The 57,671-nt window shown below is 66.3% G+C and carries 47 protein-coding genes (2 of these 47 cut by a window edge); 11 read left to right on the plus strand and 36 right to left on the minus strand.

Features of this window, described 5'->3' with window-relative positions; all coding sequences use genetic code 11:
- The 5 genes from SROT_RS12655 to SROT_RS12675 all read left to right on the plus strand — a co-directional run.
- A protein-coding gene (locus SROT_RS12655; RefSeq protein WP_083777882.1) for a phthiocerol/phthiodiolone dimycocerosyl transferase family protein crosses the window boundary here: on the plus strand, window positions 1-142 show its end. It extends 1,169 nt beyond the left edge of the window; 142 of the gene's 1,311 nt are visible here — the last part of the coding sequence; the start codon falls outside the window, past its left edge; its stop codon occupies window positions 140-142.
- Between the two features lie 11 nt (window positions 143-153).
- Window positions 154-1,482 carry a phthiocerol/phthiodiolone dimycocerosyl transferase family protein gene (locus tag SROT_RS12660; protein ID WP_013139417.1) on the plus strand — a complete coding sequence of 443 codons (1,329 nt, stop codon included), beginning with the start codon at window positions 154-156 and terminating at the stop codon, window positions 1,480-1,482.
- Between the two features lie 98 nt (window positions 1,483-1,580).
- Window positions 1,581-2,789 carry a phthiocerol/phthiodiolone dimycocerosyl transferase family protein gene (locus SROT_RS16195; protein WP_187288035.1) on the plus strand — a complete coding sequence of 403 codons (1,209 nt, stop codon included), beginning with the start codon at window positions 1,581-1,583 and terminating at the stop codon, window positions 2,787-2,789.
- Window positions 2,783-4,105 carry a phthiocerol/phthiodiolone dimycocerosyl transferase family protein gene (locus tag SROT_RS12670; RefSeq protein ID WP_083777884.1) on the plus strand — a complete coding sequence of 441 codons (1,323 nt, stop codon included), beginning with the start codon at window positions 2,783-2,785 and terminating at the stop codon, window positions 4,103-4,105. Before SROT_RS16195 ends, SROT_RS12670 begins: the two co-directional genes overlap by 7 nt.
- 7 nt (window positions 4,106-4,112) lie before the next feature.
- Window positions 4,113-4,838: a VC0807 family protein gene (locus tag SROT_RS12675; RefSeq protein WP_148223443.1), complete on the plus strand. Its 726-nt coding sequence runs from the start codon at window positions 4,113-4,115 to the stop codon at window positions 4,836-4,838.
- A gap of 364 nt (window positions 4,839-5,202) precedes the next feature.
- Here SROT_RS12675 and SROT_RS12680 read toward each other — a convergent pair whose 3' ends face one another.
- From SROT_RS12680 to SROT_RS12690, 3 genes are all read right to left on the minus strand, one after another.
- Window positions 5,203-6,057 carry a L,D-transpeptidase gene (locus SROT_RS12680; RefSeq protein ID WP_013139421.1) on the minus strand — a complete coding sequence of 285 codons (855 nt, stop codon included), beginning with the start codon at window positions 6,055-6,057 and terminating at the stop codon, window positions 5,203-5,205.
- 167 nt (window positions 6,058-6,224) lie between these two features.
- Window positions 6,225-8,384 (minus strand): 3-hydroxyacyl-CoA dehydrogenase NAD-binding domain-containing protein, encoded by a 2,160-nt coding sequence (locus tag SROT_RS12685; RefSeq protein ID WP_013139422.1) that lies wholly within the window; start codon window positions 8,382-8,384, stop codon window positions 6,225-6,227.
- Between the two features lie 28 nt (window positions 8,385-8,412).
- Window positions 8,413-9,621, minus strand: coding sequence for an acetyl-CoA C-acetyltransferase (locus SROT_RS12690; RefSeq protein WP_013139423.1), 1,209 nt, complete (start codon window positions 9,619-9,621; stop codon window positions 8,413-8,415).
- A 113-nt stretch (window positions 9,622-9,734) separates the two neighbouring features.
- On the opposite strand from SROT_RS12690, the gene SROT_RS12695 reads away from it, so the two are divergent.
- Window positions 9,735-10,979 (plus strand): TetR/AcrR family transcriptional regulator, encoded by a 1,245-nt coding sequence (locus SROT_RS12695; protein ID WP_013139424.1) that lies wholly within the window; start codon window positions 9,735-9,737, stop codon window positions 10,977-10,979.
- Here SROT_RS12695 and acpS read toward each other — a convergent pair.
- Window positions 10,976-11,389: a holo-ACP synthase AcpS gene (acpS, locus tag SROT_RS12700; RefSeq protein ID WP_013139425.1), complete on the minus strand. Its 414-nt coding sequence runs from the start codon at window positions 11,387-11,389 to the stop codon at window positions 10,976-10,978. The two genes, SROT_RS12695 and acpS, sit on opposite strands and share 4 nt — an antisense overlap.
- A gap of 5 nt (window positions 11,390-11,394) precedes the next feature.
- A complete protein-coding gene (locus tag SROT_RS12705; RefSeq protein WP_013139426.1) occupies window positions 11,395-20,616 on the minus strand; it encodes a type I polyketide synthase in 9,222 nt (3,073 codons plus the stop codon).
- Between the two features lie 369 nt (window positions 20,617-20,985).
- On the opposite strand from SROT_RS12705, the gene SROT_RS12710 reads away from it, so the two are divergent.
- Together SROT_RS12710 and SROT_RS12715 are read left to right on the plus strand one after the other, a co-directional pair.
- Entirely contained in the window at window positions 20,986-21,603 is a 618-nt protein-coding gene (locus SROT_RS12710) for a DUF305 domain-containing protein (protein WP_013139427.1), read from the plus strand.
- Window positions 21,604-21,654: 51 nt separating this feature from the next.
- Window positions 21,655-23,289 carry an acyl-CoA dehydrogenase family protein gene (locus SROT_RS12715; RefSeq protein WP_013139428.1) on the plus strand — a complete coding sequence of 545 codons (1,635 nt, stop codon included), beginning with the start codon at window positions 21,655-21,657 and terminating at the stop codon, window positions 23,287-23,289.
- A gap of 10 nt (window positions 23,290-23,299) precedes the next feature.
- Here the strand turns inward: SROT_RS12715 and SROT_RS12720 are convergent, their stop codons facing one another.
- The 8 genes from SROT_RS12720 to SROT_RS12755 form a co-directional block, all read right to left on the minus strand.
- Window positions 23,300-23,770, minus strand: a complete 471-nt coding sequence (locus SROT_RS12720; protein WP_041407323.1) for a GNAT family N-acetyltransferase — start codon at window positions 23,768-23,770, stop codon at window positions 23,300-23,302.
- Window positions 23,771-23,779: 9 nt separating this feature from the next.
- Window positions 23,780-24,757: a site-specific tyrosine recombinase XerD gene (gene xerD, locus SROT_RS12725; RefSeq protein WP_083777885.1), complete on the minus strand. Its 978-nt coding sequence runs from the start codon at window positions 24,755-24,757 to the stop codon at window positions 23,780-23,782.
- Complete coding sequence (locus tag SROT_RS12730) at window positions 24,712-25,341, minus strand: NUDIX domain-containing protein (protein ID WP_013139431.1); 630 nt, start codon at window positions 25,339-25,341, stop codon at window positions 24,712-24,714. Before SROT_RS12730 ends, xerD begins: the two co-directional genes overlap by 46 nt.
- A gap of 2 nt (window positions 25,342-25,343) precedes the next feature.
- A complete protein-coding gene (locus SROT_RS12735; protein WP_041408029.1) occupies window positions 25,344-26,966 on the minus strand; it encodes a CTP synthase in 1,623 nt (540 codons plus the stop codon).
- 171 nt (window positions 26,967-27,137) lie between these two features.
- Window positions 27,138-28,061 (minus strand): copper transporter, encoded by a 924-nt coding sequence (locus tag SROT_RS12740; protein ID WP_013139433.1) that lies wholly within the window; start codon window positions 28,059-28,061, stop codon window positions 27,138-27,140.
- Between the two features lie 9 nt (window positions 28,062-28,070).
- Window positions 28,071-29,252 carry a putative cytokinetic ring protein SteA gene (steA, locus tag SROT_RS12745; protein WP_148223444.1) on the minus strand — a complete coding sequence of 394 codons (1,182 nt, stop codon included), beginning with the start codon at window positions 29,250-29,252 and terminating at the stop codon, window positions 28,071-28,073.
- A 109-nt stretch (window positions 29,253-29,361) separates the two neighbouring features.
- On the minus strand, window positions 29,362-30,531 hold the full coding sequence (locus SROT_RS12750) for an ABC transporter ATP-binding protein (protein ID WP_013139435.1): 1,170 nt from the start codon (window positions 30,529-30,531) through the stop codon (window positions 29,362-29,364).
- Window positions 30,532-30,594: 63 nt separating this feature from the next.
- A complete protein-coding gene (locus SROT_RS12755; protein WP_425358200.1) occupies window positions 30,595-32,037 on the minus strand; it encodes an MFS transporter in 1,443 nt (480 codons plus the stop codon).
- Window positions 32,038-32,350: 313 nt separating this feature from the next.
- Between SROT_RS12755 and SROT_RS12760 the strand changes: the two genes are divergently transcribed.
- Window positions 32,351-32,977, plus strand: a complete 627-nt coding sequence (locus tag SROT_RS12760) for a LysE family translocator (protein WP_013139437.1) — start codon at window positions 32,351-32,353, stop codon at window positions 32,975-32,977.
- Between the two features lie 61 nt (window positions 32,978-33,038).
- On the plus strand, window positions 33,039-34,412 hold the full coding sequence (locus tag SROT_RS12765; protein WP_013139438.1) for a styrene monooxygenase/indole monooxygenase family protein: 1,374 nt from the start codon (window positions 33,039-33,041) through the stop codon (window positions 34,410-34,412).
- On the opposite strand, the gene SROT_RS12770 is transcribed toward SROT_RS12765, so the two are convergent.
- The 9 genes from SROT_RS12770 to ileS form a co-directional block, all read right to left on the minus strand.
- Entirely contained in the window at window positions 34,406-34,804 is a 399-nt protein-coding gene (locus SROT_RS12770) for a sterol carrier family protein (protein ID WP_013139439.1), read from the minus strand. The two genes, SROT_RS12765 and SROT_RS12770, sit on opposite strands and share 7 nt — an antisense overlap.
- A 42-nt stretch (window positions 34,805-34,846) precedes the next feature.
- On the minus strand, window positions 34,847-37,120 hold the full coding sequence (gene purL, locus SROT_RS12775) for a phosphoribosylformylglycinamidine synthase subunit PurL (RefSeq protein ID WP_013139440.1): 2,274 nt from the start codon (window positions 37,118-37,120) through the stop codon (window positions 34,847-34,849).
- A gap of 74 nt (window positions 37,121-37,194) precedes the next feature.
- Complete coding sequence (locus tag SROT_RS12780) at window positions 37,195-38,454, minus strand: bifunctional glycosyltransferase family 2/GtrA family protein (protein WP_013139441.1); 1,260 nt, start codon at window positions 38,452-38,454, stop codon at window positions 37,195-37,197.
- A gap of 242 nt (window positions 38,455-38,696) precedes the next feature.
- Window positions 38,697-40,310 (minus strand): alkaline phosphatase D family protein, encoded by a 1,614-nt coding sequence (locus SROT_RS12785; RefSeq protein ID WP_041407325.1) that lies wholly within the window; start codon window positions 40,308-40,310, stop codon window positions 38,697-38,699.
- A 28-nt stretch (window positions 40,311-40,338) separates the two neighbouring features.
- The gene (locus SROT_RS12790) at window positions 40,339-41,337 is read right to left on the minus strand and encodes a bile acid:sodium symporter family protein (RefSeq protein WP_013139443.1); all 999 of its coding nucleotides are present in this window, start codon (window positions 41,335-41,337) and stop codon (window positions 40,339-40,341) included.
- A 38-nt stretch (window positions 41,338-41,375) separates the two neighbouring features.
- Complete coding sequence (locus SROT_RS12795) at window positions 41,376-41,963, minus strand: cytochrome b (RefSeq protein WP_013139444.1); 588 nt, start codon at window positions 41,961-41,963, stop codon at window positions 41,376-41,378.
- The gene (locus SROT_RS12800; RefSeq protein WP_013139445.1) at window positions 41,963-43,021 is read right to left on the minus strand and encodes a catalase family peroxidase; all 1,059 of its coding nucleotides are present in this window, start codon (window positions 43,019-43,021) and stop codon (window positions 41,963-41,965) included. The genes SROT_RS12795 and SROT_RS12800 overlap by 1 nt, the downstream gene beginning before the upstream one ends.
- 50 nt (window positions 43,022-43,071) lie before the next feature.
- On the minus strand, window positions 43,072-44,427 hold the full coding sequence (locus SROT_RS12805; protein ID WP_013139446.1) for a DNA polymerase IV: 1,356 nt from the start codon (window positions 44,425-44,427) through the stop codon (window positions 43,072-43,074).
- Between the two features lie 71 nt (window positions 44,428-44,498).
- A complete protein-coding gene (ileS, locus tag SROT_RS12810) occupies window positions 44,499-47,642 on the minus strand; it encodes an isoleucine--tRNA ligase (RefSeq protein WP_083777931.1) in 3,144 nt (1,047 codons plus the stop codon).
- An 82-nt stretch (window positions 47,643-47,724) separates the two neighbouring features.
- Here ileS and SROT_RS16820 point away from each other — a divergent pair, with 82 nt between their 5' ends.
- Entirely contained in the window at window positions 47,725-47,880 is a 156-nt protein-coding gene (locus SROT_RS16820; RefSeq protein ID WP_187288036.1) for a hypothetical protein, read from the plus strand.
- Here the strand turns inward: SROT_RS16820 and wag31 are convergent.
- From wag31 to SROT_RS15800, 14 genes are all read right to left on the minus strand, one after another.
- On the minus strand, window positions 47,859-48,629 hold the full coding sequence (gene wag31 / locus SROT_RS12815) for a DivIVA-like cell division protein Wag31 (protein ID WP_013139448.1): 771 nt from the start codon (window positions 48,627-48,629) through the stop codon (window positions 47,859-47,861). The genes SROT_RS16820 and wag31 overlap by 22 nt on opposite strands.
- A 157-nt stretch (window positions 48,630-48,786) precedes the next feature.
- Window positions 48,787-49,197 carry a DivIVA domain-containing protein gene (locus tag SROT_RS17300; RefSeq protein ID WP_013139449.1) on the minus strand — a complete coding sequence of 137 codons (411 nt, stop codon included), beginning with the start codon at window positions 49,195-49,197 and terminating at the stop codon, window positions 48,787-48,789.
- Window positions 49,198-49,261: 64 nt separating this feature from the next.
- A complete protein-coding gene (locus SROT_RS12825) occupies window positions 49,262-49,540 on the minus strand; it encodes a YggT family protein (protein ID WP_013139450.1) in 279 nt (92 codons plus the stop codon).
- A 12-nt stretch (window positions 49,541-49,552) separates the two neighbouring features.
- The gene (locus tag SROT_RS12830; protein ID WP_013139451.1) at window positions 49,553-50,131 is read right to left on the minus strand and encodes a cell division protein SepF; all 579 of its coding nucleotides are present in this window, start codon (window positions 50,129-50,131) and stop codon (window positions 49,553-49,555) included.
- Window positions 50,132-50,158: 27 nt separating this feature from the next.
- On the minus strand, window positions 50,159-50,848 hold the full coding sequence (locus tag SROT_RS12835) for a YggS family pyridoxal phosphate-dependent enzyme (protein WP_013139452.1): 690 nt from the start codon (window positions 50,846-50,848) through the stop codon (window positions 50,159-50,161).
- Window positions 50,832-51,479, minus strand: a complete 648-nt coding sequence (gene pgeF / locus SROT_RS12840) for a peptidoglycan editing factor PgeF (protein WP_013139453.1) — start codon at window positions 51,477-51,479, stop codon at window positions 50,832-50,834. Before pgeF ends, SROT_RS12835 begins: the two co-directional genes overlap by 17 nt.
- 54 nt (window positions 51,480-51,533) lie before the next feature.
- A complete protein-coding gene (gene ftsZ / locus SROT_RS12845) occupies window positions 51,534-52,694 on the minus strand; it encodes a cell division protein FtsZ (RefSeq protein WP_013139454.1) in 1,161 nt (386 codons plus the stop codon).
- Between the two features lie 254 nt (window positions 52,695-52,948).
- The gene (locus SROT_RS12850; RefSeq protein ID WP_013139455.1) at window positions 52,949-53,515 is read right to left on the minus strand and encodes a hypothetical protein; all 567 of its coding nucleotides are present in this window, start codon (window positions 53,513-53,515) and stop codon (window positions 52,949-52,951) included.
- Between the two features lie 21 nt (window positions 53,516-53,536).
- Window positions 53,537-53,875 carry a hypothetical protein gene (locus tag SROT_RS12855; RefSeq protein ID WP_187288037.1) on the minus strand — a complete coding sequence of 113 codons (339 nt, stop codon included), beginning with the start codon at window positions 53,873-53,875 and terminating at the stop codon, window positions 53,537-53,539.
- Window positions 53,876-53,961: 86 nt separating this feature from the next.
- Window positions 53,962-54,453, minus strand: a complete 492-nt coding sequence (locus SROT_RS12860; RefSeq protein ID WP_245535300.1) for a hypothetical protein — start codon at window positions 54,451-54,453, stop codon at window positions 53,962-53,964.
- Window positions 54,454-54,657: 204 nt separating this feature from the next.
- Window positions 54,658-55,125, minus strand: coding sequence for a hypothetical protein (locus SROT_RS16200; RefSeq protein WP_245535301.1), 468 nt, complete (start codon window positions 55,123-55,125; stop codon window positions 54,658-54,660).
- 152 nt (window positions 55,126-55,277) lie between these two features.
- On the minus strand, window positions 55,278-55,598 hold the full coding sequence (locus tag SROT_RS12865; protein ID WP_041407328.1) for a hypothetical protein: 321 nt from the start codon (window positions 55,596-55,598) through the stop codon (window positions 55,278-55,280).
- A gap of 133 nt (window positions 55,599-55,731) precedes the next feature.
- Entirely contained in the window at window positions 55,732-56,364 is a 633-nt protein-coding gene (locus SROT_RS12870; protein ID WP_013139460.1) for a hypothetical protein, read from the minus strand.
- Window positions 56,361-57,671 carry the 3' portion of an alpha/beta hydrolase gene (locus SROT_RS15800; RefSeq protein WP_013139461.1) on the minus strand. 552 nt of this gene lie beyond the right edge of the window, so 1,311 of the gene's 1,863 nt are visible here — the last part of the coding sequence; its start codon lies beyond the right edge, outside the window — the gene reads right to left on this strand; the stop codon is at window positions 56,361-56,363. The genes SROT_RS12870 and SROT_RS15800 overlap by 4 nt, the downstream gene beginning before the upstream one ends.

The following is a 57,671-nucleotide window of genomic DNA, read 5'->3' on the forward strand; positions in this document are numbered from 1 at the left end:
AACGGCCTCAGTGTACCAAATATGGCGACTCAAGGGACGGCTGCAAATCAACATGATCAACTTGTCCGGGACCATCTCGGACAAGACGCGCAAAGGGATCCTCGACAATATCGAGCAAACCTGTCGGAAGCTCGTGGAATAAGGAGAAGACTGATGGGTTTGACACGACGGCCGTTGTCTGCGGTAGAAGCTCCTTACCTAGTGTCTAATGTGATCATCGGAGTAACGGCGGATCTTCAAGGAACTGTCGACAGAACAGTGCTTCGGGCTGCCCTTGCCGCCCTATTCACAGAGTACCCGGTGTTAATGGGTAGGATCGAGTACACAGAGACCGGCGCCGACCTTGTCGTAGAGGACTTGAACAGTGAGGCCGAAAGCGCCGTCGCTTTAATCGAGGAAGAGACTTGGCGCGAGGATAGTCCGTTTACATTGGATCCCACCAAGAGGGTCAGTCAGGTGAAAATCGCCTCTGCCGGGGACGTGTCGCGGCTTTCTCTGGGTATCTTCCATGGCATTTTTGACGGCATGGCCAGTGCGTTCATTGCGGTGCGGCTCATGTGGCTCTACGTCAATCTTCTCTCAGGGAAGGACGTTGAGATCCTTCCTTCGCAGCCCACGCCGAAGTCCCCAGAGCAAGTGCTCAAAGAGCGCTCCGTGCCAATCGGCCCGACCGGCGAGGACCGGCTCAGCGGTGTGGTGTGGAACGGTGTCCTGCCTTTGGCGGAGGCGCTGCCCGAGGGCGCATGCATTTGGCGCCCTTCGTGGCTTTTGAACCTCCCGCTCGACATCAGCACCGATTTACGAGAATTAGCCAAGGCCGAGGACATTTCCTTACACAGCTTGATCTGCGGGGCTGTCCTTGTTGCGGAACGCAGCGTCCACGCTGGAGCCGATAGCGCGGATCAGCTTTTGCCATTCGGCTTGTTCTCCCCTGTCGATATGCGCAACCGCATAAGCCCCCCGTTAAGCCCGGTCGAGGTCACGAACTTCGCCGGCGTTTCACGAGTGAAAGTTCAGGTGTCAGCGAACAGCGATATTGTCGAGATCGGCAGACTCGTCCAGGAGCAACTGCGTAGCGACATCAAGAACGGGACTGTGCTGAGCACATTGGCCGATCCGGCCGAGAGCACCGGCGAGGAGATGAAGCCGAGCGTTGCGACAATGGTCAGCAATGTAGGCGTTGTTGCCTTGCCCGAACTGCTGGAGTCACTCGCGCCGCCGAACGCGCAGTGGCTTGATATTCAGTTGATCACACAAATGGATTACAGCCAATTAAAACATGTGATTCCTTCTTTGCCAGAAGGTGCAGTGTTACCGCCCGCGATGGGCACATACTACCATGTCTACACGGTTGGAGAAAAACTGACAATATCATTGCGGATCGTTCCTGGAAGCCACAGTCCCGATCTTCTCGCTCAGATTCGATCATCTATAAGCGATCTGCTCATTGCAGCCGCCCGACGAAAACATGTGAACAACTGATGAGTCTACGGTATCGGCGTCGGCTTTCTGCGCGCGAAGCTGAGTTCGTTGACTCGCCGCAGCGCAACATCGGATTCTCTTACACGCTTCGGGGCAATTTGGACACTGCTGCGCTGCTACGCGCATTCGGCAGGTTGCGAGAAGAGTTCCCACTGCTCGCTGGCCGGGTTTTAGCGGTGGACGATGGTTTCGATTTCGTTGTCGACGAGTCCTGCAAAGCGCCGCAAGATGTTGTACGACTGCTCCGGGCGAAGCCAGGTACTCAAGTACCACCAAATCTAAACCCCAGCTCAAGTCTGGCCACGCTCGATGTGGTCACGTACGACGAAGATTGGCATTGCGTGACCCCATGGTGCAATCATGCGGCCGCTGATGGGAGGTTGTGGCTCTTCCTGGTCCAAAGACTGTGGTCGCTGTACACACAGGAAGCGGATGGCGCACCGGAAAGCTCGCTGCTGCCCGACGCTGGCAGGTTTCCAGGGGCGATGGAATATTTACTGGCACAGCGAAACATCAGGGAAGGCTCCATCACCGGCGAGGAACGATTGCGCGGGGCAAGGTGGAGCGGGTCGCCTCCGAGAGCGGGAGCGATGCTGGCAGAGAACTTTCAGCTGCAAAGCACTCGACTGCAGTTGAACGAGCGCTTGACGACGGACCTCCGCGCGTTAGCGGCACGGCGGAGCATCAGTATGCATGGTGTCGTCGCTGGAGCGGTCGCATTGGCTGAGCGCGCTGCGTTCGTGGATGTCCCCGAGGGCGAACCTGTGCCGATGGCTTTCATCTCTCCCGTGGAGATGCGCGCTCGGGTGGTTCCGCCAATAGCGATAGACGAGGTGACCAATTTCATGGGCACTGCCTACACGCAGCTGGAGGTCTCCTGTGAGAACAAACTGCTCGAACTCGGCAAGACTTTGTCAGATCAGCTCATCGCAGACCTTAAGGACGGTCTAATACTCGGGGCGATGGCTTCGCCAACATTGCCGGAGCGCGGCGGTGTGGGGGTCGTCCTCAACAATATCGGTGTGATACCGAGCCCGTCACTGCCCGAAAATCTGATTGCGGAGGATGTGGCCTGGAGTTTTTATGTGGAACCCGGCCAGATGCGGTCTGTTTTGGAATCGATGCCAAAGGATGCCGAAGTCCCCATGGAAGTGGGCTCGATCTATTATTTTTACTCATTCTGCGGCATGCTGAACATCGACCTGATGCATATGCCCGGTTGCGCCAGCGAGCAGGCACGGAAATCTCTCGTGCGCCGGGTGATCCAGTTGCTCGTGGAGACAGCTCAAATCAAGGAGGTATGTTGACTGTGCAACGTAGAAGACTGACTTTCGCCGAGGAGTCGTTCATCCAAGTGCCGACGATGGAAACAGTCGCTGTAGCCTGCTCAGTGAGGGGCGCGCTTGACACGGCCTTGCTAAAACAAGCATACCACCTCTTGCGGAAAGAATTCCCCATTGTGGGGGCCCGCGTGGAGCAAGAAGATGACGGGTACGTATTCGTCGCCAACGAATCGGACGAAGCCTCTTTCATTCGGTTCGAGGCGCAAAAGGGCCCCTGGCGGTTCGAAGATGTGCTTTCTCCTAATTTCGATCTCAAAGAGACTGTCAGCATGGTCAATGTCAGTTCGGATGGCGAGCAACATCGAGTGACTTTTTTCGTCAACCACGCAGTCGTGGATGGGCAGCACAGTATTTTTCTGCTGAACCGCTTGTGGTCTCTGTACACCGAACTCGCGACCTCTGGCTCGGTCGCCCCGCGCACACCGCAGCGGCTACCATCCGCCCCATTTGAGCTGATGGAGAAAAAGTACGGCTACGTGGCAGGGAAGACCCCGTACGCGGAGCGCTTCGCGCAGATCCGCTGGAGCGGTTCTATGCCCTGTGCAGAAGAGTTGACCGGGTCGGAGTCGTTCGTCACCAATAGATTGCGATTAGACCAAGAAACGACTGCCCGGCTAAGCCAAGCAGGGCGCCGCTTGGGCATATCCATGCACGGCCTAGTCTCCGGGGCCATAGCCGTCGCCGAACGCGGAAACTTCACTAACCTACCCGAGGAAGAGCCGCTATGGCTCGGTCTACTGACACCAATTGATTTCAAAGATAAATTAAACCCACCGCTCAAAATCTACGAGGTCACGACACTCGTCGGTTTTTCCGCTGTCGCGGTCGAGGTGGACACGAGGAGCGATATTGTCACCATAGGTAAACGAGTGATTGCGCAAATAAAAGACGATCTTGCGGACGGCACGGTACAACTGACCTCCGTAAGTCCGTTCCCAGACCTTGCGAGCCGGGGGTATGAACCGCCCGTGCTCATCAGCAACTTGGGTGTCATTCCGGACTTCCCACTACCAGCAAAGCTTTTCCATGAAGATTTCCGGGCCTACATCCATAAAGATTTCAGCGGCCTTCCAACCTTTATCTCCAGTTTCGACCAAGGAGCAACGATCCCTGTGCTCGAAGCTTCTATCTACGCCCTCTCGACGTTCAATGGCCAGTTGAGCATTGAGGTGAGGAACATTCCGGGGACCATCAAGGACGCAGACCAGAAAAAGATACTGGCGCGGATCGGTGAGCTACTCGTAAACTGCGGCTCGGAGCAGACACGGCAAGAAGGCTGACAGGGCGATGCGAAGAAAGGAGCGAAAGAAACGGCCCAATCCTGAGGGTGCCCCCGGTGGAATACAACAGGTCCTCACAGCAATGTCGATATCCCCTTGGGCAATCATCGGGACGGTAGTGCCGATCTTGCTCTACTTCGTGTTGACCAGAATCTTCGGATACAGCCAACAGATGGCGCTAAGCTGCGGGGTCGCAGTTGCCGCGAGTTCCATCATCTGGCGCATGGTCCGGCAGCACGAAGTGAACCAAGTCGAACTTTTCGTGCTATTTATGCTTGTGGTAGGTCTCGCCTCTTCTTATATAACAAAGCAGCCGAGGGCTATCCTCGTTGTCGAGGCATGCCAGGGGATTATCGGGGCATGTTTTGTATTCGCGAGCTCGTTCACGCGCGAGCCCATTGTGAGTCTGATCTTGAAGCCGTTTTTCACCAAAGGGAACCTCGTGTGGGAAAAGGCTTGGCAAGCGTGCCGGGACAGCAAGCCTGGTTTTCGGAGAAGAATCGTGCAACTCAATATGATTTGGGCGATTGTCGTTCTTACTTGGTCAGGGACAAGCCTGGCGATAAGCCTCCTACTACCGCTCGATTATGCAGTTGTCCTTGTGCTTATTCCGTTCATCACGTTCAGTCTCACAGGGTTCTTGGCCATCAAACGCCTGTCGAAGCCATTGGGAATCGCTTTGCTCGAATTCCAGGAGCAGAACAAGGAACCTGCTATTGAGGAAACTCAATGAATTTGATTCTCCAATGTTTGCCGAAATCCCGCGAGGAGAGTTTTCCAATGGTTTCGGAGGAGTTTGAAGCGCTATCAGACAGATTTCTCGATCAAGATTATGCTCAGGTCGGAATGCCTCGTTTTAAGCCTTGCGCTCTCCCACGCGTTTCGCGACGTGTGGATGAGTGGGCTGTATCCATGGGTGGACTGATAGTGCTTGAGCCGTACAGTCACGACACGCCGCAGGGTGTCTGTCGTCTATACGACTGTCGCTGACTCCGGACTCTTCTGTGAGAGCCAGAGCTGTCCCTGCTGCGCGACGAGACTTTGTGCTCTCTTACTTCCTCATCACCAAAGGACTGCCAGGGCTGTCCTCTTGCCCCTTAGTTCCAGTCCCCGAGACCGTCGCCCTTGCTCAGGATGCCGCCCTTGCTGTTCTTCACGATCACCGGGTCGCCCCGGTGCGAGTTCTCCATGAACCACTGGGCGTCGGCAGGGTTCAGGTTGAGACAGCCATGGCTTTGGTCGTACTTGCCGATAGCCCCCGCGGCCCACGGGGCCGAGTGGAGATAGATGCCGCTCCAGGAGATCCGCGTCGCGTATTGGACGTTCAGTTTGTAGCCGAGCGCGGCGGTGGTGGGGATGCCGAACGTGGAGGAGTCCATGACCACCGTGGGCAAACGCTCCTGAATGTAGTAGGTCCCGTTCGGGGTGGGGAACTTGTCCCCGCCCATCGACACGGGCATGGTCTTGATGACTTTGCCATTGCGGGTCACCGTGACCTGGTGCGTCGCGTCGTCGGCGACGGTCACGAAGGCGTCGCCGATGCTGTAATGCGTGCGGGTGGCGCCCGCCTGCACGTCGACCACGGTGCCAGGAGTCCAGAACTGGCTCGGGCGCCAGCGGAGCTGCTTGTCGCCGTACCAGTAGAAGACGCCTTGCTGCGGCGGGTTCGTGGTGATCGTGACAGCTTCTTGGACCCTCCCCCGATCAGCCGGGGCGACCGGCTTCGAGAAGTTGACCAGAACCGGCTGGGCGATGCCGACCGCTTCCCCGTCGGCAGGGGAGAGGTTCGGCGCGCCGTACACGCGCTGCTCGAACTGCATCGCGGTCTCCGGGGCCGGCTCCGAGCCGTCCTCGCTGTCGTCGCCCGGTTCGGCAAGCGCCAAGGAGGGGACGACGAGGGGGAACAGAACGGCGAAAAGCACGGCTGAACGACGGATGAAGCGATGGCGCATGCACACGAGCATACCTGAGCGAACAGCGACAGCGCCGCAGAAAAGGATCGCCAGGAGCGCGCGGCAAGTCTTTGCCCGGCAGGAACGAGGGCGGGCCCCCACGCGTGACGCGTGGGGGCCCGCCCTCGTTCCTGCCGGGCTCTCGCCCGGCTTTTTCCGCCCGGCGCTTACACCCTGGCGAGCAGCGAAGCGGGAGGCGTGAAACGCTCCCCGTATGCGGCCGCGAGCTCTTTGGCGCGCTCGACGAAGCCAGCGACGCCGCCGGGATATCCGTCGATGTACTGCGACACGCCGCCAGTCCAGGCCGGGAAGCCGATGCCGAAAATCGAGCCGATGTTCGCGTCCGGCACCGAGGTGAGCACGCCTTCGTCAAAGCATTTGACCGTCTCAAGCGCTTCCGCGAAAAGGTAGCGCTCCTGCAAATCCTTGAGCGGGATTTCCGCCGTGCCGGAATGGAAGGCTTCACGCAGACCGGCCCACAGCAGGCCGCGCTTGCCTTCGGCGTCGTAGTCGTAGAACCCCGCCCCGGAAGAGCGGCCTTTGCGGCCGTGCTTTTCGATCAGCTCCTCCAGGATGGCGATGAGCTCGTTCTCCTGCTGGCTCACAGAGCCGCCAGAAGCCTCGACGCCCGCCTTGGTCTCTTTCGCGATCTTCAACGGCAGCGTCAGAGTGAGCTCGTCCAAGAGTTGCAGCGGGCCGACCGGATACCCGGCCTGCAGGCCCGCCTGCTCGATAGTGACCGGCTCGACGCCCTCCTGCAACGCGAGCAGCGCCTCTTGGGTGAGGGTGCCGATCACGCGGCTGGTGAAGAAGCCCCGGGAGTCGTTGACGACGATCGGGGTCTTCTTGATCGCGAGGGTGTAGTCGAAGACCTTCGCGAGCGCCTTGTCCGAGGTGTTCTTGCCCCGGATGATCTCCACGAGGGGCATCTTGTCCACTGGCGAGAAGAAGTGGATGCCGATGAAGTCCTCCTGGCGCTTCACCCCCTCGGCGAGGATCGTGATCGGCAGGGTCGAAGTGTTCGAGCCGAGCAGCGCGTCCGGCTCGACGACGTCCTGAATCTCTTGGAAGACCTTGTGCTTGAGCTCGACGTTCTCGAACACCGCCTCAATGACGAAGTCCACGCCCGCGAAATCGGCGGGGTCCGCGCTCGGCGTGATCCTGGCGAGGAGGGCTTGCGACTTCTCCTGCGTGGTCTTGCCCCGGGAGAGCGCCTTGGCTTCGATCTTCTCGGAGTACGCCTTGCCCTTTTGCGCGGCTTCAAGGGTCACGTCTTTGAGGACCACCTCGAACCCGGCCTTGGCCGAGACGTACGCGATGCCCGCGCCCATCATCCCGGCGCCGAGCACACCGATCTTCTTCGGCGTGTGCTTGGGCTCGTCCTTGGGCCGGCTGCCGCCCGAGTTGATGTGCTGCAGGTCGAAGAAGAACGCTTTGGTCATGTTCTTCGCGACCTGCCCGACAGCCAGCGACACCATGTAACGGGTCTCGATGAGCGAGGCGTTGTCGAAGTCGACCTGGGCGCCCTCGATGGCGGCCGCGACGATCGCGCGCGGCGCGGGCATCGGGGCTCCGTGGGTCTGCTTGCGCAGGTTCGCCGGAATCGCCGGCGCGAACTGGGCGAACGACGGGGTGGAGGGGCTGCCGCCGGGAATCTTGTAACCCTGTTGGTCCCAGGGCTGCACGCCGCCTTCGGGGTTGGCTTTGATCCAGGCCTTCGCGGCCGGGACCAGCTCGTCCACCGAGCCGACGAGCTCATGCACGAGGCCGAGGTCCTTCGCCTTGGACGGGTTCAGCCTCGGACCCTGCAACAGCACGTTCATGAGGGCGTTCTGGATGCCGAGCAGGCGGACCGTGCGGGTGACGCCGCCGCCGCCGGGGAGCAGGCCCAGCTGCACTTCCGGCAAGCCCAGCTGGACGCCCTTCACGTCGGCGACGATGCGACGATGGGTGGCGAGGGCGATCTCGAGACCGCCGCCGAGCGCCGCGCCGTTGATCGCGGCGACCACGGGCTTGCCCAATTTCTCCAACCGGCGCAAGTACCCCTTGAGCGTGTTCAGCTCGTCGGTGAACCGCGCCGCGTCCTCGGGCTGCAACTTGATCAGGTCGTTGAGGTCGCCGCCCGCGAAGAAGGTTTTCTTCGCGGAGGTGATCACGACGCCGGGGATCTTCTCGACCTCGGACTCCAAACGTTCGACCGTCGCGGCGAGCGACTTGCCGAAGTCCTGGTTCATCGTGTTCGCGCTTTGGTTCGGGTCGTCGAGCACGAGCGTGACGACGCCGTCGGCGTCCTGTTCCCAGCGGATGGTGTTTGCGTAGTCAGACATGTTTTTCTTTCGGTCCCTTCTCAGACTCTCAGACGCGCTCGATAATGGTCGCGACGCCCATGCCGCCGCCGATGCACAGGGTGACCAGGCCGTAACGGGCCTGGCGGCGCTCCAACTCGTCCACAACAGTGCCGAGGATCATCGCGCCGGTCGCGCCGAGCGGGTGGCCCATCGCGATGGCGCCGCCGTTGACGTTGACCTTGTCCGGGTCGAGGCGCAGATCCTTGATCCACTTGAGCACCACGGACGCGAACGCCTCGTTGAGCTCCCAGACGTCGATGTCCTCGACGGTGAGGCCCGCTTTCTTGAGCGCCAGCTCCGTCGCGGGGGTCGGCCCGGTGAGCATGATGGTCGGCTCGGAGCCGACCTGGGCCGTTGCGACGATCCGGGCGCGCGGAGTCAAGCCTGCCCGTTTGCCGGCGGCTTCGCTGCCGACGAGGACGATGCCCGAACCGTCCACGATGCCCGAAGAGTTCCCGCCGGTGTGGACGTGTTCGATGCGCTCGACGCTGTGGTACTTCTGCAGCGCCACCGCGTCAAAGCCGCCCTGGTCGCCGATGGTGGTGAAAGCTGGTTTGAGCTTGCCGAGGCCTTCGACGGTGGTGCCGGGGCGGCGGTGCTCGTCGTGGTCGAGAATGGTGACCCCGTTGATGTCTTTCACCGGCACGACAGACTTGGCGAAGTAGCCGCCGGTCCATGCGCGCTCGGCCTTGTCCTGCGAGGAGACCGCGAACGTGTCCACGTCTTCACGGGTGAAGCCCTCGATCGTGGCGATGAGGTCCGCGCCGATGCCCTGCGGGGCGATGTACAGGTCGTAGCTCGTCGCAGGGTCGGAGAAGAGCGCGCCGCCGTCCGAGCCCATCGGGACGCGGGACATCGACTCCACGCCGCCGCCGACGACCAACTGGTCCCAGCCGGAGGCGACTCGGGCCGCGGCGAGGTTCACGGCCTCAAGGCCGGAGGCGCAGAAGCGGTTGATCTGGGTGCCCGGGACCCCCTCAAGCCCCACGGCCAGCGCGGCGGTGCGGGCGATGACCGCGCCCTGGTCGCCGATCGGGCTGACGACGCCGAGGATGACGTCGTCGATGTCCTTGGGGTCCAGGCCGCCGTGACGGGCTTTGAGCTCGCGCAGGAGCCCGGTCACGAGGTCAAGGGGCTTGACGCTGTTCAGCGAGCCGCCTTTTTGCTTGCCCCTGGGGGTTCGGAGAGCTTCGTAGATGTACACCTGCTCGGGCATGAACAGCCTTCTTTCCTAGAACGGACAGTGTCGGTCACAATGCTAGCCGGGGCTCGCCGATCCCGCTATATTCGCTGATCGCTGATACCGGCTACGTCGGGAGGTAGGCTAACATGAGTTCACTTATGCCGAACACCGCCCCACGAACCGCAACCCGCCCGCCGGGCCGGAAGACGCAATTGCTGCGCATCGGGTCGGAGTTGTTCGCCGCGAAAGGCTACCCGAACGTCAGCGTGGCGCAGATCGCCGCCGCCGCAGGAGTGACCGCTCCCGCGATCTACCGGCACTTTCCCGATAAGCAAGCCATCTTGGGCGAGGCTGTGCTCGACGCGATCCACCGGCTCGAAGAGGTGACCACCCCGGAGCTGACGTTCGACGAGTTCGTTATCGAAATGACTTCCGTCACAGTCGCCCGTCCGGATCTCGCCGTGCTGTGGCGCTGGGGCGTGATGCACCTCGACGCGCAGTGGCGCGGGCCGATCCGGGAACGCTCACGGGCGCTCTTGGGACGTTGGACCACCGGCATCCGCATGCTGCGCCCAGAACTCGACCCGGAGCAAGCGCGCATGATGGCCCGCGTGATGGCTTCGACGGTGTCCAGCGCCATCGTCCGGCCCGGCAGGCTGTCCAGCGCAAAGCACGCGAGCATGCTCACCGATGTGGTGCGCAGAGTCATGGCCACGCAGCTGCCGCCAGCGGCGCCCGCGCCGAGCCAGAGTGATGAGATCCCCGAGGAAGCCAGGCAGGACCACTCGGCCGCGGCGCGAGGAAAAGCCGGAGCCAACGCTGGCGCCCGGGGGCGGCGCGAACAGCTGCTCGGCGCGGCCTCCGAACTTTTCCTCGCCCGAGGGTACGCGGCTGTCGGCGTTGACGAGCTCGGCGCCGCGGTCGGCATCAGCGGCCCCAGTGTCTACCGGCACTTCCCCGACAAACAGGCCGTCCTCGCGGCAGTGTGCCTGCGCGGGGTGCGCAGACTGTCCGAGCAGGTCGAAACCGAGTTGGGACAGTTGGAGGGCAACGATCCGGGCAGCAGGCTCCGCGCGCTGGTCCGCGCGCACACCTCGGTGCTGCTCAGCTCGTCAGACCTGGTTGTGGCCGCCAGCATCGGCAGCGTCGAACTGGCCGGACCGGCGGGGCAAGAAGCGCGCGACTTCCTGCGCGCCCACATCACACGCTGGAGCACCGCCCTGCTGCAGCTGGACGAGGACCTCTCCCCCGCCGAAGCGAAAGTCGTCGTGTACGCGGCGCTCACGCTCGCCAACGACCTCGCCCGAGGCCGGTCCACCCGGAACCGGCCTCATCTCGAGGCCGAGATGTCGGCGCTGATGGCCGCCGCAGTGGGGTTGGGGCCGGGTTAGCTTTCCACGAGTTCTTCCGCGGGGTCCGACTCCAAGACCGCCATGGCCACGGCGATGTCGCCGTCGTGGCTGAGCGACACATGGACCCGCACCTCGTCCAGGTGCGAGGCGAGGACCGAGCCGAAACGCACCTGGGGGCGGCCCCAGGCGTCAGTGACCACCTCGACTTCGCGCGGGGAAAGGTTCGGCTCTTTGGGCGAGCGGCCGAACCGGCTCACCGACCATGCCTTCACCACGGCTTCTTTCACCGCCCACCGCCCCGCGTAATGCCGGGCCGTGTCTTGGCGGCGGTCCACGTCGTTGCGCTCGCCGGGGGTGAAGTTGCGCAACATGACCGTGCCCGGCCGGGCGAGCTGCTCCGCGAACGCGGACACGACGACAACGTCCACGCCGACTCCGAGAATTGCCATGGGCCCTACTTCCCGTCAGCCCGCAAAGGCCGGTCCAAGGCGGTGTAGTGGCCGGAGGAGGCCAGGCGGTGCGCCGGGTCGAGGAGCAGTTCGGCTTCGGCGGCTTCTTCCGCTTTGTGGTCCTCGCCCGCGAAGCGCCGGTCCGACGGACGCGAGTAGGCGGGATCGCCGCCGTGCATGACCTCTTGCAGACGACGCTGGCCGCAGACGCGGCGCTGGGCGGCCTTCTGCGCGTACGCCGCGCGCTCCTCGGGCGACAACGCGGCTTCGAACGCCTTCGGGTGCACCACCAGGACCATGCCGGAGACATGCCCGAAGCCCAGCGAGGTGACCACGCCCGCTTTGAGCGGGAAACTCTCGTCGAAGGCAAGGGGCTCCTTGAGCCACACGAGGTGCTCGTGCTCGTCCATCACGCCGTCGACGCAGTCCAGGCTGCGGTTCGGCGGAATCCGGCCTGAGGCGAGCACTTGGCACAGCCCGACGGTCTGGAACGCCGCCGCGCCGCCCTTGGAGTGCCCGGTGAGGCTCTTCTGCGAGACCACGAACAACGGGGCTCCGTCACTGCGGCCAATCGCGGCTTGCAGCCGCTCGTGCAGCATCGCCTCGTTGGGGTCGTTCGCAAGGGTCGAAGTGTCATGCTTGGACACCACGGCCACATCGTCGGCGGTGAGGCCGAACTTCGCGAGCGCCTGGGCGAACCGGGAGTCCCTGCCGCCGAGGCCGGTGGCGAGGGCGCCGAGGCCAGGAGCCGGAATGGAGGTGTGCACGCCGTCGCCGAAGGACTGGGCGAAACCGACCACGCCGAGCACCGGCAAGCCGAGCCGCAACGCGACGTCGCCCCTGGTGAGCAGAATCGTGCCGCCGCCCTGCGAGTCCACGAACCCCGCGCGGCGGCGGTCGTTCGCCCGGGACGCGCGGGCAGGGCTGATGCCCTGTTCGGCAAGGGCCGTCATATCGGCTGTCGCGTTCATCTCGGCGAAGCCGAGCACTTCCTGGATGCTGATGTCGTCGTAGCCGCCAGCCACCGCGAACAAGGTCTTGCCCAAGGCGATCTTGTCCACGCCTTCCTCAATGGACACCGCGGCGGTCGCGCAGGCTCCGACCGGATGCACCATCGGGCCGTAGCTGCCGATATAGGACTGCACCACATGCGCGAGAGGCACGTTCGGCAACGTCTCCTGCAAGAGGTCGTTCTGATCCAGCGACCCTTTGAACAGGAAATCGTGGTACATCCGCAAAAGCGAGGTCAACCCGCCCATGCCGACGCCCTGCACGTTGGACACCTGCGTCGGGTGCAACGTCTGCAAGAGCTCGGCCGGGCTGAACCCGGCAGCGGTGAACGCGTCCACCGTCGCGACCAGGTTCCACAGCGCGACCCGGTCGGCGACGGCGACCAAGTCTTTCGGGACGCCCCAGACGGTCGGGTCGAACCCGTCCGGCACTTGGGCTCCTGCGGTCCTGGTCATCTTGACCTTGCGGGGCACCCTGATCTGCGTGCCTTCTTTCCGGGTCACCGTCCAGTCCGAGCTGCCCGGGACCGGCGCGATGACGGTGTGCTCGGGGTCGGAGTCCGCGAACGCCTTCGCCTCCGCCTCGGAGGTCACCACGAAGGTGAGGTCCTGGGTCAGGAACACCTCTGCGTGCAGCGGCCGCGTCTCGCTGTCGCCCTCGACGAGGGTCGTGTTGGTGAACAAGCGGATGCCGCTGTGCGCGAGGACGTGCTCGCGGTACTTCTCGGCGATCTCCTCTTCCGGCACGAGTTCGCCGGTCTGGTTGTCGTACCAACCGGGCTGGGGGTCGCGCTGCCACGCGACCAGGCCGGTCACCCAGGCCAGCTCCAGCACGCCCGCGGCGGAAAGCTCGCCCGTGACCTCGACTTCGAACCGGGTGCGCGAAGAGCCGTACGGGCCGACTTCGCCCGCGCCGACGATGACGACGAGATCCTTCGGGTCGGCCGAAATGCTCGGCCAGTCGAAGTCAGCGGCCGCCGGCAACCGCGCCGGGGAAGGCAGCGCCTGGATGGTCTGCGGGCCGTCTGCCTGAGGCTCCTTCGCCGCCGCGGCTTTCTGCACCTCTTCGGCCAGGGCCGCCATGTCGAGCCGGACCCCGGCGAGCCCGCCGGTGAGGTCCTTCGTCAACGGCTGGTCGCCTGCGAGGGCACGCGCCTCAAGCGTGCACAGCTCGAGCAGCTCGTCCGCCATCTCATCGGCGGAGTAAGTGCGCACGCCGTGCCGTTCGACCGTCTCGACCACTGCGTCATTGCCGCCCATGAGGCCCGTGCCGCGCACCCAGCCGATGATCGCGTGGGCGAGGGTGACGCGCTGGGTCCAGGTCTTCTCGGACTGCCAGCGGGCGACGAGGGCGTCCAGCGCCGCTTTGGACTCGCCATAGGCGCCGTCGCCGCCGAAGAGCCCTCGGTTCGGCGAACCGGGGAGCACCACATGCAGGCGTGAGCCCAGGTCGAAGGCTCCGGTCTTCGCGGCGACAGAACCGATGAGCCGCTGCGTCGCCCAGAGCAGGACTTTCATCTCCAGCTCGGCGCGCGGCCCGGCGTCCGCGAGGTCGCCAGCGACCCTCGGGGCCGCGAACGGGAACAAGAGGGTCGGGTTCAGCGCAGGTTTGACCAGGTCCTTGATGCCGCCGAGGTTGCGGGTCTGCTCGGTGGAGATCCAATCGACGAAAGCGTCCACATCCTGGTAGGAGGCCATATTCGCGGGGACCACCCACAGGACGGCTCCGACGCGGGCGTTGCGCTGGTACACCGTGCGGTAGAACGCGAGGCGTTCCTCGGACAAGGAGGAGGTCGTCGCGATCACAGTCGCTCCGCCCGCCAACAGCTTGCCGAGCACCGCCGTGGCGATCGACCCCTTGCCCGCGCCGGTCACCACGGCGACATCGCGCGACCACTCGCCTTTGGCGTCTTCGTCAGCCCGCGCCGCGTAAGCCTGGAACACCTGGGCGAGTTCGGTTTTCTCCGCCGCTCGGGCTTTCCCGGACCACCAAGCGGCCTGCCGGGAGACGGCCTCGCCCGCACCGGCGAAACGGTCGGCGGGCAACGCCTCCCCCGTCGCCCACACTCGGGCGAGGTCTTCGCGGGCAGAGGCCCAACGGTCGTCGAAAACCACCGCTTTGCGGGAGTCGAAAACCGGGGCGACCACGCGCGGCCAGTCCGAGCCGAGTTCTGCGGCGACGAGTTCGGCGAGCTCGCTGTCCACGTCTGCGGCAACAGGCGCCTGCTCCTCGGCGTGCCCGAGGCGGGACAGGACCAGCTTCGCCGCGGCGGCGAGGACGCCGTCCGGGCCGGTGATGTGCTCGGTGAGCTCGGCGAGCACCGACGCGTCCACTGTGCCGCCGCCCGCAGTGCCCTTCGCGGGCAGGGCGACCGGGACGCCGTGGGCGGCGCCGACGGCGGCGACTGCCGCATCCACCAGGGCGTCCGCCGCCCCGGCGTTCGCCGGGAGGTCGAACACGCCGAGCTGCCCGTCTCGCACGCTCGCGCCGTCTCTGGTGCCGAGCGCGATGGCGACCAACACATGCTGGCCCCAGCCAGGGCCGAGCTCCCAGACTTCCTTGACCCGCTCCAGCACATGGCTCGAGCGTTTGCCTGTCGGGCCGAGGACCTTGCGGATCTGGTCGTTCACCGCGTCGGAGAGCACCGGCCCGTACGGCTTGTACGTGCGGGCGAGCTTGTTCACCGTGGTCTTGAGCGACGGCAGGTCGGCTTCGCCCGCTCCGTCGATGGCTCCGAGGTTCAGCTCCGCCCCGAGGTCGAGAAGCAGCTGGTTGCGCCGCGAGGACGCCCCCTCGCACAACGACTCGATGCTGTCCGCGGGAAGAAGCTGGTCCGGGCGCAGTTTCGTCGAGAGGGCGATGAGCGCGACGGACGCGTCGGCGGCCGTGAACGCGATGTCGTCAGGACGGGGTCCGGACGCGGCGGGCGATGGCGCGGAAGCCGCCGCAGCAGCAGGTTGCGGCGGGGAGGCGGCCTCAGCCGCTGGGGCTTGCAGTTCCGCCTCGGGCTCCTCGTCCTCCACCGGCTCGTCGACGCTCGTCGCCAGCGCCCAGTCGCGCTCGATGTTGAGCGGCTCCACTCGGGTTCCGGCGAACAGGTCCAAGCGCAGCGTGTTGCGGGCCATGTTCGCCAACGTCGGGGCGTTGCCGACGCCGATCTCCACGAAACGCTCCACCTGCAGACCGCCGCTGAGCGCTGGGGAGAACAGCAGGTCTTGGGTTTCGATCCACCGCACCGGGCTCGCGAACTGCCAAGCCAACAGCTCCACCACAAGCCGCGAGGTGAGCTTGCCCGGTTGCGAGCTCCAGATCGTCCAGTCGTGCAGGATTTCCTGGATCGGCTCGGACGGCACCACCTCCAGAATCGACTCCACGAACTCCTTCTCCAGCGAGAAAACCCTCGCCACGAGGTTCGGGACGTACTTGCCGACCACAAGCGAAGGATCGCCGTCCTCAGGGATGATCTGCAGCAGGACCTCTCGGAAAGCGGGCACGCCGGGACGCAACAGAGTGGAGTGGAACGGCACGTCCACACCGGGCACCCGGATGAACGAAGCTTTGCCGCCGACCTCGTCTTGTCGGCGCTTGCATTCCTTTTCGAGGAATGCCACGCCCGCGACCGTCCCCGCGATGGCGTACTGCGTCTCGCGCAAGTTGTAGTTCACGATCTGCAAAAATTCGCCGCTCTGCCGCGAAAGCCGCTCGACCCAGTCGAACACGTCGTCGTCGCCGAGGCCGAGATGGACCGGGCGGATCGCGGCCATCCGGTAGTTCGAGCCGCCGTCGGCGTCGCGGGGCAGGAAGTCGTTCATCGTCATGCCGCGCCGGTACACCACGGCGAGCACGCCCTCCAAGGGGAGAACCCCGGCGACCGCCGCGAGCGCGTTGTACTCGCCGACCGAGTGTCCGCAGAGGATCGCGTCGTCGACATACGCGCCGGATTCTTTGAGCTCCTCGAGCTGCGCCATCGCGACCGTCGCCATGGCGACCTGGGTGAACTGCGTCAGGTGCAGGACGCCGTCAGGATGCTCGTGCCGGACGCCGTTGACGACGATGGAGGCCGGGTTGTCCCGCACCACGCCGAGAATGGAGAACCCGAGCTCTTCTTTGGTGAACTTGTCGGCGCGGTCCCACACCGTGCGGGCGGCTTTGGAGCGGCCCCTGGCAGCGAGGCCCATGCCCTTGGCCTGCACGCCTTGGCCGGGGAAGGCGTACACCGTTTTCGGCGGGGCGAGCCGCGCCGAAGCCGACATGACCAGCTCGCCGTCGACTCGGCAGGCGACCTCGACCAGCTCGCCGCCGCCGTCCACGCCGACCCGGTCCACTCGGACGTGCACCTGGGATTCCGGGTACACCATGCCGAGGAAACGCGCCGTCCACCCGACGATCCGACGCGGCGCGGGCTGCCCTTCGCGAAGGTCAGCCGCGGCGACCACTTGCTGCGCGGCCGCCGAGAGCCACATGCCGTGCACGATCGGCATCGGCAGGCCCGCGAGCTTGGCCGCCACAAGACTGGTGTGGATCGGGTTGTGGTCGCCCGAGACCTGCGCGAACGCTCTGAGGTCCGCTGGGGCGGCGATCACCGCTTCACGCCGCTTGGCGCGAGTGGTGTCCACCGCGTCCTGCGACACGGCTCCGCCCGCGCGGAGCGGGTCTTGCAATTCCGCCTCCCCGACCCGGCCTCGGATCGCGAACCGCTCGACGAACTGCGCGACCGGACGCCCGGACGCCTCGTCGGCGATGTCCACAGCGATCTCGACGACCCGGCCAAGGCCCGTGTCGGCCACGCCGACCAAACGCGCTTCGACGGCGAAGGTCGTCTCCCAAGAGGGAACCTCGCCGCAGAGCCGCACCGCGTGGTCGAGGTGCACAAGGTCGAGGAGCCCTTCGATGACGCCTGCGCCGCTGCCGCTCTTCGCCGAGCCGAGCACGGCGAACACCACTGGCCACGACAACCCGACCAGAACGTCCGGCACGACTTTCCCGAGGTGCGGGACTGTGGTCGGAACCAGCGGCTTGGGCAGAGCCGCCGCAGTGACCCCGGCATGATCGGCGGGCAGGTCGGGGGTCCACGACGCGCGGGCCCGAGCGACGCCGTCCGCCACCTTCGGCAACTCGCCGCCTGCGAGAATGTGCAGCAGCCCGGTCATCGCGCCCTCGGCTTGTGAGCTCTCCAGGACCGGGACGCCGCCGTCCGCCACCGATTCGGGCAAGGTGAAGCGCAGCGCGAGCCAGGTGTCGTTGACTGGGATGGACAGCGTGACACGGTTGTCGTCGGTGAGGACGACGGTCGCGCCGGTGGCGTGATGCTCCACGAGGTGCGGCTCGACCTGCCGCCAGGCTTGGAGGTCGCCCAGGCGGCGGACCGGGTTGACGGTCAGGCGCTGCGCCCAGAGCACGTCCGGGGTCGCCAAGAACACCCCGAGCGGGCCGTCGAACGCGGTTCCGCGCCGGGCGGGCACGTCGCGCGCCTGCGCGCCCGACGCGGCGAGCCGTTGCACCGCGGCCTGCTCGAACCGGTCCAACAGCTCCCCGACCGGCTCGTCCTGGCGGGTGATGCCCGCGATGGCCACCGGGCCGGGGATGACGCAGACCTGGTCGGCGCTGTAACGGGCGTCGTGCGCCTGCCACAACGAGTCGCTGCGCCACCAGCGGCGGACGTCTTTGTCGATCACCGGCACGAAGCCGACCGGTTTGCCGATCTGCTTGCACAGAGTCGTGAAAAACGAGACGTCGCCGGGGTGCAGCACCGTGTGCGCCAGGTCCGGGAACGCCTCGGCCAGGCGGTCGAGCGCCGCCCCGGCGTCGAGAACCGAGTCCAGGTCGGGGAACATCGTTTCGATCTCGCCCTCGTCGACCGGGCTCAGCCGCGCCTCGGCGCGGCGGGCCATCGCGAGGAAACGTTCCTGCCATGTCACATCCAGCCAATCTCCTCGGGCAGAGCTGGACGAGGAGGCTTCGCCAGGAGCGCTCTGGCGGGCGGGGGCCGAAAGCTCCACATAGCGGTCGAGCCATTCCCGGTAGGTCATGGCGGCGACGTCGCCGAAGTAGGGCTTGGCGGTTTTGCCCAGCGCTTCGATGATCTCGTCCCGGCGTCGCGCGACAGACTCCTCGTCCCCCGCGACCTCGTCGAGCAGCCTGCCGCACCGGGAGGCCGAGTTGTCGATCTCATGGATGTCCGCGCCGAGCTGGCTGCGCCCGGAAGCCATGCCCCCGGACTGCCCGCCCGCGGGGATCCAGTCCTGCGAGCCGCCCGTCTCGACCAGGAGGCGTTTCACGTCGGGCGATGTGGTCGCCTCCAGTGTCGCCATCGCGGCGGTGCCGACGAGGACGCCGTCCACAGGCATGTTCGGATAGCCGAGCTGGGCGGACCATTCGCCGGTCAGATAGTCGGCCGCGCGGTCGGCGGTGCCGATGCCGCCGCCGACGCAGATGACAAGGTTCTGCTGCGCGCGCAGCTCGTGGTAGGTGGAGAGCAGCAGCTCGTCGAGGTCTTCCCAGGAATGGTGCCCGCCCGCCCGGCCGCCTTCGATGTGGGCGATCACTGTGCGCGCCGGCCCGGCTTCTCGTGCGATTCGGATCACCGCTTTGATTTGCTCCACGGTGCCAGGTTTGAAAGAGATGCTGGAGAAACCGAGATCATGCAGGTCCTCGATGAGTTGGAGCGCCTCCGGCAGCTCCGGGACGCCCGCAGTGACGACCAAACCGTCGAACGGCGCACCCGCGAGGCGGGCCTTCGGCACGATGCGTTTGCCGCTGACCTGCAGTTTCCACAAATACGGGTCGAGGAAGAGCGAGTTGAACTGCACGGCGCGGCCTGGTTCCAGGAGCGCTTGCAGACCGGCGACGTGCTCGGCGAAGATTTCCTCGGTGACCTGCCCGCCGCCCGCGAGCTCGGCCCAGTGGCCAGCGTTCGCCGCAGCTGCGACGATCTTGGGGTCCACGGTGGTCGGGGTCATTCCGGCGAGGAGGATCGGGGAGCGTCCGGTGAATTTCGTGAACGCGGTCTGCGCGGCGAGCTTGCCGCTGGGCAGACGCACGAGTTCCGGCGCGAAGTCCGACCACGGCCTCGGCGCTTGCGGGGCTTCGCCCCTGGTGAACAGGGCGCGGTGGCCGTCACGGGTGGCGGCGGGGACGACGCCGACGCCGTGGCCTCGCACAACCGGCTTGGTGAACCGGGTCAGCATGTCGCCGGGACCGGCGTCGAGGATCCATTTGGCGCCAGCGCCGACGAGCTCCTGCACCCGCTCGACCCAGTCGACCGGGTCGACCAGGATTTGCTGCGCGAAACTTCGAGCCAGCCCCACATCCAGGCCGCAGCGCTCGGCCCACCCGGCGACCAGGTCCACCGCCGGGGCCAGGCGCGGATGGTGGAAGCCGACCAAGGAGCGCACCGGTTCGAATCCGGGCTCGAAGACCGCGCCGCCGCGCAATTTCTTTTTGCGCTCCTGGACCTGCTTTTCCGAGATCCGAGTCGCATACGCCTCGAACGCGACGAGCCGCTGCGGGTTGCCGGAGATCGTCACCGAGCGGCGCCCGTTGCGCAGCGCGAGAACGGGATCGCCGGGGTTGTTGTGGGCCTCGTGGAATTCGGCGAGCAGCGCGCGGAGAAATTCGGGGTCGACGTTGCGCACGGAGACCAACGCGGGGGCCTGCTCGGAGCCGATGAGACCGTTTCGGCGGGCGACCAACGAGGCGGACGCGCCGATCAGCTGGGCGAGAGCCAGGAGCTGGGCGTCGTGTTCGCCGCCATGTTGTGCCGCCTCGACCGCGATCAGGCCGAGCGAGTGCCCGGCGAAACCCACCGGGGGCTTGCCGCGCCAGTCGAGCCCGAGCGCGGTGAGGGCGCGCAAGGCGAGGACTTGGCCGAAAAAGAGACCGGGGCTGGAGACCGCGGGCGGGAGCAGGACGGATTCGGACGGGGCTTGCTCCCAGTGCATCCATTCCATCGGCTCGAAGCCGTGCGGCCGGGCCACGGAGAGTTCGTCCGCGACCGGGCTCACCAGCTCGGCGGCTTCCGCCACGAGGCAGTTCGCATGGCCTTCAAGCTCGGCGCCTCGGACCAGCTCCGCGAGCGGGTCGAGCCAGGACCCGCCTTGGCCGCCGAAGGCGATGGCGTAGGGCTCGCCGTTCGCGAGCCGTTCGGCGAGGCTGAGATGCGCGATCTCGTCGGCCCCGGAACCGGCTTGGCCGAGTGCGCTTTCCTGAGTGGTCACAAGGACGCTCCTTCTTCCTGATACCCGTTTTTTTCTAATACCTCATCGCACGCAAGCGCGGAAGGTGTTCTATGCCGCAGTATATCCTAAGAGATCTCCAAGAAATCTTAGAATATCTTAATAGCGTGTCGCGAGGCGCATCGGGTCGCGGATACGGGGACCGGGGCTCGCCGCCAGGCGCGGAGTGGGCGCGCCGCTGGACGGGGCTAGGCTAGAGGCAGGACCCGCCACAAGCCCCCAGGCAAATCGGACCCGGTCAGGCGCAGTGCGCGCCCGACCCGCAGAATGGCCGACCCGCCCAGGGCCAGCTTCCGGGTCTGGCATGTCCGCGCAGCCACATGCCCTCGGCACGACAAAGGCATTTCGCTCATGAGAAACGTTCACAGCCCCTTTGGATTCGCAGCGCTGGCGGCGCTCGCCCTGTCTTCGACGGCGTGCTCGGGGTCGCAACCAGCCTCGCAGCCTTCGACGGCGCAAGCAGCGCAGCACAATCAATCCGACGTCGATTTCGTCGCCGCCATGGCGCAGCACCACCAGCAAGCGCTCGACCTGGCCGAGCTGGTGCCCGATCGCAGCCAGAACGACGAGGTCAAGGCCCTCGCGGCGCGCATCCGCGATGAACAGGCCCCGGAAATCGACCAGTTCCGCGCGTTGGAAAAGGAGTTCGGGGCAAGCACCCCGGCCTCCACGCCCATGCCGGACGCCTCCCCCGGCGCCATGGCGGGGATGGACATGGGCGGCGCGGCGGGCATGGTCCCCGAAAACGACGTCGAACAACTGCGGAACCTGAGCGGCCTGAAGTTCGACACGAGGTGGATCGGACTCATGGCCGAACACCACGACGGCGCTGTGAAAATGGCGCAGAACGAGATCGCCAAGGGTCAGAGCCCGGAAGCGAAACGGATCGCCCAGAACATCGTGGCGGCCCAGACAGCCGAAGTTGCTGAACTCGGCGCGCTTTTGCAGCAGATTTCCGCCGAAAAATGACCCTCCGCCCGCTCCCGCTGGGCGCGAAAGTGATCCACTACACTGGCACCCATGAACCAGACCCACACGGTGTTCAACCAGGTTCCCCCGCTCACCGGCTGGAGCCTCGCCGAACACCCCGCGCTCGCCGAGGCATTGCAACGTGAGAACGCGCAGGCAGCGCTGCCAGAGATCCAGACCCTGGGCGAGCTGGCCGGCAGCGCCGAGGCCCAACAGTGGGGGGATCTGGCCGAAGCCCATCCGCCGCAGCTGAAAACCCATGACCGCTATGGCAACCGGATCGACGAGGTGGTGTACGACCCGAGCTACCACCAACTCATGAGAACCGCTGTGGAGCACGGGGTCCACGCGGCGGCATGGGCTGACCCCCGGCCTTTCGCGCATCTCGCGCGGGCCGCGAAAATGGTCGTTTGGGGACAAACCGACCCAGGGCACATATGCCCCATCACCATGACGTACGCCGTGGTCCCGGCGCTGCGCGCGAACGAGAAGCTGTCCGCCGAGCACGAGCCGCTGCTCACCAATCGCGAATACGAGCCCGGTTTGCGGCCGATGTCGCTCAAGCGCGGCTTGATCGCCGGAATGTCCATGACCGAGAAGCAAGGCGGCTCAGACGTGCGGGCGAACACCACGACCGCCGTCGCCCAGCAGGACGGCAGCTACCGCATCACCGGGCACAAGTGGTTCACCTCGGCTCCGATGTCGGACTTCTTCCTCACCCTCGCCCAAACCCCCGGCGGGCTGTCCTGTTTCTTCGTGCCGAGAGTGCTGCCCGACGGCACGCGCAACAACTTCTTCTTGCAGCGGCTCAAAGACAAATTGGGGAACCGCTCCAACGCGTCCAGCGAAGTGGAGTACGACGACGCAACGGCCTGGCTTGTCGGCGACGAGGGCAAAGGCGTCAAGACCATCGTTGAAATGGTCAATGTGACCCGTCTGGACTGCGCGCTCGGCACGTCCACCGGGATGAGCGTCGCAGTCGCGCAGGCCGCCCATCACGCCAAGCATCGCAGCGCTTTCGGCGCGCGCTTGGCCGACCAGCCGCTCATGCGCAACGTCCTCGCCGATCTCGCCGTCGAAGCCGAGGCTTCGTTGACGACGGGGCTCTGGCTCGCGTCCCTGCTGGACAAATCCGTCGCGGGCGACGGGCAGGCCAAAACCCTCTTGCGGATCAGCCTCGCGGTCAGCAAATACTTCATCTGCAAGCGCGGTCCTGTCCACGCGGGCGAAGCGCTGGAATGCCTCGGCGGCAACGGCTACGTCGAGGAATCCCGGATGCCCCGGATCTACCGGGAAGCCCCGCTGTTGTCGGTGTGGGAAGGCTCGGGCAACGTCGCCGCCCTCGACGCGTTGCGCGCCATCGCCAAGCAACCGGAGTCGTTGGCGGTCTTCTTCGCGGAGCTGGACAAAGCCCGGGGGGCCGATGCGCGGCTGGACGCCGCCGTCGATTCCCTCAAAGGACAGTTCGGCGACTTCGAGACCATCGAACACCGGGCCCGCCTGATCGTCGGCTCGATGGCGCTCGCCCTGCAAGGCTCGCTGTTGGTCCGCTACGGGCATCCCGCGGTGGCCGACGCGTTCACCGCGTCCCGGTTGGCCTCGGACGGTTTCGGCTGGACGTTCGGCTCCCTGCCCCACGGGGCCGACCTGGCGGCGATCCTGGAGCGCAACACCCCCAAGGGGTAGCGACACCGGGCTAGGGCTCAGCCGGGCGCCACATCAGCAGCCCGGGGTCCGCGTCGAACCCGCAGCGCAGATACAGGGAGACCGACTTCTGCGTCGGGGACAGCACAACCTTCGAGTAGCGCCGTGACCGCGCCGCCGCGAGCAGCGCCGCCACCAGCGCCGCGCCAATGCCTCTGCCGCGTGCGCTCGGGCTGACGTACAGATGGCTGAGATACCCCCAGCAGCCGCCCGCCGCAGGCGCCGGGCTCGGCATGCGCTGAAACTCCGTGAGACAGACCATCCCGACCGCATGAGCGCCGCGCCGCGCCGTCCAGACCGTGCGTGACTCGTCCCTCATCCAGCTGGCGACCTCTGCGACGAACGTCTCCGACGGGCCCGCCGCAGGCGCCGAGCCGGGCGCCAGTTCGCGCGCCCACCCCCAGCGAAGAGCTGCGACGTCCTCGGGGATTCCCGCTCCGAGCACCACGCTCTGTGCATCCATGCGCACAGGTTAGGCCCTCGGGTGCGCCGTCGCGTACACCTCGCGCAGTGTCGTCGCGGAAACCATGGTGTAGATCTGCGTCGTGACGACGCTCGCGTGCCCCAGGAGCTCCTGCACCACACGCACATCGGCCCCGCCTTCGAGCAGATGCGTCGCGCAGGAGTGGCGCAACGTGTGCGGGGAGATCTCAGCCTGCACCCCGGCTTTGGCGGCCGCATGGCGCAGGGAAGCCCAAGCGCTCTGCCGGGAGAACCGCGCCCCACGGGCGTTGAGGAAGAGCGCGTTCGTCGCTTTGCCGGCGCGCTGCGCCAGAAACGCGGGCCGCCCCCGCACCAGATACGCCTCCACCGCGGCCAACGCGGCGGAGCCCAACGGCACGAGCCGCTCTTTGTCGCCTTTGCCGAGCACCCGCGCCGAGCGAGACGGCACGTCCACGTCAGCAAGGTTGAGGCCAACCGCTTCGCTGACCCGGCACCCTGTGCAGTACATGAGCTCCAAGAGCGCTTGGTCGCGCAGCGCGCGGGGCACGTCGGACTCCGCGTCCGCGATCCCTGATGCCTCCAAGATCGCGATCACCTGGTCCACTGGCAATGCTTTCGGCAGCCTGCGGCCAGGCTGCGGGGGTTTGACCCCATGCGCCACATCCTGCGCGACCATGCCTTCCAGCACAGCGAACCGATGCAACCCGCGCACAGCGGACAGCCCGCGCGCCGCGCTGGATTGCGCGAGCCCCATGCCTGCCGGATCACGGGACCAAGCGAGGAATTCGGCGACCTGGGCGCTGGTCACCTGGGCGAGGTCGGCAACCGAGCGCTGGCGGAGGAAATCCGCGTACCGGCCAAGATCGCGCCGATAGGAAGCGGTCGTGTGTTTGGACGCGCCGCGCTCGACGGCCAAGTGATCCAAGTACTGCTGGACCTGCCCCTGCAACGTCTCGCTCGTCAGCGGGCCTTTCGTCGCGCGAACGCGGTGGGCTGCCCCGGCCACGGCGCGTCGCCGGGGCGGGGCTCGCCCGATCCGGCGAGGGCGAGTTTGGCCGCGAGTATCCCCGTCGCCGAGGTGGCGTTCTGGATGTCTCCGGAAAAGACTCGCGCGACCGCCTCGTCGAGCGGGGTCCATGACAACACCACGTCAAGCTCCTCGTCATGCGCTGGCGGGCGCTCTCCCGGCGCGACGCCGGTGGCGAGGAAAACGCGGACCACCTCGTCGGTGAATCCTGGCGAGAGCGCGACATCGGCGAGCACCGACCACTGCGCCGCCGTGAAACCGGTCTCCTCCAACAGCTCGCGGGCGGCAGCGGGTTGCGCGGGCTCTCCGGGAAGATCCATCAGTCCCGCCGGCAGCTCCCACAAGCGGCGGCCCAACGGGTGGCGGTATTGGTGGATCAGCGCGATCCGACCATGCTCGTCCACGGCGGCCACGGCGACCGCGGCGTGGTGCTCGACGACTTCGCGCGGCGCCACGTTGCCGCCGGGCATGCGCACTTCGTCCTTGCGCACAGCGATGATGGCGCCCTCGTAGACCAGCTCAGAGCTGACGGTCTCGAAGCTGTGGCGGCCAGGTTCTGCCATGTTCATCCCTGCTTTCGCTCCAGCGCAGCCGCGACGAGCGCCGTGAAGAGCGGGTGCGGCCGAGTCGGACGGCTCTTGAGCTCCGGGTGGGCTTGGGTCGCGACGAGGAACGGGTGGGCGTCCTTGGGGTATTCCACGAACTCCACGAGCGAGCCGTCCGGGGAAGTCCCGCTGAACACGAGGCCGGACTCGGCGATCTTGTCCCGGTACGCGTTGTTCACCTCGTAACGGTGCCGGTGGCGCTCGTCGACCGAGGTCGACCCGTACGCTTTCGCGACTTGGGAGCCGTCTTCGAGCACCGCCGGGTACGAGCCGAGGCGCATGGTGCCGCCGAGGTCGGCCTCGCCGGAGACGGCTTTGACCTGGTCTGCCATCGTCGCGATGACCGGATGGGGGGTCTGGGGGTCGAACTCCGCGGAGCTGGCCTGCGTCAAACCCGCGGAGCGCGCGGCCTCGATCACCACGCATTGCAGTCCCAGGCACAGGCCGAGCAGCGGCAGGCCGACAGCCCGCGCGTGGCGGATCGCGCCGATCTTGCCCTCGATGCCCCGGATGCCGAATCCGCCGGGGATCACCACGCCGTCCACGCCCGCGAGCGCGCGCGCCGCGCCCTCCTCGCTCTCGCAGTCGTCCGAAGGCACCCAACGCACCTCCACCTTCGAGCGATTCGCGAACCCTCCGGCGCGCACCGCCTCGGTGACCGAAAGATACGCGTCGGGCAGGTCGATGTATTTGCCGACGATGGCGATCTCCACTTCGCTCTTCGGGTCGTGCACCCGGTCCAAGAGCTGGCCCCACACCGTCCAGTCCACATCGCGGAACGGCAGGTTCAACCTGCGGATCACAAACGCGTCGAGGCGTTCGCTGTGCAAAACCTTCGGAATGTCATAGATCGACGGGGCGTCCGGCGCCGCCACCACGCCGTCCGTCTCAATGTCGCACATCATCGCGATCTTGTGCTTGACCGACTCGGGGAGCTCCCGGTCGCAGCGCAGCACCAACGCGTCCGGGGTGATGCCGATGGCCCGCAAGGCAGCGACCGAGTGCTGTGTCGGTTTGGTCTTCAACTCGCCCGACGGGGCAAGGTACGGGACGAGCGAGACATGCAGGAAGAACACGTTCTCGCGGCCCACTTCGCGGCGCAGCTGCCGCGCAGCTTCCAGGAAGGGCTGCGACTCGATGTCGCCGACCGTGCCACCGATCTCGACCATCACCACGTCGGGGTTCTCCGACGGCGTCTTTCCGGACGACATGCCGACGATACGGCGCTTGATCTCGTCCGTGATGTGCGGGATGACCTGCACTGTGTCGCCGAGGTACTCGCCCCGGCGCTCTTTGGCGATGACCGTGGAGTAGACCTGGCCGGTGGTGACATTCGCGAAACCGGGCAGGTCGCGGTCGAGGAAGCGCTCGTAGTGGCCGATGTCGAGGTCGCATTCCGCGCCGTCCTCCGTGACGAAGACCTCGCCGTGCTGGAACGGGTTCATCGTGCCGGGGTCGACGTTGAGATACGGGTCGAGCTTGGTCATCGTGACCCGCAGCCCTCGGCGGGTGAGGAGCTGGCCCAGGCTGGAGGCGGTCAAGCCCTTGCCCAATGAGGAAGCCACCCCACCGGTGACGATAATGTATTTCGCCGAAGACCGGCCTGAGGATCGAGACCCGCTCGTCGCGAGGGGGAAAGTAGCACCGGTCACGGATCTTCACTGTAACAGGCGCATCGGGACCGGGTGCGCCCAGCCGTGGTTCCCGCAGAAATGTTTGGGGGATCGCAGTGTTTCACACTGCTGCGGGGCAGCTCATCCAATCGTGGGCGCGACAGCGGTCGCGCCCTCCCCGGTCCCGTATTGGCCCACATGGCCCTGCAACTGCTCCGCGACCGCCAAGACCGCCGCCACCTGCCCCATCGGGCTGTCCAGGTCGTCCACGGCGCTCAACTGCGTCGCCTTGTCCGCGCGGATCAACGCCACCGCGGCCGAGCCGCCGGAGGAACCGGAACGACCCGCGACCACCACTGCGGGGAGGCGAGCACGCAGCGCTTTGGCGAACCGGGCCACGGCGGGGCCCTTGTCTCCGGAGTCGGCGGCAAGCGCCCCGCCCGTCACAATCACCGCGGCGGCAGCCGGAGCCGGGTCTTGGGCGACGGAGAGGTAGCCGTTCACGCGGAGCAGGTTGATCGCATTGGCCCTCTCCTCCGGCTTCACATTGTCCTGTGTCTGCGGGGCGAGGACTGAGCCGATGACATCGCCGACGCGGCTCTGCTGGTCGACGTTGTTCGGGTCGAGCGGAGCCCCTGGCACGATGATGTTGTCCACGACGGTGCGCAGCTTCGCCTCGTCAGCAGTCCCGACGAACGCGTCGGTCACTCCGATGTGGCCTGACAGTTGGGCTCCCGCTTTGCTCAAATAGTCCTTCACCGCGTCCACATCGCCTTGCTCTGCCCCGGGGACGGTGACGACCAGGACGCTCTGGCCGCTCAGCACGCCCGCCACGGCGCGCCCGCCGACCGCTCGGGCGAACTTGTCCGCCTCCTCGAGCCCGGCGGCGGAACCGCTGGTTCGGGAGGCGTTCGGCCCGTCGGCGGAGTGCGCGGGGCCCGCCTTCGGCCCCGCGCCCGGGGTCTGCGGGGCGGGGGCGAGCGCGCCGGACCCGATCACCGCGCCGATGATGACTGCGAGCAGCACGGCGAGCAAGGAGGCTGCGAAATTGCGAAAAGAGACCATGGACAGCGCCTACGTGAGCCAGCCCTGGATGGACTGGGCGAGCGAACGCCAGAGCGATTCCACGCTGGCGGCCAAGTGGATCTGCTGCCCGAAAGCCATGAAGAGCACCACGCCCGCGACAATCAGCAGCATCAGCAAGAAAGCGACCAACCCGCCGGTGTGCTTGGTCGCGTAGAGCGAGGCGAGCGCTTTCGCGTCGACCAGCTTCTGCCCCACTTTCAAACGGGTGAGGAAGATCGACGGGCTCGAACCGCGCTGCGCCGGGTCGAAGAAGTCGCCGAGCGAGGCGGTGTGGCCCGCGGTGACGATGATCGAGGCCCCATGGTGGTGCGCCAAGATCAGCGCGAGGTCGGCCTCTTCGAGCGAGGCCGGGAAGGTGACCGCGCCGATGCCGAGGTCTTGGATGCGTTCCAGGCCGGGCGCGGTGCCGTCGAACTCCGCGGGGAGGATCACCTGCGCGCCGCTCTTGAGCGCTTCGGCCGAGATCAGCTCGGGGTTGCCGACGATGAGGTCGGGGCGCAGCTTCTGGCGGACAATCGCCTCCGCGCCTTTTCCGACGCCGACGAGCACCGGCAGGAACTCGCGGATGAAAGGACGCAGGGCTTTGAGGTCTTCCTCGTGGTCTTCGCCTTCCGCGACGACCACGACATGGCGGCCTTCGATCCGGACGTCCACGTCGGGGATGCCGACCGAATCGATCAGCAAGGGGCTCTCGGCCCGAATGAACTCGATGGTGTTGCCGGAGAAGGCTTCCAAATGGTTGATGAGGCTGGTTTTCGCGCCCGAGATGAGTTCGCCGATCTGCGCCTCGTCGCGCTCCACGCCCTCGGCGAGGAGCTTCTCGCCGCTGTACACGCCGCCCTCGTGGAGGCGGACGCGCGCGCCGTCGCGCACCTTGTGGAAGACGTCGTCGCCAACCGAGTCAACCAGCGCGATATTATTGCTGACCAGCACCTCAGGCCCCATATTGGGATAGCGGCCGGAGATCGACGGGGCTGCGTTCACCACGGCCGCCACGCCTTTCTCCACAAACGCGTCCGCCGTGACCTGGTCGAGGTCGGGCTCGTCGATGACGACGATGTCGCCTTCTTTGACCTTGCGCAAAAGTTTGTTCGTGTCCCGGCCCACCCGAGCGGTGGCCAGGACGCCGGGCAGCGACTCAGACTTGCGGGAGAGGAGAGAAACCTTCATGACCTGTATCATCACGCGCCACATCAGCCACAGGGCTAAGGCGCGCCGCCGGTTCGCGAGAATCGGCGCGATCGGCGCCCGCAGGGCCAGGCCCTCGTGCGAAACGGCCTCAGTGCGAGATGGCCTCGCCGGACGCGGCGTCGAACACCACAGCTTTGGCCGGATCGAAGCGCAACAGGTGGCGCTGGCCCGCTTGCGCCGCCGAGTGCGCGGGCACGCGCGCCACGAATTGTTGGTCGTTGGCGGAGAAAAAGACGTAGCGGTGCGAGCCCACCGATTCCACAACGTCCACCTCGGCCTCGACAGGCACGGTCCCGACCAGGGCGGGACCGGGAGCCTCGCCCGTTCGGCGCTGGTCCTCACAACGGCCCTGGTCTTCAAAACTGCGCTGGTCTTCACAACTGCGCTGGTCTTCAACGAAATGCTCGGGACGAAGCCCGAGCAGCACATCGGAGCCCTTCGCGGCGGCGGTGGCTTTCGCGAGCGCCGCTGCGGGCAGCTCGGCGAGGCCGAAAGCGGTGCGCACGCCCTGCGGGCACAACTCGCCGGGGAGGAAGTTCATCGACGGGGAGCCGATGAACTCGGCGACAAAACGGTTCTTCGGCTGGTCGTACAAGGCTTGCGGGGCCGCGATCTGCTGCACCACGCCGCCTTGCATCACCACGACGCGGTCGCCGAGCGTCATCGCTTCGGTTTGGTCGTGCGTGACGTAGACGGTGGTGGTCTGCAAACGTCGGCGCAGCCGCAGGATCTCGGCGCGCATCTGCACCCGCAGTTTCGCGTCGAGGTTGGAAAGCGGCTCGTCCATGAGGAACGCCTTGGGCTGGCGGACAATGGCCCGGCCCATCGCGACGCGCTGGCGCTGCCCGCCGGAAAGCTGCCCCGGCTTGCGGTCCAACAGCGCCGCGAGGTCGAGGATCTGCGCGACCTCGTCGACTTTGGCGGCGATCTCGGCCTTGGGGACCTTGCGCAAGGCCAGCGGGAAAGCGATGTTCTGCCGCACCGACATATGCGGGTACAGGGCGTAGGACTGGAAGACCATCGCGATGTCCCGGTCCTTCGGCGCGACTTCGTTGACTCGCTTGCCGCCGATGCGCAGCTCGCCGGAAGAAATGGGCTCCAATCCCGCGATCATGGCGAGCGTTGTGGACTTCCCGCAGCCAGAAGGCCCCACGAGCACCACGAACTCGCCGTCTTCGATGGTGATGTCCACGTCGCGCACTGCAACTGCGCCGCTCGCGTATTTCTTGCTGACATGGTCGAGCACGATCTGCGCCATGCCTTCATCCTTGCAGACGGCGAGCCGCCCTGCCGCCCGGAGGCTGGCTTCGGGGCGGCCCGGTCACACCGATTCGTCCTCCGCGGGCTGCTCGGGGCCGACGCCCGGCACGCGGAAGCCTTTGAGGGAGACCCCGGCCGTTTCGGTGACGAACACCAACGAGACCAGACCGACGACGCAACTCGCCATGATGTACCAGGCCGGGGTGAGCGTCGAGCCACTCACGTCGATGAGCCATTCGTCCACCGCCGGAGTCGTGCCGCCGAAGACCGAGGCCGCGATGTTGTAGGCAATGGCGAACCCGGCGAAGCGCACATGCGTCGGCAACATGGCGGGGAAGGTCGACGAAATCATCGACAGCTGCAGGGCGTGGAAGAAACAGAGCACGCCGAGGCCGATCCCCGCCGCTGCGAAGCCGGAGCGCATCACCAAAAACATCGGCGCGGCAAAGACGAACAAACCTGCCAAAGAGACCAGCCAGACCGGCTTGCGACCGACCCGGTCCGAACTCGCCCCGCTGAACGGCAGCACAGCCATCATGCCCAGCTGCACGATGAGCATGAGCGCGAGGGATTTCGAGGACCCCATGCCCAGATGCAAATGCAGATACGTGGGCATATAGGTCAAGAGCGTGTAGTTCGGCACGATGAACGCGGTGACCAAACCCGCCAGGAGCAACAGCTCCTTGCGGTACACGGACACCATCACGAGCGGCTGTTGTTGCCGCTTCACCAGCTTCTGGAGCCGGCGGCCGCGGCGCCCCTTGGCATTCCCCGAGGCCTCGAGCTCCTGGAACGCGGGCGTGTCATCCAAACGGGAGCGCAAATACAACCCGACCAGGCCTAGCGGCGCGGCAATGAGGTACGGCACCCGCCAACCCCATTCGGCCATTTGCGAATCTGAGGCGAAGAGCGCCACAAAGAGCACGAGGAGCGCGCCGAAGGCGTATCCGAGCAGGCTGCCGAACTCCAGGAAGCTGCCGCAGAGGCCACGGCGGTGGTCCGGCGAGCACTCCGCCATGAAGGTCGCCGCTCCGCCGTATTCGCCACCAGTGGAGAACCCCTGCAAGAGCCGCAGCAGGATCAGGATGACCGGGGCCGCGGCCCCTATCACGGCATGCCCGGGCAACAGGCCGATGCAACAGGTGGATCCCGACATGAGGATGATCGTCAACGACAACACGCGCTGACGGCCCCAGCGGTCGCCGAGCGGCCCCCACACAATACCGCCGAGCGGGCGCACCAGGAAGGACACAGCGAAGGTCAACAACGCGTAGAGCGTCGCCTCCTTCGCCGCGCCGGGGAAGAAAACCTGCGAAAGGTAGGGCACGGTGAGCGAATAGATCCCGTAGTCGAACCACTCGGCGGCGTTGCCGATGGCGGAGGCCCCGATCGCGCGGAACAAGTCTCCCGACGAGAGCTCGTCCTCTGTCTCGGTCGCCTCCGGCGCGGCCTGCCCGGCACTATCATGGTCCGGGGCCGACTGATCGCTCGCTTCTTCTTCAATTATTGGCACGCGTCGCGCAGCCTCTCGTTTCGGTGGCCCGAGCGAGTTCGAGCGTCTCGGATAAGAACGGCCTCAACAGGCGCCTGGGATTTTCGTGGACCACATTCTCCCAGTAAAACGATCTCTTTTTCACAATCGCTGTCACACGGCGTGCTGTTCAGCCCGCCGCCGACCCAAGCGCCGACCGCGACGATCCGGCTCGTCTGCTCTTGAGGAAGAGTACCAAACCCGCGCCGAGCGCGCCGTATGAAAGGCGCTGTCGATCAAGAAAACGCTGCTTGGCGCGCGTGCCGCCGGACGATAGAATTCCCGCATGCACCAGTACCTGGCCTTCGTGCTCTTCGCGGGGCTTCTCGCCTTGGCGCCCGGCCCGGACATGCTGCTCACGATCCAGGCGACCGTCGTGGGCGGGCGGGCGCGCGGTTTCGCCACCGTCGCCGGCATTGCCACAGCCGCCGCGGCCCAGGGCCTGCTCGTCGCGTGGGGGCTGGCAGCGGTGCTGACCCGTTCGCAGCCCCTTTTTCTGACGCTTCGCTTGGTCGGCGCGCTGTCTTTGCTGTTTCTGGGCTTCAGCGCGATCCGCGCCGCCGTCAAGGGCGACTTCGCGACCTCGGACGAGGCGGCAACGACGCGGGCGCCGAAGCGGCGGCTCTGGTCCAACGCGCGCCAGGGCTTCCTCTGCAACATCACGAACCCGAAAGTGCTGATGTTCAATCTCGCGGTCCTCCCGCAATTCGTGTCGGGCGACGCGCCGGTCGCGCGGCTGTTGGCCTACAGCTTGACCTTGGTGGGCGTCGGAACGGTGGTCCTCGTGCTCGTGTCGCTCACCGCGAGCGCCGCCCGCCGGGCGCTCGCCAAAGCCCGAGCCCAGCGCGTCGTCAACGCCGTGACGGGGACGGCGATGCTGGGCTTCGCCACCGCCCTCGCCGCAGAGGGCTGAAACCACACTCACGCTGAGCGCAGACCTTCCGCCCCGACCGAGGCTGTGCGAGGATCGGCGGATGGCTCAACGCACTCGCACCGCCCTGGTCATCGGAGCCGGCCAAACCGGAGCCTCCGCTGCGTACGGCCTGCAGAGGGCAGGATTCCAGACCACGCTCATCAGCGAACGCGACCAACGCTCGTTGCGCGACGATGTGCCCGCGACCGGGACCGCGGCGCTGTTCGGGCAGTCCATCGAGGCCGAGCGAGAACTCGGTCTCGACACGTACTTGGACCGCGCGCCGGTCATCACCGGGCAAAGCGTGCGCCTGGTCGACGGCTCCCAACCACAACGCCCGGAACACCTGGCCTTTGACGCCGAGTTCCCCGGATTCGTCGCAGTCGCCGTGGACACCCGGCTCAAAGCGGACGAGCGGATCACCGCTTTCCTCGACATCGGCGGCGAGCTGCGCGTTGAGAAAGTCGAACCCGACCGCTTGGACGAGCTCGCGGGCCGCCACGACCTCGTCCTCGTCGCGACCGGACGGGACGGGCTCGGGAGCCTCTTCCCCGTCGACCCCGCGCGCACCGCGTACCAGAGCCCGCAACGGCGGGTGCTCATGGTGACCTTGACCGGCCTCGGCCACGGACCAGAGGTCTTCGCCCACCGGAGCGCCGCAGGCGGGCGGCACAGCAGCTTCTCCTTCGTCACCGACCAAGGCGAAGCGTGGTGGGGTCCCTATCTCCATAAAGACGCTGGACCGTCGTGGGCGTTCCTCGCCTGGGGGAAGCCGGGCAGCGATTGGGAGCGCCGTTTCACCGCCCCGACGAATCTCGCCCAAGCCCATCAAGCCGTGCTCGAACTGCACCGCGACTACCTCGATTGGGATCTCGCGGAAGCCGAGGCGCTGCGGACCATCGCGGACGACCCCCGTTCTTGGCTCTCCGGGGCCATCACCCCGCTCGTGCGCCGCGGGACAGGGCGCACGGCGAGCGGGCACGCCGTGGCGGCGCTCGGCGACGCGGCCGTCGCCTACGACCCGATCGCCGGGCAGGGCGCGCAAACCGGCCTGCTGCACGCGGCGTTCCTCGTGCGTGCGGCTTCGGCGCACAACGGCCCCTTCGACGGGGAATGGCTCACCGCCGTGTTCGAGGAGTTCTACGCCGACCGCATCCGAGCGGCCTACGAGGCCACTCGGCTCTACCTCGGCGATCCCGACTACGCCGAGGCGAACGGGCTCATTTTCGGGGCGGCGCAGGTGCGCCCCGCCGTCGCAGGAGCGGCGTTCGCCTTGCTCTCCGATCCCCGCCCAGTCCTCGCGTTCGACAAGCCGCACGGCTGGCGGCAGTTCGTCGCGAACGCAGCGGGCGAAGACCCCGACGCCCTCCTCGCCCGCTTCACACCCGCAGGCCGGTTCCAACGCTCCGCGTACGGGGCGGCTCCTGCTCAGTGACCGTCGCCGAGCCCCGCGAGCGGCAGCCACCGCTCCACCTCGCGGGCGCGATGCCCGGACGCGCAGACTAGCTGCCGCTCCAGCGCCGTCTGCGCGTCGATGAGCCCGACAGCGAGCAGCAACCACGTCCGAGCGTCCGTCTCATAGACGTTCGGCGGGGTGCCCCTGGTGTGCCTTGGGCCTGCCACGCATTGCACAGCGACGAACGGGGCCACCCGCACTTCCACCGAGTTGCCGGGGGCGAGCGCGGCGAGCGTGCGGGCCGTGAGCCGCACCGCGGCGGCCAAGGCCGCGCGCTCGGGCGCGGGCTCAGACTCGTCCCGCAGCCATGGCGCCACCGCGGCCAAGGCCGCGTGCAGCTCATGCGGGTCTGCCGCCGACCGTCGCGCCATCGTCTCTCCTGACCTGCCTGCCGCCTTCGTCCAGCGCGGCGGTTAGGCGAACAGCGCGGGGAGGGTTCCCTCGTGGGCGCTTCGCAGCTCGTCAAGGCCGACAGTGAAGAGGCCTTGGACTTCGAGTTCGGCGCTGCCCGGCACGACCACGCCCACCCGCAGGACCGGCACGCCGCGCGAAGCGACCAGCGATTCGAACGCGCCCGCTTGGGTGTGGGTGACCGCGACGAGCGCACGCCCGGGCGATTCGGCGAAGAGGGACACGAACGGATCGGCCGCCTCAGGCAAGATCACGCGGGCGCCGACGCCGACCGCGAGGACCGATTCGACGAGCGCCTGCGCGAGACCGCCCTCAGACAGGTCGTGCGCCCCGTTCACCAGGCCCTGCCGCGTGGCGGCCTGCAACACTTCCGCGAGACGGCGCTCGGCTTCGAGGTCAACCTCAGGAGGCTGTCCGCCAAGATGCCCGTGGCACACCTGCGCCCACGCTGAACCGTCCAGTTCGTCACGGGTCGCGCCGAGCTGGAACAGCACCTGGCCGTGATCCGGGGCGAAGCCCACCCGCACAGCGCTGGCGACGTCCTCGAGGACGCCGAGCACGCCGACGACCGGAGTGGGATGGATCGGCACGTCTGCGGTTTGGTTGTAGAAACTCACATTTCCGCCGGTCACGGGAATGCCGAGCGTCGCGCAACCGTCCGCCAAACCACGCACCGCCTGCGAAAACTGCCACATGACGCCGGGGTCTTGCGGCGAGCCGAAGTTCAGGCAGTTGGTGACGGCCCTCGGCGCAGCGCCCGTGACGGCGACATTGCGGTACGCCTCGGCGAGGGCAAGCTGCGCCCCCCGATACGGATCGAGCTTGGTGAACCTGCCATTGGCGTCGGTGGCGATCGCGACGCCGAGCCCGGACTCCTCGTCCACGCGGACCAGCCCGGCGTCCGCGCCGGGGATGAGCACGGAGTTGCCCCGCACCAAGGAGTCGTACTGCTCGGTGATGAACCGTTTCGAGCACAGTCCTGGCGAGGCGACGAGCGCGAGCAGCGTCTCGCGCAGCTGCGGCCCGCCGACCGGGCGGCGCAGCCCCGCCGACGTGTCGGCGGCCAGGGCGTCTTGGAAGGCCGGGCGTTCGACCGGGCGGCGGTACACCGGCCCCTCGTCCGCCAAGGTCCGCGCGACGACGTCGACGATCCGCTCGCCATGCCAGTCCACCTGCAAACGCCCGGTGTCGGTGACCTCGCCGATGACTGTGGCGGTGACCTCCCAGCGCGCGCAGATGGCGAGGAACGCCGCCAGGTTCTCGGGCGAGACGATGGCGCACATCCGCTCCTGGGACTCGCTGCACAGGGTTTCGGCGGGGGTCATATCGGCGGCCCGCAAGGGCACTTTGTCGAGCGTCACGCGCATCCCGCCGTCTCCCGCCGCCGCCAGCTCGGAGATCGCGCACGACAGGCCCGCGCCGCCGAGGTCCTGGATGCCCTCGACGAGTCCTGCCGCGAAGATCTCCAGGCTCGACTCGATGAGCAGTTTCTCCATGAACGGGTCGCCCACCTGGACCGCGGGAAGTTTCTTGCCGCCGCCCGCGGACTCGCCCTCGAAGGTTTCGGACGCGAGCACCGACACCCCGCCGATGCCGTCGCGGCCGGTGCGGGCTCCGTACAGCACGACGAGGTTGCCCACGCCGCTTGCTTTGGCCTCATGGACCGCGTCCGCCCGCAGAACCCCGAGGCACAGCGCGTTGACCAGAGGATTGCCCGTGTAGCAGTCGTCGAAGAGGGTCTGCCCCCCGATATTCGGCAAGCCGAGGCAGTTGCCGTAGCCGCCGACCCCCGCGACGACGCCGGGGAGCACCCGACGTGTGTCGGGGGCGTCCGCCGCCCCGAAGCAGAGCTGGTCCATCACCGCGACGGGACGAGCCCCCATTGCCAGGATGTCCCGGACGATGCCGCCCACACCGGTCGCCGCGCCCTGGTAGGGCTCGATGAACGAGGGGTGGTTGTGCGACTCGGCTTTGAAGGTGACCGCCCAGCCGTGGCCGATGTCCACCACGCCCGCGTTCGCGCCGATCCCGGCGAGAAGGCCCGTGCGCATCTGTTCGGTCGTGGTCTCGCCGAAGTATTGCAGGTGGACTTTCGAAGACTTGTAGGAGCAGTGCTCGCTCCACATCACGGAGTACATGCCGAGTTCGGAATCCGTTGGGCGACGGCCCAAGAGGTCCTTGATCCGCTGGTACTCCTCTTCGGTGAGCCCTAACTCGCGAAAAGGCTGCGGCTGCTCGGGGGTCTGGTTCGCGGCTTCGACGGTGTCAACTGTCACGGGGAAACTCTAGCGGCAGTCGGCGGAGCAAGCGCACACGAGGGAATCCAGCGGCAGCCGGTCCGGGTCCGCGTTCACGCGGTCGGCGTGCGGCGGTGGCTTCGGAAGACCAAGCGCAGCCCGATGAACCGCACCAATGTCGCGACGAGGTTCGCGACGATGAGCACCAGCAGTTCGATGTGGTGGCCGGGGTCGCTGCTGACGAAAGTGTGCAAGACATAGAGCGAACCGGAGGTGAGAGTCCATCCGATCAGGAAGATGGCCAAGCCTTGCAGATGGTGCAGCCCAGCCCCGGAGCGGCCCCGGACCCCGAAGGTGAACGCCCGGTTGGCGGCGGTGTTCGCGACCGCAGTGGTCAACAAGGCGATCAGGTTCGCGGCCTGGGCGCCGAGCGCGGGGCGCAGCGCCAGGAACAAGACGGCGAAGGCGATGGTCGAGAGGACGCCGACGATGCCGAACCGGACCAGTTGGCCCACCATGCCTCGCTGCACGCCTTGGATGCTGGAGCCCGAGCGCCCCAACGGCTCACGGCCGAGCGCTTTGCGCAACTCCGGGATCGGCAGCTCGCCGGTCGCGAGCGCTGTGCCGACCCGCCACACCCCTTTGAGGTCGTCGAGCGCTGTGCGCACGATGTCCACGCGGCTGTCCGGGTCGTCGACCCAGTCCACCGGCACCTCGTGGATGCGAAGGCCCGCAGACTCCGCGATCACCAGTAACTCGGTGTCGAAGAACCAACCCGTGTCTTGGACCAGGGGGAGCAGCTCGCGGGCGACCTCGACGCGCATCGCCTTGAAGCCGCACTGCGCGTCGGAGAACTTCGCGCCGAGCGCGCCGCGCAGGATCATGTTGTAGCAACGGGAGATGAACTCGCGCTTCGGGCCGCGCACCACCTGGGAGCCCTTGGCGAGGCGCGAGCCGATGGCGATGTCCGAGTGCCCTGAGACGAGCGGCGCGACGAGCGGCAGGAGCGCCTTCAGGTCCGTGGACAGGTCCACGTCCATGTACGAGACGACTTTGGCTTCTGATTCGCCCCACACAGCGTGCAACGCCCGGCCTCGGCCTTTGAGGTCGAGATGGCGCACGACGACGTTCTCGTACTCCGAGGCGAGCTGGTGGGCCACCTCCAGCGTGGCGTCCGTGCTGGCGTTGTCCGCGATGATGATGCGGGTGCTGAACGGCATATGCTCGCTCAAGAAAGCGTGCAGACGGCGCACGCAAGCCGGGAGGCCGCGCTCCTCGTTGTAGACCGGCACCACCACATCGAGGACCGCGGCCTCAGCGTGTGCCTGAGGTGCGGCTTCGTTGTGCTCCGCCAGCATGCTGGAAATCGTCATACTGTGGACCCTATGCCTCTCGCCTGAGATGAGCGTGAACACCACCTGCGATGTCGCTGTGTCAAACCTGTGCGCGAACTGTGGGCGCAGTCGCAGTTTGAACCGGCACACCGATTCCGGGGGCCCCTCGTCGAATCTCGCCGAGCCGGATTGCTCTCGAACCTCAGAATAACTCTCGGCGCCACATCTGGGAGCATGACACCCATCACGCCCCTTTGCTCCCGGGCCGCGCCCCTGCGGGATCAGGCGTCGAGAATCCCCGGGCGGCCCGACTCGACCACGAAACTGCGCAGCGTGGCGATCGGAGACCCCGGTCGCTGCACGTAATCCAGCACGCGGTAGTCGGTTCGGCACCGTTCGGGGGTGAGCTCGCAGGTCACATAGCCGCGCTGGTCGTTGAAGAACTTCAAATGCGGATTGTCCGCCTTCATCTGCGCCTCCTGCTCGCGCACGTCCTTGCCGTCCCCGCCCGAAGAGATCGAGGTGCCCACAAACTCGGCGGCGACGACCGGTGAGGCCGGATCGTCGAAGTCGGGCTTGAGGTCGCCGGCGTAGTTCTTGTGCGTGTCGCCGGTGACCACCACCAAGTTCTCGATCCCTCGCCGCGCCGCGCCGCCGAGCAATTTCGCCCGCTCGGCGGGATAGCCGTCCCAGCAGTCCACGTTGTAGCCGATCCCCCGCTCGCCTGTAGCGGCGTCGGCGCTTTTGGGCAGCCGCAGCCGCGTCTGCATGATCTGGACCTGGTTGAGCGCGACCTTCCAGACCGCCCTGCTCGACGCGAGCCCGTCGAGCAGCCAGGCCCGCTCCCGGTCCCCCATCATCACCCGGTTCGGCGCGGTCCGCTCCGGGCAGTCGGAGCCGAAGACGCCGGAGCACGGCTGGGGGTCGCGGTATTGCCGTGTGTCGAGGGCGAAGAAATCAGCGAGCCTCCCGTAGCCGAGCCTGCGGTAGTCCTGTGTGCTGGCGCCGTGAGGCCGCGCCGAGACGCGGAGCGGCTGGTGCTCGTAGCGCGCCTGGAAGGCGGCGGCGCGCTGGGCCAAGAACTGCGCGCGGGGGGTGTGGTACTCAGAGCCGGAATGCCAGCCCGCCCAGTCGTTCTCCACCTCGTGGTCGTCGAACACGACCACCCAGGGGAACGACGCGTGCGCGCGCCTGAGCGGTTCGTCGAGCTTGGACAGGGCGTACTGGGTCCGATAGCGGGGCAAGCCGGTCGGGCGGGCGCTGAACACGTCGGGGACTTGCTCCCCCCGGAGGTTGTCCTCACTGGTGAACGGATACTCGTAGATGTAGTCGCCGAGGTGGGCGACAAGGTCGAGGTCTTCCTCCGCCATATGGTCGTATGCGGTGTAATAGCCCTGGTCCCAGCGCTGGCAGGAAGCAAAGGCGAATCGGACCTGATCCCTGTGCGCCCCGGGCGCGGGGGCGGTGCGGGTCCGGCCGACCGGCGAGAGCTCCCGCCCCGCTTTGAACCGGTAGTAGTAGACCCGGTCGGGTTCGAGTCCGTGGACCTCCGGGTGCGCCGAATGGGCGAGCTCGCGAGTGGCCGTCACCGATCCTTCGCGCACGATATGGGCGAACTTCTCGTCCGAGGCGACTTGCCATTGGACGGTGACCGGGGCCGCGCCCATGCCGCCGAACCCGTCCCCGGCGAGGGGGGCGGGGGCGAGGCGCGTCCAGAGCACCACGCCGTCGGGGAGCGGATCGCCGGAGGCGACGCCGAGCGCGAACAGGTCCGAGCCCGCAGCCGAGGAAGACCGGGCGCTCAGCCGTCCCGTGCCGAGGAGCACGGCGGCCCCGAGCGCGCCCAACAAAGCGCTCCGCCGACCGAAGCGAGGAAGCGGTTCCAGCCTGCGCACGCGGTCACGCTACCAAGAAAACCTACGCTCAGCTCGGCGAGGGGGGCCTCTGCCCAGAGACATGCCTCTTGCCAAGCCTGCCTGCGATCACAGTGCAGACCAAAAGCTGGATTTGATGGAAAAGCATCAGCGGCAGCACGACGAGGCCGAGCTGGCTGGGCCCGAAAAGCACCCCGGCGATCGGCAGGCCCGCTGCCAAGCTTTTCTTCGAGCCGCAGAAGAGCAGCACCATCCGCTCGCCGTACGAGAACCGCAGGGCTTTGCCCGCCAGGGCCGTGGCCCCGAGCACGACGGCCAGCAAAACGGCGCAGTCGAGCGCGAGGACGGCGAGATCGGCGGCGCTCACCCGGCGCCACACTCCTTCGGTCACACCGAGGCTGAACGCGGTGTAGACCACCAACAGGACCGAGCCTTGGTCGACGAGCTTCAGCCGACGGGCGTGCGCGGCGACCCAGTCGCCGATGAAACGCCTGGAGAATTGCCCGAGGATGAAGGGCAGGAGGAGCTGGAACACGACGTCGAGGACGGACCCCCAACTGACGGCGACGTCCTGGGCTCCGAAGACGACGATCACCAGGGCCGGGGTGAGGAAGACGCCGAGCAGGCTGGAAAGGGAGGCCGCGACCACCGCTGCGGCAATGTCGCCGCCTGCGATGGAGCAGAACGCGATCGACGACTGCACGGTGGAGGGGGTCAGCGTGAGATAGAGGAACCCTTGGCGCAGCTCGGTCGGCAGCACCGAGCCAGGCAGGGCCTCGGCGCACAGGCCGAGCAGCGGGAAGATCACAAATGTGCAGGACAGGACCATCAGGTGCAGTTTCCAATTTTTGAGCCCGGCCCAGGCTTGCGCAGGCGACAACCGCGCCCCGTACAGGAAGAAAAGCAGCGCGATGGCGAACGTGGTGGCCCAATGCAATGCCGAGGCCGCGGCTCCGGAAGCCGGGAAGAAACTCGCAACGACGACCACCACGAGTATGGCGATGAAGAAATTATCCACAGGAACGAATCGGCGCAGGCGGGAGATCATCCTCTACATGTACCCGATCAAGAGCCAGGAGGCGCTTCCTACCCCGTTCCGAGAAACCTTGTGTCGGAAGACACCTTGCGTCGGGCCGGAAGCATCCGGGAGAGGAGCCGGTCCCTGAGCCCCACGGTGTGCACCAGCACCGCGCCGACATGCGCGACGACGCACACCAACAGCGCGTACGCCAAGGCGCTGTGCGTGACGCGCAAAAGACCATACAGATGTATGTCCGTCGGCGCGATGGCAGGCAGCCGCGCCCCGGCGAACTCGACAGGAATCCCCGACGCGGACACCAACGCCCAGCCCGCGATGGGCTGGGCGAGGAACAAGGCGTACATCGCGGCCTCGGACAGCGCCATAGCGACCCGCTCCGGGCCGACGACTGAGCCAGGGGCGGGGGGCGGCTTGTGCCAGATCCGGTTGCCGACGCGCAGCACAGCGAGGACCAAGACCGCAAAGCCGACGGCCTTGTGCCAGGCGAGCACTGCGGGGTAGTCGCCGAGAGAGCCCACCAGCCAAGCCCCGAGGCCCAGCATCACAAGGATCAGCGCGGCCATGGCCCAATGCAGGATCTGCGCGGGCAGCGCGAACCGCGCGGCGGCGGGCTCCGCAATGGTTTCTTGCGGCATCACGCCTCCTCGTCGAACTTTTGGACCGGCGCAGGAGTCTCCGCCGACCGGCGCCGATACGACTCCGCGTAGATCGCCGCGCGAGCGGCCAAGATCGGATCGTCGGAGGGCTCGATGCCAGCAGGCAGCACGGTGGGGTCGAAATTCTGGTCGCGAGCGCGCTCCTGCTGCGCGAGGCTGGCCGGTCCGAGCACAACCGTTCCCGCGTCGATCCGTCTGCGGTCCGCTGGCCACGGCTGCGTCGGATCGTTCGTCGGGTCCTGCCCCGCCACGCCGACCAGCAGCACGAGCGAGAACCGCACCGGTCCTTGGCGAAGCGTTTTCGCCAGATCCCGGAACAGCCAATCCGGGCCGTTGTGGTCCGGCGCGGCGCGCTCGTCCGACTGCGGCACGAGCTGCCAGCGCACCGGGGTGCGCGCGCCGGATCCGTCCACCGCGATAAACGTGTGGACACTGTGGAATGTCGACGTGGCGAACGTGGGCGCGGGCGAGGCGGACTGGATGATTTTGAGCGCTGCAGCAGACGAGGGATGCGCGTTCAGGTAGGCGGCTCTTTTCCCAGGGTCGGGCTTGCCCGTCGCGGGGACTGGGGCGTTGGCGATAGTGAATTCGTAGAACGCCTCGGGAGTCGGAGCAGGAAAGACCGGGGCGTTGACCATCGCCGAGCGCCATTGTTCGCCGTCCGGCAGAGAGAAAATCAATCCAAGCCCTCGGCCCTGGCCGAGGGCGTCCTTGGCATGAGGATTCTGGCCGCCGACGGAGAACCGGCCGAGGAGCGCGTGCCGGCCTTTTTGGAACACCGAAGCCGAGGCGACCTCGGATCCGGCCCCGTTGCTCTCGAACCAGCCAGCGACGACGAGCGCCTTGGCGTGGTTGCGCCGATATCCGGCGAACCGTCCGCCGAGGGATTCGAAAAGGTCGATGAACTTCCGCGCGGTCAGCCGGGCAGGATCGACACGTCCTTCGGCGTAGAGGAAACCGCCGAACCCAGCGAGAGCGACACCGCCAGCGGCGAGGAAGCCGAGCAAAGGACGACGGGCGAGGGGCTGGCTCACCACAGAGCCAGCGTACGCCTTTGCGCCAGCAAAGGTCGGGCGGGCGGCGTGGATCAGCCAGCCGCCGGGAGCGCCAGCGCGCCGAGGCTGCCCATAGGGTCTGCGGGCAGCAGCGCAGGGTCGTCCATCGAGAAGGACTTGACCGGTCCTGGGTCCGTGGTCGCAGTTTCGAAGCGCACTGTTGCCACGCCCACGCCGACGCCTTGCACCCAGCCGTGGCCGAACTGCGCGTGGAAAACATCGTGCCCAGGACGAAACCGGTCGGCCCTGGCCGGGGGCGCGGCGGCCAGGGTGGCTCCCCAGGTCTGGTGCTCGGGGCTGTTTTCGGAGTCCTCGGAGAAGAACAGCGCCAACTGCTCTTCCTCTGTCAGACTGGCGAAACCCACGCCGAGCAGGCGGATCGAGCCAATGCCCTCCGGATCGGGGGCCAAGGACAACGCCGTGCCCACCAGCGCTTGTTTGTCGAGCGTGCCTTGCGGCAACGTCGCCGACCGGGTCATCGTGCGCCAGTCGCCGGTGCGGATCTTCACGGTCACCCTGCGCGCGGCTTTGCCCGACGCGACGAGCCTGGTGATCGCGCGCTCGGCGAGCAACTGCACCTCGCGGCGCACGGCGGCCTCGGTGAGCAGGTCGGTCTCGTACGTCGTCTCCACACTGATCTGCTTGGCCTCGGCGCGCGGCGCGACGTGGCGCTGGTCGACACCCTGCGCGAGCTGCCACAACGCTTGGCCTATCGTCCAGGTCAGCTCGGCCCGTTCGAACACCGACCGCGCCCCGTCGATGGAAAGCTCCGCCAAATCGCCGATCCGCTCGACGCCCTGTTCGGCGAGCTTGCCCCGGAGCACCCGCCCCACCCCCCACAGTTTTCCGACCGGCAGCTCGGCGAGGAAGTCCCGCTCCGTGCCAGGGGCGACCACGAGTTGGCCCGCGGGTTTGGCGAGCCCGGACGCGATTTTGGCGAGTTGTTTGCCCGAGCCCGCCCCCACCGACAACGTCAGCCCGGTCCGCTCCAGCACTGCGGCCCGCAACTGCCCGCAGAACCTCTCGACGTCCCCGACGCTCGTCATGTCTGCGGCGACCCCGAACGCCTCGTCCACCGAGAGTTGTTCGAGCACCGGCAGAAAGCCTTCCAAAACAGTGAACACTGCTTCCGAGAACTGCCGGTAGAGGCTGAACCTCGGCGGCAAAACCACCGCCCTCGGGCCGATGAGGCGCTTGGCCTCACCCATCGGCATCGCGGATCGCGCCCCGAAAGCCCGCGCCTCGTAGCTCGCGCCCGCCACCACGCCTCGCAGTCCGACACCGCCGACCAGCACGGGCCTGCCTCGCAGGGTGGGCCGCGTCAATTGCTCGACCGAGGTGAAGAACGCGTCGAGATCGACGTGCACAACCCATCGCGCTCGGCTCATCTCACGAGGATAAGCGCTCGGCCTGACGGCCAAGGCCGATGCGGCGGGCCATGTCTTCGCGTTCGGCGAGCTCAGGCCTTCGACATCTCCGAATGCACACGAGCGCCCGAGCGCACGTCGAATTCGACGGCCAGTATTTCTTTCGCGATCCACGCTTGATGCCGCAACGCCCACGCGTGCGCGTCCTCGGGAACGGTGAAAGCCACTTTGACCCGGTCGGAGACGTCGAATCCCAGCTCTTTGCGCTGGTTCTGCAACTCTCGGATGCGGTCCGCCGCCCAGCCCCGCGACTGCAGCGCCTCGTCCAGCTCGGTGTCGAGCACAACGAGGCCTTGCGCTTCGCCGGAGCCGATCGCCTGGGTGCGGTCGGCGGCCGAGGGGACGAGCGTCCTGGTGAACTCGCTCGGCAGAAGCTCCACGCCGCCAGCGGCGATGTTCTCGGCATTGGCGGTCCAGTCCCCGGCTTTGACCGCCTTGATCGCCTGCTGCACCGCGCCGCCGAGACGAGGCCCGGCCGCGCGCGCGTTCACCGCGACCTCCCAACGGCCATGCTCGGCCACATCGGGAGTGAGCAGCACCTCGTCGACGTTCACCTCAGCCTGCACCAGCGCCGCGTACGGGGCGAGGAACTCGGCCCCAGGGCCGGCGACGGTGAGCGAGCGCAGCGGCTGGCGCACGCGCAGGCCCGTGGCCTTGCGCAGGGAGAGCCCGGCGGCGCACACTTCGCGCACCCGGTCCATCGCCGCGACCAGCTCCGGGTCGCCCGGCAGGCTGGACGCGTCCGGCCAATCGGCGAGATGCACGGAGCGCTGGCCGGTGAGGCCCTTCCAGATCACCTCGCTGACCAGCGGCAGCAACGGGGCCGCGAGCCGACAGGCGACCTCCAGCACGGTGTGCAGCGTGTTGATCGCGGCCGCGTCCTCGGACCAGAAGCGCTCGCGGGAGCGGCGCACATACCAGTTCGTGAGCACCTCGCAGAAGTCGCGGAAGGCCTCGCACGCGCACGCCACGTCCAAGCCCTCCAGGGACTCGGTCATGGTCTCGACGGTCTGACGCAGCCGGGCGAGTATGTAGCGGTCCAGCACATGCGTGGAGTCCGTGCGCCACTGGCCGGACTCGAACGCGTACAAGCGCAGGAAGCTGTAGGTGTTCCACAACGGCAACAACGCCTGGCGCACCCCGTCGCGGATGCCTTGCTGGCTGACGACGAGGTTGCCGCCGCGCAGGATCGGCGAGGCCATCAAATACCAGCGCATCGCGTCCGCGCCGTCGCGGTCGAAGACCTCTTGGATGTCCGGGTAGTTGCCTTTGGATTTGCTCATCTTCTGGCCGTCGTCGCCCAGGATGATGCCGTGCGCGATGCCGCGCGTGAAGGCGGGCGAGTCGAACAAGGCTGTCGCGAGCACATGCAGGCTGTAGAACCAGCCCCGCGTCTGGCCGTTGTATTCGACGAGGAAGTCCGCCGGGTAGTGGGACGAGAACCAATCCTGGTTCTCGAACGGGTAATGCGCCTGGGCGTAGGGCATCGAGCCCGACTCGAACCAGCAGTCCAAGACCTCGGGGACGCGGCGCATTGTCGATCGTCCGGTCGGATCGTCCGGGTTGGGCCGGGTCAGCTCGTCGATCATCGGGCGGTGCAGGTCGGTGGGGCGCACGCCGAAGTCCCGCTCCAGTTCGTCCAGCGAGCCGTACACGTCGGTCCTCGGGTAGGCGGGGTCGTCGGAGACCCACACCGGCACCGGGGAGCCCCAGTACCGGTTGCGGCTGATATTCCAGTCCCTGGCGCCTTCGAGCCATTTTCCGAACTGCCCGTCTCGGATGTGTTCGGGGTTCCAGGCGAGCGACTTGTTGAGCTCGACCATCCGGTCGCGGAAGTCGGCGACCTTCACATACCAAGCTTCCACGGCCATGTAGATGAGCGGTTTGCCCGAACGCCACGAGTGCGGGTAGGAGTGCTCGATGGTCTCATGGCGCAACAACAGGCCAGCGGCTTTGAGGTCCTTGATGACGACCGGGTTCGCGTCGAAGACCTGCATGCCCTCGTAGGGCGGCACGAGCGAGGTGAACTTGCCGCCAGGGTCCAACGGCTGGACCGGCTCGATCCCCTGCGACTTGGCGAATTCGAAGTCCTCTTCGCCGAAGGCCGGGGCCAGGTGCACGACCCCTGTGCCGGACTCGGTGGTGACGTAGTCGGCCGCCAGCACGCGGAACGAGTTCGGCCAGTCGCGGAAAAAAGTGAACGGCGGGGTGTAGGCGAGGCCGACGAGCTCGGAGCCCGTGTGCGTGGAAAGCACCTCGGGCTCGTCGCCGAGCTCGCGCGCGTAGTGACCGACCCGCGCCTCGGCCAACAGGTACCGCTCGCCGTCCTGTCCGCGCACATGCGTGTAACGGGTCTCGGGATGCACGGCTATCGCGAGGTTGGAGGGCAACGTCCACGGGGTGGTCGTCCAGATCAACGCCCGCGCTCCGGACAGCGGGCCGTCGCAGACCAGCGGCATCGCCACGGTCACGGCGGGGTCTTGGCGCATCCGGTACGAATCGTCGAGACGCGCCTCCAACGCCGACAACGGCGTCTGCTCGTACCAGCTGTACGGCCCGACCCGGTAGCCCTTGTAGATGAGGCCCTTGTCGTAGAGCTGCTTGAACGCCCACATCACCGACTCCATGTAGGAGAGGTCCAGTGTGCGGTAGTCCTGCTCGAAATCCACCCAGCGCGCCTGGCGGCGGACATACCTGCGCCATTCGAGGGAGTACTTGAGCACAGACTCGCGGCAGTACTCGTTGAACGTGTCGAGCCCCATAGTCTCGATCTGGCTCTTGTCCGTGATGCCGAGCTGCTTCTCAGCTTCCATTTCCGCGGGCAGGCCATGACAGTCCCAGCCGAACCTGCGGTCGACGCGCTTGCCGCGCATCGTCTGGAACCGAGGGATCAAGTCTTTGACGTAGCCGGTGAGCAGGTGCCCGTAGTGCGGCAGGCCGTTGGCGAACGGCGGCCCCTCGTAGAACACGTACTCGGCTTCGCCCTCCCGCGCGGCAAGCGAGGCGGCGAAGGTGTCGTCCGCATCCCAAAAGTCGAGGACCGCCTGCTCGAAGGCGGGGAATTCGGCGGCCCCCGCGCCGCTCGTCAAATCTGTTTTGGGATACGCGGGGGCCCGCTCCGCGCCCGTTGACGGCACAGACGCGAGGCCCACCGCCGAAGACTCTGTTTCTCGCATTGGTCCATTATCCATTCGGCCGCCAGGGTTTTTTCCGCTCTGCCCCGGCCGCTGCAGCACAAGCTGCGCGCATTCCACAGCCATGAGCACGAAAGCCGCCGCGCTGAGAGCCACCGCCGCAGCAGCCCACCACGGGCTCTTGGTGCTGGCCGCCATCCCCAACGCGACGAACGCCAGCAGGGCCAGCGGGGCGACCGCAATGAGCAGCTTGTTCAACTACCCGTTTTGTTGGGGCTGATGTTGCTGCGGGTAGTTGCTCTCCTGGTCGGAGCCGGAGCGCGAGCCGAGATCGGTCAGCATGCTCTGCAAGTGGTCGCGCAGCCTGCTCCGGTAGTCCTTCTCGAAGGTGCGCAGCTCGTCGACCCGGCCCTCCAAAGAATTCTTGAGCTGGCTGATCTGCCCGATTTGCTCGGCGTGCGCCCGTTCGGCCTCGGCGCGCAGGTTCTGGGCGTGCTCGTTGGCCTGCCGCAGTTTCGCCTCGGCTTGGGACTGCGCCTCGGACAGCAGCGCCTCGTGCTTGGCGCGGCCCTCGCCCACAATGCTCTCCGCGGTCTGGCTCGCTTGGGCGACAAGCTGCTCGTGCTTCTCGTTCGCCTCGGACAACAGCCGCTCGCGCTCTGCTTTGGCCTCGGCGAGGACCCGGTCGCGCTCTGCTTTGGCCTCGGCGAGGATCTGGTCGGCGGTCTCCTGCGCCCGGACCAAGACGCGGCCCGCCTGGTTCGCGAGCTCGCCGGGGGCGGACTGGTCGTCGGCAGGCCCGACGAAGCTGGCGGCCTGCGCGCCGCCGCCCTGCGACTGCAGCGCCTCCACTTGGCTCTCGAGCTCACTCACCCTCGCTTTGAGGGCGGTGTTCTCCTCGACGTTCGCCGCGAGGGTCACTTCGACGAGGTCGAGAAAGGTGTCGACCTCCTCCTCGCTGTAACCGCGCTGCGGGAAGGCGGGACGGGTGAAAGCCACATTGTGCACGTCGGCTGGTGTCAGCTGCATCGGAACGTTGGTCCTCGAATCTTGCTCAGGTTGTTGCACTGCCAGGTGGCAGCCATCTTGTCACATCAGCGACAAGGTTCCCAGCGATCATAGCCAGATTGTTATGCTCTGTCACTTCTGTGCTGTTCTGAACCACCACTCACCTGCGGCGAGACAGTCACTCGTCTGCGACGAAGATCGTCACCGCAGGTCGGAGCGGGGAAGAATGGCCTGTCTGCGCGGCGCGGGCGGCGAACTCGCCCAGCAAACGCTCCGACTCCGCTTGTGCCTGCGTGAGCAGCTGCCGGATGACATGGCGCGGCAAAAGCAACAACGACACCGGGTCCGCCCCCGGCTCGACCGGCGGAAACCCGCCAGCAGCGTTCGTCGCCCCGGCCGGCCGCTGGGCATTCTGCGCCTCGAGCTCGGCCACTCTGGCCTCGAGTTTGACGATGTCGTCCCGGTAGAGCCGCACCGATTCCTCAAGGAGGTCGACGAAAACGTCCACGTCCTCCGGGTTGTAACCCTGGAAACCCTCTGGCGGGGACCCGAAAGCTATGTTGTGCACGTCCTCGGGGGTCAAGCGCATACCCGTACTCCATTCTTGCAACCAGCGCTGCTGAAACCAACACCGCGCACTCCGACGGCGCCCATCACGACACCAACCGCAAAGCGATCAGCACCACAAACATCAACACCATCAACGAGATGTCCACCCGGACGGCCCCGATAGTGGTGTTGGGGATGATCCTGCGGAAAAACCGCACCGGCGGATCCGTCACCATGAACACCAACTCCAAGACGACGACCAGGACTCCCTTCGGCCGCCAGTCCGGAGAGAAGCTCTGCACGAGTTCCACCACGCTACGAACGATCAGCAGGAGCCAGAAAGCGGCTAAGAGCGATCGAAGGACGACCAGCACCAAATCCATGGCACCAACATATCAGCGGTGGTTGTAGAAACCCGCCTCAGCGATCCGGCGGCGCTCCTCCGGGCTCACGTCCACATCTGCGGGCGACAGCAAGAACACCTTGGTCGCCACCTTGTCGAAGGACCCGCGCAAGGCGAACGCGAGACCTGCGGCGAAATCGACCAGACGCTTCGCGTCGGCGTTGTCCATCTGCACCAAATCCATGATCACCGGCGATCCGTCGCGGAAGCGCTCCCCGATCGTGCGGGCCTCGCTGTAATCCTTCGGACGCAACGTGGTGATCTTTGAGAGCGCGCCCGCCTCCTCGTACGCGGAGGGACGACGGTAATCCAAGTCATAGCGCTCATGCCCGCGGCGGGCGGCCAGCGTGCCGACGACGGCGCGGGAAGCGCCCCGGCCCGCGATGGCGGGCTCGTACTCGCCGCCCGGGGGGAGGTGCCCCCACTCGTACGCGGGCTCGTAGTCCGCGTAGTCCTCGCGGTACCGGCGGGCCCTGGGGGCCAGCTGGCGCTCGTCCTCAAGGTACTCGTCCTCGTACGCGTCAGCTGGCATCATGCCGAAATAGGCCTTGACCTTTTGGAGCGCGCTCATACCCTGCCTTCCAGATTGGAATAGTTGCTAGGGCGAGGGTATCGGCCTGGAGCCCAAAATTGCGGCACCGACACGCACACATGACGATCCGGCCGCTATTGCCGTCTCGAAATCGCCCGACATGCCCGCCGAAAGGGCCGTCGCGTCCGGATGCGCGGCTTTGAGCGCGGCGTGTAGCGCCGCCAACGCCGCGAAGGCCTGGGCGGGGTCCGCGCCGAGCGGCGGAATCGCCATCAGCCCCTTGAGCCGCAAATTCGAAGCCGCCTCGACCTGGTCGGCCAGTTCGAAGACGCGCTCGGCCGCCGCGCCGCTCCTCTTCTCATCCCCGTCCAGGCTCACTTGGACGAGGACGTCGAGTGGCTGAGCGGTCTTCTCAAACGCGGCGACCAGCCGCGAATCGTCCACCGACTGCACCACATGGGCCCACGAGGCGATGGATTTCGCCTTGTTGCGCTGGATCTGGCCGATCATGTGCCAGCGCGCTTGCGGGGCGGCTTCGGCGAGCTGGGCGGCTTTCGCCCGCGCCTCCTGGTCCCTGGACTCGCCGAACTCTCGGCAGCCGAGCTCGTACAGCAACGCCACATCGCTCGCCGGGAAAAACTTGGTCACCACCACAAGCGTCACTTCGCAGGCGTCGCGGCCAGACTTCGCGCACGCCGACGCGATCCGCTCCCGCACCTGTTCGAGGCGCCCGGCGAGTTCAGTCCGACGGTCCATCAGCCATCCAAATCAACGTGGCGAAACGCTCCCAGTCTCCTCTGCGATGGCTGAAGTGCGACGATTCGCCGATTGTGCACACCTCGCTCGATTCGACCGACCGGACGCCGCAGTCCCGCAACTGACGGGCCAGCCCACTGCGAAGATCGAGCCCCGCCGCGCCCGTCTCGGTGACGCACGCGCTGCCCGGCAGCGCCGCCTCGACCTCGTCTCGCATCTGCGCGGGCACCTCGTACCGGGCGCCGCTCGCGCACGGCCCGAGGGAAACCTCGATCCTGGACGGGTCGGCGCCGAGACCGGCCATCGCGGCCACCAGCCCGCGAGCGATCCCGCCCTGCGCGCCGCGCCGACCGGCGTGCGCCGCCCCGATCACTCCCGCATGCGCGTCACGCGCGAGCACCGGGACGCAATCGGCGGTCAGGACGGCCAGGACGACACCGGGGAGGTTCGTCACCACGCCATCGGTCTGCGGGATGGTGATCGGGCCGTCGGACGCGGGCCACAACTCGTCCACCACAGCGACAGCGGCGCTGTGGATTTGGCCGAGCCAGACAAAACGAGACTCGGGAACGCCGGTCTTGTCGGCCACAAGAGACCGGCCGTCGCCAGCCGCCCCCGCCGCAACGCTCATATTGCCGTGGGAGCGATTCGTGGTCAGCGAACGGACAGTAGGCACTCGTCGAGGTCAGCGACGCATGAAAGGAGGCACGTCCACATCGTCTTCGCCCTCGTCGGTCACCACGCGGTGGCCGTTGGCAGAGCTGACCGCAGCAGGGGCGAGGACCTCTTCGGAAGCCGGGGCGAAGTCGTCGCCGAAGACATTCGAGGGCCTCGGCTGCGCCTTGGCCTGTTGCGCGTTCTGCCGGAAACGGGAGGAATCGATCGGACGGGCCTTGGGGGAGCCGCCGTCGAAACCGGCCGCGATGACCGTGACCCGGACTTCGTCGCCCAGAGAGTCGTCGATCACCGTGCCGAAGATGATGTTCGCGTCCACATGCGCGGCCTCTTGGATCAGCGAGGCCGCTTCGTTGATTTCGAACAGGCCGACGTCCGAGCCGCCCGCGATGGAGATGAGCACGCCGTGCGCGCCTTCCATCGAGGCTTCCAGGAGCGGGGAATTGATCGCGAGCTCCGCGGCTTTCAGCGCACGCCCCTCGCCCCGCGCCGAGCCGATGCCCATCAGAGCGCTGCCCGCGCCGGACATGACGCCGCGCACGTCGGCGAAGTCCACATTGATCAGGCCCGGGGTCGTGATCAGGTCGGTGATGCCCTGGACGCCGTTCAACAGCACCTCGTCCGCGCTGCGGAACGCGTCCATGAGGCTCACGCCCATGTCCCCGATCTGCAGGAGCCGGTCGTTCGGGATGACCACGAGGGTGTCGCAAGACTCGCGCAGCGCGGCGATGCCGGTCTCGGCCTGCGCGCCACGCCGCTTGCCCTCGAAGGAGAACGGCCTGGTCACAACGCCCACGGTGAGCGCGCCCAATTTGCGCGCGATGGACGCGACCACCGGCGCCGCCCCCGTGCCGGTGCCGCCGCCTTCGCCAGCGGTCACGAACACCATGTCCGCGCCGCGCAGCAGCTCTTCGATCTCTTCTTTCGCGTCCTCGGCAGCACGGCGGCCCATCTCGGGGTCGGCTCCGGCGCCGAGGCCTCGGGTGGACTCGCGGCCGATGTCGAGCTTCACGTCGGCGTCGCTCATCAACAGCGCTTGCGCGTCCGTGTTGATCGCGATGAACTCCACGCCCTTGAGCCCCTGCTCGATCATCCGGTTCACGGCGTTGACCCCGCCGCCGCCAATCCCGACGACCTTCAGCACTGCGAGGTAGTTGTGCTGGGATGTCATGCGCTCTCCATCTTTGTCTGCGTCTTGTCCATACGATGTCTCGTCCGAGCCGGCGCGGCCCCTTTCGGCATACGCTGACGCTAAGCGTCGTCCTCTCGAATCACGCTCAGGCGCGCCGTCGTGTCTCACTTTCATCACCTTGGGAAGTGGCGCTTTCGCAACACGAGCCACATTGGTGTATTCACGCCACACACGCCTGTGGCTTGGGAGCGCGATGGCTCATTGCATAAAGTTCCCGACACCCCGCCAAGACGTCACTTCGGGGGTTTGCCGGCAAGGGCGCCGCCGTCGCGGGTGATGATGTCGGCCACGGGATAACCCGCGCCCAGCCCGTCGCGCCCGTAGTAGGGGCTCGTGCAGCTTATAGCGAACTCGTGGTTGTGATTGATTATCAGCTCTACACCGTAGCGGTCCGTTGTGATGTAACCCGCGTAGCGCTCATAAGCGCTCTTTGCGGCTTTTGCGGGTGTGATCGCTTGTGCGTGCGCTGACCAGTAGGCGAGGGCTTTGTCGTACAGCTCTTCGACGGGGAGCGAGTTCGGGGGGTATTGCGCCCAGTAACTGACCGAGAAGGAGTAGAGCTGGTTCGGCGCGTCGTCCCCGAACACCGGGACGCTTGCCACTCCGCTGCATCCCGCGTCGCCGGGTTTGCCGCCCGGCCCATAGTAGGCGTAGCAGAAGCCTTCTGGCATGCCTTGGAGCGAGTCCTTGACGATGCTGGCGATGTGCTCTTTCGCCTTGGCCTCGGTCAGGCCGGGAAGGGGCTTCTTGTCCGACACCGCTTCTCCGCTCATGACGTTCACGATCTTGCGCTCTTCCATAGGCTCGACGTCCAACCTGCTTTATGCGCGTAAAGCCCCCACGTCAATAAACGGAACGCCCGCAGACTGGCCGATCAGGACCGCGCCGACAAACCCCGAGAGCAAGAGCGCCGCCGCGCCGACGCCGTGCCATATCCTGGCATCGCGTTTGCCGAATGCGTAACGCGCAACCCCAACGAGCATAAGCAGGAGCCCGCCGCAGAACACGACTGCGGAGACCACCAGTCCCGCTGTCCCGAGCGCGGCGTTACAGCGATGGCCAGCCCCGCAAGAGTCGTAGCCCATGACCGCTGCGCCGAGAATATACAAGTCCCAGAGCCCGGCAAGCCCAGCGAAGAACACTACGGCCAAGGCGGACATGAACACGCTGCCCCAGCTCGGAAGCTCCTCGCCCTCATCTTCTTCGATTTCTTCGATAGCGCCTGAACTCTGTCCCGATGCACTAGTCATCGCGTCGGAGACGCGCTCGGGTCTTGATAGATCATGTCGTCGCGTGTGATGAGCGTGGGGGAAGGTATGAAGTCGCCCCGAGTTTTGTCTCCCTTGAAGCAGGGGGAGCTGCCCTCGAACATCACGGGGTACTGGTCGTCAGACTCGACATGAAGGACATAGCCGTCCGGGGCGGTGCCGAACCTGTTGGGCTTGTTGAAGCCTTCGCGCTCCTCGACTCGCCAGCCCCAGCTTTTCCAAATCTCCCCGATCTTGACGACCAAAGCGAGGTTGTCGGCGCCAGGCGGGACCAGAATGATGCGGTCATCGTGATATTTAGCGGGGTCGTCGGGGTTGTTGAGGGTTCCCAGGTCGTCGCAGGGGGTTACGGTCACGCTAGCCCCTCCATACCTCGTGTTGTCGAGGGCGTATCCGTCGGGGAGTTCGCGCAGGGTCTTCTGGTAATACCTGTATACCGCGTCTTGGGCCTGCCGTGTTGTGGTGGGCATGGGCTCCATCGGGGCTCCTTTCACATTCGGCCGCGGGCTGTCGTCGTGCCGTGTGCTTGACGCAAGTCTGCCGCATCCGGTCGAAGCGAGAAGGAGCGCGCAGAACAACGCCGAGGTCTTGAGAAATATCTTGCTAGTCATGGGTGACTCCGCTGTTCCCGTCGTGTCCGATCAAGAAACGCTGTGACTGCGCAGAGGAGGGCATCATGGTTCATCGCGGGTTATCGTTGTGGGCACGGGAACATCATCGTGACGGAAGCGCGGGGAGAAACAAGGCGTATCTCCAGTAAAAGACGGTGGATAACCAGCAAATCGGGAGGGCCTGATTTCAATGCTCAAGATGTAGCCATCGGGAGAGGTTCCTACCCTATTCGGTTTCTCGGAATTTTCCCGTTCCTCAACACGCCATCCCCATGAGCGCCATACATCTCCGGTTTTTCTTACTAGGTCCGCAAAATCTGTTTTCTCCGCGACCTGCATATCACGGCTATCGTAGTAGTGAATAGGGGAGTTTTCCGAGTCGATCCGGTCGTCGCAGGTATCTACACCACCTCCTGCGCCGCCATATCGCGTGTTGTCGAGAGCAATTATCGTAGGCACCGCTTGAAGAGTGCGGCGCATATATGCGTATAGAGTTTCCTGCGCCTGTTGCCGGGTTAGTTCTTTATTCATTGGTGACCCTCCTGATGCTATAGGACCCTGGCCATCGGCATGTTCCATAGAGCTTGTGCCTGAGTTTGAGCATCCTGTCAACATTGTCAAAGCGGCAACAATCAGGACGGAGGCATTACATGCGTTCAGCGCATGTCGCTTGTGTTGACTCATCATTCATGCTCCGGTTCTTGTCCGTCGATGATTTTGCCGATGTTCTTCAAGCCTTCACTGCCTGGTTCGAAGTAGCTGCTGTGCGCGTCAATGCTGAGGCCAGTTCCGTACCCGTCTGGCCCCGGGGCGGTTTTGAACTTGGTGACGTCGGTCCACGTGTGGGGGTCAACGCCGAGGGGGTGGACGCCGACGCCGTCCCCGGCGTTGGCCACTTTGATGATGTCGTTTTCCGCGAGCGCGTCGAAGACCCTCGCGTTGGGGTTGAGGTTGAGTTCGCTGGCGCTTGCGGCGAACGCTCCTGGGGAGCCGACCTGTATCACCGCGTCTGCGTCGAGGTGGTTTCCCTCGGTGGCGGCAGCGCTGCCATCAGGATAGCGGCCAGCGTCACGTCCACAGCAGCCCACGCCCTGCTGCCGCTCGGGACCGATGGGCGGTGAGCAGTTCGACGGGCTCTCATTTCGGCGGCTCCCCGAAAGCGCTCGCCCCGTTCTTGGTGATCGTCTCGGGCATGTAACCATTGTCGTTGGGGTCGTAGGCGTAGTACGGGGTAGACCAGGTTGTTGACAAGGCGTGGTTCTGGTTCACGGCGAGGTCGAAGCTGTAGTGGTCGGCTGTCGCGAAGCTCGCGTCCCGCAGATAATCGCTGACCCCGGTTTTCGGTGGAATGTGGGGCGGATCGGTAGTATGCGCGTGCGCGGTCCAGTAGGCGGCGAGCTTGTCGAACGCCTCCTCCGCAGTGCCCTCCGGGTAATGCACCCAGTACGTGACGAGAGTATTATAGGGACTCTCTTTCGGGTCGCCGTAGTCATTGACTTTGCCACTTCGGGCAGCGCGAAACCCTGAATCGCCGGGGTGATCGCCGATGGCGTAGTACGCGTAGGACCAGCCGTCCGGGAAGTCCTTTAAAGACTCTTGCAAGTACGAGATAACTCTCGCCCTCGCCTGATCAGCGGTCAAACCTGGCAGCGGCTTCTTGGCCATCGGCCCTCCGTTCATGGCGTGGTCGATCTGATGGTTCACCCAACCGCATCCGCCAGTTGCCATGATCGCGGCGAGCGCGAGCGCGAGGTGCCGTTTCTTGGTCATTGCTTGGGCCTGCTGATGATTGTGCCCATCGTCCTCAGGGCGGTGTCTTTGCCAGGGGTGTTATCCCAGTACTCGCTGTGCGCGTGCGCATAATCGAAGGGGTCCAGGGGGTTGGGCGGGTGCGGGTCCACGGGGATGATCTGGCTTTTGGGCAGGTTGAAGTCGGAGCCGGTGGGCGCGGGACCGAGCGGTGCGTCCCCGAACGGCCCCAGGCCAGTGCCGGGGAGCGCGGGGATGGGAATCCCGAAGGGGCCGTGTACGACCGGGGCGTGCTCGGAGAGGGGCACGGGGTCGTACTTGTCAGCGGCTGCCCAGGTGTGGTCGGCGGCTTGGGAAGGGGGCACACCGGTCAAGCTGAGGTCGCTGGGCGATTGCATCTCGACCCCCGGCGAGCCCATATAGATCACCTCGTCCGCGTTCAACGTCCGCCCGTGCGACGCCGCCTCCCCGACGACGGTGGAGCCGTAGGAATGACCGACCACGGTGGCGTGCGCGGGATCGCCCTCGTGCGTGGCCCGCAGACCGTCCTGGAAACGGTCCAGCAGCGGCGCACCCGCCTCCGCGCCCGCTGGCGAGGAGGGGTTGTTCTCGCCCACCCAGTCCGGCGCGTCGTAGCCGAACCAGGCGATCACCGACGTCCCGTCCTTCGGAGAACCGGCCTTCACGGCAGAATCAAACATGCGGTCGATGCGCGACATGTCGCCGGGGAGGTGGTCGGCGTGCTCCCCGGTGCCGGGGACGAACGTCGCGGTGTTCGTCGCCGTGTCCGGGTTCCCGGCGCTGACCACGACGTGCCTGCCGTCCTGGTCGTGTTGCAGCAGGTAGCGGTGCTGACCTGTGATCTCGTTGCCGTTGGGGTCCAACACGGGTTTGAGGGCGTTCTGCAAATCAAGGCTCTTCTGCAAGTCCGTGTGCGCTGCGTCGGCCCGTTTCTTCCATTCCAGCCACTCGCGGCCCTCGCTGGTCCACGGATCGTGAGGCGCGTGGTCGAGTTTCCAGTCTTTGTGCTCGTCCATGATCCGCTGGAGGTTCTGTTTCTTCTCGTCCGTCTCTCGCTCGAACGTGGCCCGATTGTACTTGTCCTTGTCCACCGCCGGAATCCCGTCCAAGTCCCCGATATGCGGATGCCTCCGGTGCATCTCGTACTTCTCCTCGTCGGTCAACTTGCCCCACTGGTAGCGCAGGATGAAAGGATTGTCCGGGACCGCCCCGGACGCCATGCCCTCCACCGCCTCCTTGGCGTCCCTACTCGGGTCGTACGGGGTGTAGGGGTGTCCGTTCGCGTCCAACGCGAGCCCGGAGAAGTC

The organism is Segniliparus rotundus DSM 44985, assembly GCF_000092825.1.
In the GTDB taxonomy this organism is placed as follows: domain Bacteria; phylum Actinomycetota; class Actinomycetes; order Mycobacteriales; family Mycobacteriaceae; genus Segniliparus; species Segniliparus rotundus.

Excerpts from the sequence above, each read along its gene's own strand:
- SROT_RS12685 (WP_013139422.1), bottom strand. The coding sequence starts at position 8,384 with ATGTCTGACTACGCAAACACCATCCGCTGGGAACAGGACGCCGACGGC.
- SROT_RS12870 (WP_013139460.1), bottom strand. The coding sequence starts at position 56,364 with ATGACCAAGAAACGGCACCTCGCGCTCGCGCTCGCCGCGATCATGGCA.
- SROT_RS16820 (WP_187288036.1), top strand. The coding sequence starts at position 47,725 with ATGAGCACGAAAGCCGCCGCGCTGAGAGCCACCGCCGCAGCAGCCCAC.
- acpS (WP_013139425.1), bottom strand. The coding sequence starts at position 11,389 with ATGGCAATTCTCGGAGTCGGCGTGGACGTTGTCGTCGTGTCCGCGTTC.
- SROT_RS12750 (WP_013139435.1), bottom strand. The coding sequence starts at position 30,531 with ATGGCGCAGATCGTGCTCGACCATGTCAGCAAGAAATACGCGAGCGGC.
- SROT_RS12795 (WP_013139444.1), bottom strand. The coding sequence starts at position 41,963 with ATGCCGCAAGAAACCATTGCGGAGCCCGCCGCCGCGCGGTTCGCGCTG.
- SROT_RS12760 (WP_013139437.1), top strand. The coding sequence starts at position 32,351 with ATGCACCAGTACCTGGCCTTCGTGCTCTTCGCGGGGCTTCTCGCCTTG.
- SROT_RS12790 (WP_013139443.1), bottom strand. The coding sequence starts at position 41,337 with ATGATCTCCCGCCTGCGCCGATTCGTTCCTGTGGATAATTTCTTCATC.
- pgeF (WP_013139453.1), bottom strand. The coding sequence starts at position 51,479 with ATGAGCGTTGCGGCGGGGGCGGCTGGCGACGGCCGGTCTCTTGTGGCC.
- SROT_RS12780 (WP_013139441.1), bottom strand. The coding sequence starts at position 38,454 with ATGACGATTTCCAGCATGCTGGCGGAGCACAACGAAGCCGCACCTCAG.
- wag31 (WP_013139448.1), bottom strand. The coding sequence starts at position 48,629 with ATGCAGCTGACACCAGCCGACGTGCACAATGTGGCTTTCACCCGTCCC.
- SROT_RS12695 (WP_013139424.1), top strand. The coding sequence starts at position 9,735 with ATGAGTTCACTTATGCCGAACACCGCCCCACGAACCGCAACCCGCCCG.
- SROT_RS12715 (WP_013139428.1), top strand. The coding sequence starts at position 21,655 with ATGAACCAGACCCACACGGTGTTCAACCAGGTTCCCCCGCTCACCGGC.
- SROT_RS12720 (WP_041407323.1), bottom strand. The coding sequence starts at position 23,770 with ATGGATGCACAGAGCGTGGTGCTCGGAGCGGGAATCCCCGAGGACGTC.
- ileS (WP_083777931.1), bottom strand. The coding sequence starts at position 47,642 with ATGCGAGAAACAGAGTCTTCGGCGGTGGGCCTCGCGTCTGTGCCGTCA.
- SROT_RS12855 (WP_187288037.1), bottom strand. The coding sequence starts at position 53,875 with ATGTCCGCCTTGGCCGTAGTGTTCTTCGCTGGGCTTGCCGGGCTCTGG.
- ftsZ (WP_013139454.1), bottom strand. The coding sequence starts at position 52,694 with ATGACATCCCAGCACAACTACCTCGCAGTGCTGAAGGTCGTCGGGATT.
- SROT_RS12690 (WP_013139423.1), bottom strand. The coding sequence starts at position 9,621 with ATGCCCGAGCAGGTGTACATCTACGAAGCTCTCCGAACCCCCAGGGGC.
- SROT_RS12660 (WP_013139417.1), top strand. The coding sequence starts at position 154 with ATGGGTTTGACACGACGGCCGTTGTCTGCGGTAGAAGCTCCTTACCTA.
- steA (WP_148223444.1), bottom strand. The coding sequence starts at position 29,252 with ATGAAGGTTTCTCTCCTCTCCCGCAAGTCTGAGTCGCTGCCCGGCGTC.
- SROT_RS12740 (WP_013139433.1), bottom strand. The coding sequence starts at position 28,061 with ATGGTCTCTTTTCGCAATTTCGCAGCCTCCTTGCTCGCCGTGCTGCTC.
- SROT_RS12765 (WP_013139438.1), top strand. The coding sequence starts at position 33,039 with ATGGCTCAACGCACTCGCACCGCCCTGGTCATCGGAGCCGGCCAAACC.
- SROT_RS12770 (WP_013139439.1), bottom strand. The coding sequence starts at position 34,804 with ATGGCGCGACGGTCGGCGGCAGACCCGCATGAGCTGCACGCGGCCTTG.
- SROT_RS12710 (WP_013139427.1), top strand. The coding sequence starts at position 20,986 with ATGAGAAACGTTCACAGCCCCTTTGGATTCGCAGCGCTGGCGGCGCTC.
- SROT_RS12835 (WP_013139452.1), bottom strand. The coding sequence starts at position 50,848 with ATGGACCGTCGGACTGAACTCGCCGGGCGCCTCGAACAGGTGCGGGAG.
- SROT_RS12670 (WP_083777884.1), top strand. The coding sequence starts at position 2,783 with ATGTTGACTGTGCAACGTAGAAGACTGACTTTCGCCGAGGAGTCGTTC.
- SROT_RS12730 (WP_013139431.1), bottom strand. The coding sequence starts at position 25,341 with ATGGCAGAACCTGGCCGCCACAGCTTCGAGACCGTCAGCTCTGAGCTG.
- SROT_RS17300 (WP_013139449.1), bottom strand. The coding sequence starts at position 49,197 with ATGCGCTTGACCCCCGAGGACGTGCACAACATAGCTTTCGGGTCCCCG.
- SROT_RS12680 (WP_013139421.1), bottom strand. The coding sequence starts at position 6,057 with ATGCGCCATCGCTTCATCCGTCGTTCAGCCGTGCTTTTCGCCGTTCTG.
- SROT_RS12825 (WP_013139450.1), bottom strand. The coding sequence starts at position 49,540 with ATGGATTTGGTGCTGGTCGTCCTTCGATCGCTCTTAGCCGCTTTCTGG.
- SROT_RS12850 (WP_013139455.1), bottom strand. The coding sequence starts at position 53,515 with ATGGAAGAGCGCAAGATCGTGAACGTCATGAGCGGAGAAGCGGTGTCG.
- SROT_RS12805 (WP_013139446.1), bottom strand. The coding sequence starts at position 44,427 with ATGAGCCGAGCGCGATGGGTTGTGCACGTCGATCTCGACGCGTTCTTC.
- SROT_RS16200 (WP_245535301.1), bottom strand. The coding sequence starts at position 55,125 with ATGAATAAAGAACTAACCCGGCAACAGGCGCAGGAAACTCTATACGCA.
- SROT_RS12830 (WP_013139451.1), bottom strand. The coding sequence starts at position 50,131 with ATGAGCGCGCTCCAAAAGGTCAAGGCCTATTTCGGCATGATGCCAGCT.
- SROT_RS12860 (WP_245535300.1), bottom strand. The coding sequence starts at position 54,453 with ATGCCCACCACAACACGGCAGGCCCAAGACGCGGTATACAGGTATTAC.
- SROT_RS12675 (WP_148223443.1), top strand. The coding sequence starts at position 4,113 with ATGCGAAGAAAGGAGCGAAAGAAACGGCCCAATCCTGAGGGTGCCCCC.